The organism is Micromonospora sp. NPDC047548 (assembly GCF_040642975.1).
Lineage (GTDB): Bacteria > Actinomycetota > Actinomycetes > Mycobacteriales > Micromonosporaceae > Micromonospora.
Window position 1 is genome coordinate 1 of sequence record NZ_JBEYTI010000019.1, and the last position, 54,186, is coordinate 54,186.

56 protein-coding genes and 4 pseudogenes (1 of these 60 only partly in view) are annotated in these 54,186 nt (G+C 73.3%); 22 read left to right on the plus strand and 38 right to left on the minus strand.

Annotation, left to right across the window (positions count from 1 at the left end):
• Positions 1-975: 975 nt before the first annotated feature.
• Positions 976-1,428, minus strand: coding sequence for a hypothetical protein (locus ABZ807_RS19755; protein WP_357159674.1), 453 nt, complete (start codon positions 1,426-1,428; stop codon positions 976-978).
• A 231-nt stretch (positions 1,429-1,659) separates the two neighbouring features.
• Here ABZ807_RS19755 and ABZ807_RS19760 point away from each other — a divergent pair, with 231 nt between their 5' ends.
• Positions 1,660-2,289: a TetR family transcriptional regulator gene (locus ABZ807_RS19760; RefSeq protein ID WP_357159677.1), complete on the plus strand. Its 630-nt coding sequence runs from the start codon at positions 1,660-1,662 to the stop codon at positions 2,287-2,289.
• 37 nt (positions 2,290-2,326) lie between these two features.
• Here ABZ807_RS19760 and treZ read toward each other — a convergent pair whose 3' ends face one another.
• Positions 2,327-4,060, minus strand: coding sequence for a malto-oligosyltrehalose trehalohydrolase (gene treZ, locus ABZ807_RS19765; protein ID WP_357159680.1), 1,734 nt, complete (start codon positions 4,058-4,060; stop codon positions 2,327-2,329).
• A gap of 475 nt (positions 4,061-4,535) precedes the next feature.
• Here treZ and ABZ807_RS19770 point away from each other — a divergent pair, with 475 nt between their 5' ends.
• From ABZ807_RS19770 to ABZ807_RS19785, 4 genes are all read left to right on the plus strand, one after another.
• Positions 4,536-5,192 carry a response regulator transcription factor gene (locus ABZ807_RS19770; RefSeq protein WP_357159683.1) on the plus strand — a complete coding sequence of 219 codons (657 nt, stop codon included), beginning with the start codon at positions 4,536-4,538 and terminating at the stop codon, positions 5,190-5,192.
• A gap of 124 nt (positions 5,193-5,316) precedes the next feature.
• Positions 5,317-7,437, plus strand: coding sequence for a M14 family zinc carboxypeptidase (locus ABZ807_RS19775; protein ID WP_357159686.1), 2,121 nt, complete (start codon positions 5,317-5,319; stop codon positions 7,435-7,437).
• Between the two features lie 87 nt (positions 7,438-7,524).
• The gene (locus ABZ807_RS19780; protein ID WP_357159689.1) at positions 7,525-8,232 is read left to right on the plus strand and encodes a fasciclin domain-containing protein; all 708 of its coding nucleotides are present in this window, start codon (positions 7,525-7,527) and stop codon (positions 8,230-8,232) included.
• Between the two features lie 93 nt (positions 8,233-8,325).
• A complete protein-coding gene (locus tag ABZ807_RS19785; RefSeq protein ID WP_357159692.1) occupies positions 8,326-11,142 on the plus strand; it encodes a M14 family zinc carboxypeptidase in 2,817 nt (938 codons plus the stop codon).
• Between the two features lie 72 nt (positions 11,143-11,214).
• Here the strand turns inward: ABZ807_RS19785 and ABZ807_RS19790 are convergent, their stop codons facing one another.
• The 4 genes from ABZ807_RS19790 to ABZ807_RS19805 form a co-directional block, all read right to left on the minus strand.
• On the minus strand, positions 11,215-12,498 hold the full coding sequence (locus tag ABZ807_RS19790; RefSeq protein ID WP_357159695.1) for a citrate synthase: 1,284 nt from the start codon (positions 12,496-12,498) through the stop codon (positions 11,215-11,217).
• 189 nt (positions 12,499-12,687) lie between these two features.
• Complete coding sequence (locus tag ABZ807_RS19795) at positions 12,688-14,751, minus strand: sulfatase-like hydrolase/transferase (RefSeq protein ID WP_357159698.1); 2,064 nt, start codon at positions 14,749-14,751, stop codon at positions 12,688-12,690.
• Positions 14,744-16,159: a class I SAM-dependent methyltransferase gene (locus ABZ807_RS19800; RefSeq protein WP_357159701.1), complete on the minus strand. Its 1,416-nt coding sequence runs from the start codon at positions 16,157-16,159 to the stop codon at positions 14,744-14,746. The genes ABZ807_RS19795 and ABZ807_RS19800 overlap by 8 nt, the downstream gene beginning before the upstream one ends.
• A gap of 18 nt (positions 16,160-16,177) precedes the next feature.
• Positions 16,178-16,327 (minus strand): hypothetical protein, encoded by a 150-nt coding sequence (locus ABZ807_RS19805; protein WP_357159704.1) that lies wholly within the window; start codon positions 16,325-16,327, stop codon positions 16,178-16,180.
• Positions 16,328-16,526: 199 nt separating this feature from the next.
• Here ABZ807_RS19805 and ABZ807_RS19810 point away from each other — a divergent pair, with 199 nt between their 5' ends.
• Positions 16,527-16,922: a VOC family protein gene (locus ABZ807_RS19810; protein WP_357159707.1), complete on the plus strand. Its 396-nt coding sequence runs from the start codon at positions 16,527-16,529 to the stop codon at positions 16,920-16,922.
• Positions 16,923-16,939: 17 nt separating this feature from the next.
• Here ABZ807_RS19810 and ABZ807_RS19815 read toward each other — a convergent pair whose 3' ends face one another.
• The 6 genes and pseudogenes from ABZ807_RS19815 to ABZ807_RS19840 all read right to left on the minus strand — a co-directional run bounded on the left by ABZ807_RS19815 (position 16,940) and on the right by ABZ807_RS19840 (position 21,504).
• Positions 16,940-17,620, minus strand: coding sequence for a helix-turn-helix domain-containing protein (locus ABZ807_RS19815; protein ID WP_357159710.1), 681 nt, complete (start codon positions 17,618-17,620; stop codon positions 16,940-16,942).
• A gap of 72 nt (positions 17,621-17,692) precedes the next feature.
• A complete protein-coding gene (locus tag ABZ807_RS19820) occupies positions 17,693-19,195 on the minus strand; it encodes an ATP-binding protein (RefSeq protein WP_357159713.1) in 1,503 nt (500 codons plus the stop codon).
• Positions 19,173-19,919 carry a response regulator transcription factor gene (locus tag ABZ807_RS19825; RefSeq protein ID WP_357159716.1) on the minus strand — a complete coding sequence of 249 codons (747 nt, stop codon included), beginning with the start codon at positions 19,917-19,919 and terminating at the stop codon, positions 19,173-19,175. Before ABZ807_RS19825 ends, ABZ807_RS19820 begins: the two co-directional genes overlap by 23 nt.
• Before the next feature lie 11 nt (positions 19,920-19,930).
• Positions 19,931-20,722: an RNA-guided endonuclease TnpB family protein gene (locus ABZ807_RS19830; protein ID WP_357159719.1), complete on the minus strand. Its 792-nt coding sequence runs from the start codon at positions 20,720-20,722 to the stop codon at positions 19,931-19,933.
• Positions 20,719-20,970: pseudogene (locus tag ABZ807_RS19835) on the minus strand (IS607 family transposase); the annotation flags it as partial. The gene ABZ807_RS19830 and the pseudogene ABZ807_RS19835, both read right to left, overlap by 4 nt.
• 303 nt (positions 20,971-21,273) lie before the next feature.
• Positions 21,274-21,504 (minus strand): hypothetical protein, encoded by a 231-nt coding sequence (locus tag ABZ807_RS19840; RefSeq protein WP_357159721.1) that lies wholly within the window; start codon positions 21,502-21,504, stop codon positions 21,274-21,276.
• A 200-nt stretch (positions 21,505-21,704) separates the two neighbouring features.
• Here ABZ807_RS19840 and ABZ807_RS19845 point away from each other — a divergent pair.
• Together ABZ807_RS19845 and ABZ807_RS19850 are read left to right on the plus strand one after the other, a co-directional pair.
• A pseudogene (locus ABZ807_RS19845) lies at positions 21,705-22,511 on the plus strand (serine/threonine-protein kinase).
• A 59-nt stretch (positions 22,512-22,570) separates the two neighbouring features.
• Positions 22,571-22,993, plus strand: coding sequence for an OsmC family protein (locus ABZ807_RS19850; protein WP_357159724.1), 423 nt, complete (start codon positions 22,571-22,573; stop codon positions 22,991-22,993).
• A 1-nt stretch (position 22,994) separates the two neighbouring features.
• Here ABZ807_RS19850 and ABZ807_RS19855 read toward each other — a convergent pair whose 3' ends face one another.
• Positions 22,995-23,945, minus strand: a complete 951-nt coding sequence (locus ABZ807_RS19855; protein ID WP_357159727.1) for an endonuclease/exonuclease/phosphatase family protein — start codon at positions 23,943-23,945, stop codon at positions 22,995-22,997.
• 329 nt (positions 23,946-24,274) lie between these two features.
• Here ABZ807_RS19855 and ABZ807_RS19860 point away from each other — a divergent pair, with 329 nt between their 5' ends.
• On the plus strand, positions 24,275-25,132 hold the full coding sequence (locus ABZ807_RS19860) for a hypothetical protein (RefSeq protein WP_357159730.1): 858 nt from the start codon (positions 24,275-24,277) through the stop codon (positions 25,130-25,132).
• 12 nt (positions 25,133-25,144) lie between these two features.
• Here ABZ807_RS19860 and ABZ807_RS19865 read toward each other — a convergent pair whose 3' ends face one another.
• The 4 genes from ABZ807_RS19865 to ABZ807_RS19880 all read right to left on the minus strand — a co-directional run bounded on the left by ABZ807_RS19865 (position 25,145) and on the right by ABZ807_RS19880 (position 27,261).
• A complete protein-coding gene (locus tag ABZ807_RS19865) occupies positions 25,145-25,693 on the minus strand; it encodes an ATPase (RefSeq protein WP_357159733.1) in 549 nt (182 codons plus the stop codon).
• A gap of 141 nt (positions 25,694-25,834) precedes the next feature.
• The gene (locus ABZ807_RS19870) at positions 25,835-26,281 is read right to left on the minus strand and encodes a response regulator (RefSeq protein ID WP_357159736.1); all 447 of its coding nucleotides are present in this window, start codon (positions 26,279-26,281) and stop codon (positions 25,835-25,837) included.
• Between the two features lie 173 nt (positions 26,282-26,454).
• A complete protein-coding gene (locus ABZ807_RS19875; protein ID WP_357159739.1) occupies positions 26,455-26,622 on the minus strand; it encodes an STAS domain-containing protein in 168 nt (55 codons plus the stop codon).
• Between the two features lie 324 nt (positions 26,623-26,946).
• Positions 26,947-27,261, minus strand: coding sequence for a hypothetical protein (locus tag ABZ807_RS19880; protein ID WP_357159742.1), 315 nt, complete (start codon positions 27,259-27,261; stop codon positions 26,947-26,949).
• A 182-nt stretch (positions 27,262-27,443) separates the two neighbouring features.
• Between ABZ807_RS19880 and ABZ807_RS19885 the strand changes: the two genes are divergently transcribed.
• From ABZ807_RS19885 to ABZ807_RS19895, 3 genes are all read left to right on the plus strand, one after another.
• On the plus strand, positions 27,444-28,421 hold the full coding sequence (locus ABZ807_RS19885) for a DUF2267 domain-containing protein (RefSeq protein ID WP_357159745.1): 978 nt from the start codon (positions 27,444-27,446) through the stop codon (positions 28,419-28,421).
• Between the two features lie 222 nt (positions 28,422-28,643).
• The gene (locus tag ABZ807_RS19890) at positions 28,644-29,435 is read left to right on the plus strand and encodes a fused MFS/spermidine synthase (RefSeq protein ID WP_357159748.1); all 792 of its coding nucleotides are present in this window, start codon (positions 28,644-28,646) and stop codon (positions 29,433-29,435) included.
• Positions 29,436-29,479: 44 nt separating this feature from the next.
• Complete coding sequence (locus ABZ807_RS19895; protein ID WP_357159751.1) at positions 29,480-30,553, plus strand: AI-2E family transporter; 1,074 nt, start codon at positions 29,480-29,482, stop codon at positions 30,551-30,553.
• A 33-nt stretch (positions 30,554-30,586) separates the two neighbouring features.
• Here ABZ807_RS19895 and ABZ807_RS19900 read toward each other — a convergent pair whose 3' ends face one another.
• Entirely contained in the window at positions 30,587-31,888 is a 1,302-nt protein-coding gene (locus ABZ807_RS19900) for an NAD(P)/FAD-dependent oxidoreductase (protein ID WP_357159754.1), read from the minus strand.
• A gap of 171 nt (positions 31,889-32,059) precedes the next feature.
• On the opposite strand from ABZ807_RS19900, the gene ABZ807_RS19905 reads away from it, so the two are divergent.
• A complete protein-coding gene (locus ABZ807_RS19905) occupies positions 32,060-32,317 on the plus strand; it encodes a hypothetical protein (RefSeq protein ID WP_357159757.1) in 258 nt (85 codons plus the stop codon).
• Positions 32,318-32,322: 5 nt separating this feature from the next.
• On the opposite strand, the pseudogene ABZ807_RS19910 reads toward ABZ807_RS19905, so the two are convergent.
• Together ABZ807_RS19910 and ABZ807_RS19915 are read right to left on the minus strand one after the other, a co-directional pair.
• Positions 32,323-32,544 (minus strand): annotated as a pseudogene (locus tag ABZ807_RS19910) (transposase); the annotation flags it as partial.
• A 63-nt stretch (positions 32,545-32,607) separates the two neighbouring features.
• Positions 32,608-33,129: a GNAT family protein gene (locus ABZ807_RS19915; protein ID WP_357159760.1), complete on the minus strand. Its 522-nt coding sequence runs from the start codon at positions 33,127-33,129 to the stop codon at positions 32,608-32,610.
• Between the two features lie 373 nt (positions 33,130-33,502).
• Here ABZ807_RS19915 and ABZ807_RS19920 point away from each other — a divergent pair, with 373 nt between their 5' ends.
• Positions 33,503-34,732, plus strand: a complete 1,230-nt coding sequence (locus tag ABZ807_RS19920; RefSeq protein ID WP_357159763.1) for an MFS transporter — start codon at positions 33,503-33,505, stop codon at positions 34,730-34,732.
• Between the two features lie 96 nt (positions 34,733-34,828).
• Here the strand turns inward: ABZ807_RS19920 and ABZ807_RS19925 are convergent, their stop codons facing one another.
• The 5 genes from ABZ807_RS19925 to ABZ807_RS19945 all read right to left on the minus strand — a co-directional run bounded on the left by ABZ807_RS19925 (position 34,829) and on the right by ABZ807_RS19945 (position 38,145).
• The gene (locus ABZ807_RS19925; RefSeq protein WP_357159766.1) at positions 34,829-35,290 is read right to left on the minus strand and encodes a class I SAM-dependent methyltransferase; all 462 of its coding nucleotides are present in this window, start codon (positions 35,288-35,290) and stop codon (positions 34,829-34,831) included.
• Positions 35,291-35,370: 80 nt separating this feature from the next.
• A complete protein-coding gene (locus ABZ807_RS19930; protein ID WP_357159769.1) occupies positions 35,371-35,658 on the minus strand; it encodes a DUF6510 family protein in 288 nt (95 codons plus the stop codon).
• A 17-nt stretch (positions 35,659-35,675) separates the two neighbouring features.
• On the minus strand, positions 35,676-36,410 hold the full coding sequence (locus tag ABZ807_RS19935) for a ferredoxin reductase (RefSeq protein ID WP_357159772.1): 735 nt from the start codon (positions 36,408-36,410) through the stop codon (positions 35,676-35,678).
• Positions 36,407-36,997, minus strand: coding sequence for a molybdopterin-dependent oxidoreductase (locus ABZ807_RS19940; RefSeq protein WP_357159991.1), 591 nt, complete (start codon positions 36,995-36,997; stop codon positions 36,407-36,409). Before ABZ807_RS19940 ends, ABZ807_RS19935 begins: the two co-directional genes overlap by 4 nt.
• Positions 36,998-37,125: 128 nt before the next feature.
• Positions 37,126-38,145: a TerC/Alx family metal homeostasis membrane protein gene (locus ABZ807_RS19945; protein WP_357159775.1), complete on the minus strand. Its 1,020-nt coding sequence runs from the start codon at positions 38,143-38,145 to the stop codon at positions 37,126-37,128.
• Between the two features lie 254 nt (positions 38,146-38,399).
• On the opposite strand from ABZ807_RS19945, the gene ABZ807_RS19950 reads away from it, so the two are divergent.
• A complete protein-coding gene (locus tag ABZ807_RS19950) occupies positions 38,400-39,566 on the plus strand; it encodes a CaiB/BaiF CoA-transferase family protein (protein ID WP_357159779.1) in 1,167 nt (388 codons plus the stop codon).
• A gap of 92 nt (positions 39,567-39,658) precedes the next feature.
• Here the strand turns inward: ABZ807_RS19950 and ABZ807_RS19955 are convergent, their stop codons facing one another.
• Positions 39,659-40,072 carry a DUF2267 domain-containing protein gene (locus ABZ807_RS19955; protein WP_357159782.1) on the minus strand — a complete coding sequence of 138 codons (414 nt, stop codon included), beginning with the start codon at positions 40,070-40,072 and terminating at the stop codon, positions 39,659-39,661.
• 155 nt (positions 40,073-40,227) lie between these two features.
• On the opposite strand from ABZ807_RS19955, the gene ABZ807_RS19960 reads away from it, so the two are divergent.
• Both ABZ807_RS19960 and ABZ807_RS19965 read left to right on the plus strand, forming a co-directional pair.
• Positions 40,228-40,497 (plus strand): DUF2795 domain-containing protein, encoded by a 270-nt coding sequence (locus ABZ807_RS19960; RefSeq protein ID WP_357159785.1) that lies wholly within the window; start codon positions 40,228-40,230, stop codon positions 40,495-40,497.
• Between the two features lie 49 nt (positions 40,498-40,546).
• Positions 40,547-41,200 carry a DUF1345 domain-containing protein gene (locus ABZ807_RS19965; RefSeq protein ID WP_357159788.1) on the plus strand — a complete coding sequence of 218 codons (654 nt, stop codon included), beginning with the start codon at positions 40,547-40,549 and terminating at the stop codon, positions 41,198-41,200.
• 234 nt (positions 41,201-41,434) lie between these two features.
• Here the strand turns inward: ABZ807_RS19965 and ABZ807_RS19970 are convergent, their stop codons facing one another.
• The 4 genes from ABZ807_RS19970 to ABZ807_RS19985 all read right to left on the minus strand — a co-directional run bounded on the left by ABZ807_RS19970 (position 41,435) and on the right by ABZ807_RS19985 (position 45,163).
• Positions 41,435-42,094, minus strand: a complete 660-nt coding sequence (locus tag ABZ807_RS19970; protein ID WP_357159791.1) for a hypothetical protein — start codon at positions 42,092-42,094, stop codon at positions 41,435-41,437.
• Positions 42,095-42,135: 41 nt separating this feature from the next.
• Positions 42,136-43,107 carry a pirin family protein gene (locus ABZ807_RS19975; protein WP_357159794.1) on the minus strand — a complete coding sequence of 324 codons (972 nt, stop codon included), beginning with the start codon at positions 43,105-43,107 and terminating at the stop codon, positions 42,136-42,138.
• Between the two features lie 179 nt (positions 43,108-43,286).
• Positions 43,287-43,880: a hypothetical protein gene (locus tag ABZ807_RS19980; RefSeq protein ID WP_357159797.1), complete on the minus strand. Its 594-nt coding sequence runs from the start codon at positions 43,878-43,880 to the stop codon at positions 43,287-43,289.
• Positions 43,881-44,368: 488 nt separating this feature from the next.
• Positions 44,369-45,163, minus strand: a complete 795-nt coding sequence (locus ABZ807_RS19985; protein ID WP_357159800.1) for a DedA family protein — start codon at positions 45,161-45,163, stop codon at positions 44,369-44,371.
• A 310-nt stretch (positions 45,164-45,473) separates the two neighbouring features.
• Here ABZ807_RS19985 and ABZ807_RS19990 point away from each other — a divergent pair, with 310 nt between their 5' ends.
• Positions 45,474-45,632 carry a hypothetical protein gene (locus ABZ807_RS19990; RefSeq protein WP_357159803.1) on the plus strand — a complete coding sequence of 53 codons (159 nt, stop codon included), beginning with the start codon at positions 45,474-45,476 and terminating at the stop codon, positions 45,630-45,632.
• Positions 45,633-45,753: 121 nt separating this feature from the next.
• Here the strand turns inward: ABZ807_RS19990 and ABZ807_RS19995 are convergent, their stop codons facing one another.
• The 6 genes and pseudogenes from ABZ807_RS19995 to ABZ807_RS20020 all read right to left on the minus strand — a co-directional run bounded on the left by ABZ807_RS19995 (position 45,754) and on the right by ABZ807_RS20020 (position 50,747).
• Positions 45,754-47,202, minus strand: coding sequence for a protein kinase (locus ABZ807_RS19995; RefSeq protein WP_357159806.1), 1,449 nt, complete (start codon positions 47,200-47,202; stop codon positions 45,754-45,756).
• 120 nt (positions 47,203-47,322) lie between these two features.
• The gene (locus ABZ807_RS20000; RefSeq protein ID WP_357159809.1) at positions 47,323-47,526 is read right to left on the minus strand and encodes a hypothetical protein; all 204 of its coding nucleotides are present in this window, start codon (positions 47,524-47,526) and stop codon (positions 47,323-47,325) included.
• 3 nt (positions 47,527-47,529) lie between these two features.
• Positions 47,530-48,579: a LacI family DNA-binding transcriptional regulator gene (locus tag ABZ807_RS20005; protein WP_357159813.1), complete on the minus strand. Its 1,050-nt coding sequence runs from the start codon at positions 48,577-48,579 to the stop codon at positions 47,530-47,532.
• A gap of 139 nt (positions 48,580-48,718) precedes the next feature.
• Positions 48,719-49,324, minus strand: a pseudogene (locus ABZ807_RS20010) (SAM-dependent methyltransferase).
• 164 nt (positions 49,325-49,488) lie between these two features.
• The gene (locus tag ABZ807_RS20015) at positions 49,489-50,370 is read right to left on the minus strand and encodes a helix-turn-helix transcriptional regulator (protein WP_357159994.1); all 882 of its coding nucleotides are present in this window, start codon (positions 50,368-50,370) and stop codon (positions 49,489-49,491) included.
• 137 nt (positions 50,371-50,507) lie between these two features.
• On the minus strand, positions 50,508-50,747 hold the full coding sequence (locus ABZ807_RS20020) for a DUF397 domain-containing protein (protein WP_357159816.1): 240 nt from the start codon (positions 50,745-50,747) through the stop codon (positions 50,508-50,510).
• A gap of 269 nt (positions 50,748-51,016) precedes the next feature.
• Here ABZ807_RS20020 and ABZ807_RS20025 point away from each other — a divergent pair, with 269 nt between their 5' ends.
• On the plus strand, positions 51,017-51,667 hold the full coding sequence (locus ABZ807_RS20025; protein ID WP_357159819.1) for a GGDEF domain-containing protein: 651 nt from the start codon (positions 51,017-51,019) through the stop codon (positions 51,665-51,667).
• A 245-nt stretch (positions 51,668-51,912) separates the two neighbouring features.
• On the opposite strand, the gene ABZ807_RS20030 is transcribed toward ABZ807_RS20025, so the two are convergent.
• The gene (locus ABZ807_RS20030; RefSeq protein WP_357159822.1) at positions 51,913-52,407 is read right to left on the minus strand and encodes a type II toxin-antitoxin system PemK/MazF family toxin; all 495 of its coding nucleotides are present in this window, start codon (positions 52,405-52,407) and stop codon (positions 51,913-51,915) included.
• Between the two features lie 93 nt (positions 52,408-52,500).
• Between ABZ807_RS20030 and ABZ807_RS20035 the strand changes: the two genes are divergently transcribed.
• Positions 52,501-53,103 carry a DUF4291 domain-containing protein gene (locus ABZ807_RS20035; protein ID WP_357159825.1) on the plus strand — a complete coding sequence of 201 codons (603 nt, stop codon included), beginning with the start codon at positions 52,501-52,503 and terminating at the stop codon, positions 53,101-53,103.
• Positions 53,104-53,160: 57 nt separating this feature from the next.
• Here ABZ807_RS20035 and ABZ807_RS20040 read toward each other — a convergent pair whose 3' ends face one another.
• Complete coding sequence (locus ABZ807_RS20040) at positions 53,161-53,400, minus strand: hypothetical protein (RefSeq protein ID WP_357159829.1); 240 nt, start codon at positions 53,398-53,400, stop codon at positions 53,161-53,163.
• An 11-nt stretch (positions 53,401-53,411) separates the two neighbouring features.
• Between ABZ807_RS20040 and ABZ807_RS20045 the strand changes: the two genes are divergently transcribed.
• A complete protein-coding gene (locus ABZ807_RS20045; protein ID WP_357159832.1) occupies positions 53,412-53,777 on the plus strand; it encodes an NUDIX domain-containing protein in 366 nt (121 codons plus the stop codon).
• 40 nt (positions 53,778-53,817) lie between these two features.
• Positions 53,818-54,186: the beginning of a hypothetical protein gene (locus ABZ807_RS20050; protein WP_357159835.1), read on the plus strand. 873 nt of this gene lie beyond the right edge of the window; the window shows 369 of its 1,242 coding nt (coding positions 1-369); it begins with the start codon at positions 53,818-53,820; its stop codon lies off the right edge, out of view.

Below are 54,186 nucleotides of genomic sequence, written 5' to 3' on the forward strand. Positions count from 1 at the left end.
GCGCTGGGTCAGGCTGGGGTCCGACGGTGATCGGCGACACGACTGTTTCGATGCGACCACGTCCGAATGATCAGGTGAGCGCACATCGGCAGAAGAGTGAGTTGTCCGCGGTGAATCGGCTGCATGACCAGGATCAGCTTGGGGTCGGTGCCGCGACCAGCGATGGTGCGGGTAGGGCGGCGGGTGTCGAGGCAAGACCGATTCTTGCGGGAGGTCGATGGGATGGGATGCCGCGCCGCCCTGGTAGGGGAGGCACTACCGTCTTGCTGGCGCTCGTTCGGAAAGGGGCAGCGTTGGGGCGGTCTCGACGGTCGCCGACTTTTGGTTATGAGGTGCTTGGGTCGGTCCGGTCGAACCTGGACGTTGGCGGCCCCAACTGCGGTCATCGTGCCGGTCAGATCCGGCGCGGCCGTGGTGCGACCCTGTCGGCCTGGACGAAGCCGCCGGCCACCTGAGGTCCCTTGCGGACGGGGCGGGTTCGGCGACCCGACATGACGTGAGGTTCGCGGTCCAGGGCTGAGCATTGAGCGCTGACCGCGTGGAGGGTGGCCGGCAAGCGGGGATTTCTCGCGCCGGGCGCGACGGCGAGGTAGCGACGCAGAATCTCAGCACGACGCTCGGGTGGGACTTCCTCCAGATGACCGGAATTTCGCGATCTTGACGACAGAGAGCAGCCTTGCCGCCCGCGGCTTGGACGTTCCGTACCCAGTCCGCGTCCGGCACGAGCATCGACACGAGGAACTCGGCACCTCGGTGCTCCGTGACCGCGACCGAGGTGACGCTCCCGCTGCGGCGCCCTACCACCTTGAGAACGGCGGCATGGCGCGGTGACAGCAACCGGGACCTATACACCAGGACGTCGAGACGGTTCACGAGCCGCGTAAATGCGCCCGCCTCGATACATCGAGCGCTTGAGCGCCGCGACCTCGCGTATGACGGCGCGGCCGATGTTCCGAGGCCCCATACGCCTGGCGGTCATCCCGCCCTTCTCCACAACAGCACGACTGCTGCCAGACCGGGGACGGAAGGAAGGACCTGAAGCCAGCCCAGCAGCGGCGCAAGACCGACTTCACCGGAGGTGTCCTTGGTAGTCGCAGCCGCGATCGCGGCGCAGGCCGCAATCGCGAATATGCCGGTGGCCAACCAGGGGGCCCAGCCTTTGCCGGTGCGGACCGTCCAGACGGTGCCGAGCCAGCCGAGGACTCCCAGCACCCCTACCGCGGAGAGGATCACCGTGTACGCAGTGACGGCGGCGTTGATCTCCCCCGGCTCGTAAGCCGGGTAACCCTCCCGGACGTGGTCTGCCAAGACAGTCGTAGTGGCCTGGTCAACGAACGGGAAGAGGGCAGCGATCACCGTGAGCCCAAGGCCGACGTACATCATGGCGACGGCTGCCTGGTTGCCCGGTTTCCTTGCCAGCTTTGTCATGGCATGAGTCCTTCCATGTGAGACGGGTTGGCAACGGACGTGGAGGTATCAGGGCGCTGTCAGTCCCCGCGAGTGCCCGGAACAGCCGGGCCGAGATTGTTCGCCTGCCACACGTCGCCTTAGAGACAGTCACTATCAGTTGCAAAATGACTCTAGATCGCCTCTTAGAGATAGTCAATGCCATCTGAGAGTCACTAGCTGGAGCGCGTGACCTCCTGATACCCTCATTGTATGACCGGGCTTCGTGAGCGCTGGCGGCTCAAAGCCATGCGCGCCATCCAGGAACGCGCTCTCGATCTGTTCGACGAGCGAGGGTTCGGCGCCGTCACGATCGAGGAGATCGCAGCTGCGGCCGAGGTCTCGCCGTCATCGGTGTACCGCTACTTCGGCACCAAGGAAGGTCTCCTCGTCGCTGACGAGTTCGACAACATGAGCCGAGAGATGCTCGAAGACCTCCTGGATCCCGGGGATCCGGTCGGCAGCCTGCTTCGGGCTGTCCGCGCGTACGAATCCGCACCGGAACCAGCACTTCGCTCCGAGGACGTGGAACGAGACTCGCGGGCCGCGAGAAGCCCGTGGCGCAGGGTTCGTTACTTCTTCACCGAACCATCGGTGCGTATGGCTGCCTGCGCTGCGCTCGACCGGGCAGGCCAACGGATCGCTCCGCTGATCGCGGCGACGGGAGAGCTGAGCGAAACGCAGGCGCGCGTGACCGCCAACGCCCTCGTTTTCGGCTACTTCGCCGCACTCGAGCAGTGGTACCTCGACGGGGGCGACCGTCCTATCGCCGACTACGTCGAGGAAGGCATGCGACCGTTACGCAGGATCTGGTCGCCGTCCGACCGCGCACATCTCGCATGACAACTGCACGCACTGCGGTGTAAGTCGACCGCGACGCTCAGAGCGCCACGATCGCTGCCGTCTCCGCCGGCAGCTCGATGCCGTCCCGCATCACCGTGACCCCCTCCCCCGTCGCGAGCAGCACCCGCCGCACCACCCCGGGCAGGGTGATCCGCTGCGCCTTGCCGGCCAGGTTCGCCGCCACCAGGCACTCGCCCCGGCGCATCAGCAGGAAGTGGTCGCCGTGGCGTACCTCGACCCGGTCCAGCCGCGGGTCGGACAGGTCGGGCCGGCTCTTGCGCAGCGCGATCAGCCGGCGGTGGAACTCGTACATCTCCCGGTGCTCGGGCTTGTCCAGCTCGGCCCAGTCCAGCCGGGAGCGCAGGAAGGTCTGTGGGTCCTGCGGGTCGGGGACGCCCCCGGCGGGCCAGCCGTGCGCGGCGAACTCCCGCTTGCGCCCGGTGGCGACGGCGGTGGCCAGTTCGGGCTCGGGGTGGCTGGTGAAGTACTGCCAGGGGGCGCTGGCCGCCCACTCCTCCCCCATGAACAGCATCGGTGTGAACGGCGCGGTCATCAGCAGCACCGCGCCGACCCGCAGCAGCGCCGGGGAGAGGCTGGCGGAGATCCGGTCGCCGGTGGCCAGGTTGCCGATCTGGTCGTGGTTCTGCAGGTAGGCCACGAAGCGGTGCCCCGAGGTCCGCTGCCGGTCCACCGGCCGCCCGTGGCTGCGGTTGCGGAAGCTGGACCAGGTGCCGGCGTGGAAGAACGCGCCGGTCAGCACGTCGGTCAGGCACTCCAGCGAGCCGAAGTCGCCGTAGTAGCCCTGCCGCTCCCCGGTGAGCAGGGTGTGCAGGGCATGGTGGGCGTCGTCGTTCCACTGGGCGTGCAGGCCGAAGCCGCCGGCCTCCCGTGGGGTGATCAGCTTCGGGTCGTTGAGGTCGGACTCGGCGATCAGCGACAGCGGCCGGCCCAGGTGGGTGGAGAGCGCCTCCACCTCGGTGGCCACCTGCTCCAGGAGGTGGGTGGCCCGGGAGTCGGGCATGGCGTGCACGGCGTCCAGCCGCAGCCCGTCGACGTGGTAGTCGCGCAGCCACATCAGCACGCTGTCGACGATGTAGCGACGCACCCCGTCGGAGTGTGGGCCGTCGAGGTTGACGGTGCGGCCCCAGGTGTTGCTCTGCTCGGTGAGGTACGGCGCGAACATCGGCGCGTAGGCCCCGGAGGGCCCGAAATGGTGGTAGACGACGTCGAGGATCACCCCCAGACCTTTGGCGTGGGCGGCGTCGACCAGCCGTTTCAACCCGTCCGGGCCGCCGTAGGGCTGGTGCGGGGCGTACCAGCAGACCCCGTCGTAGCCCCAGTTGTGCTCGCCGTTGAAGGCGTTCACCGGCAACAGTTCGATCATGTCGATGCCGAGGTCGACCAGGTGGTCCAGCCGACCGATCGCCGCGTCGAAGGTGCCCTCGGGGGTGAACGTGCCGACGTGCAGCTCGTAGAGGACGCTGCCGGGCAGTTGCCGGCCCGTCCAGCCCTGGTCGGTCCAGTCGAAGGCGCGGTGGTCGTAGCGCCGGCTCGGCCCGTGCACCCCCTCGGGCTGCCAGGCCGAGCGGGGGTCGGGCAGGGCGCGCTCGTCGTCGTCGAGCAGGAACGCGTAGTCGGTGCCCGGCCCGGCATCGGAAACCTCGATGCGCCACCAGCCGTCCGGGCCGGAGCGCATCTCGTGGTCGGCGACGCCGGGCAGGCGCAACCGCACCCGGGCGGCCTCGGGCGCCCACACCGCGAACTCGGTCATGCGGCAGCCTCCACTGCGTCGGTGGGAGCCAGCAGGGCGATGGGACAGGTGCTCAACAGATCGTCAAGGAGCAGCTCAGACCCACTGTAGACCCGACCGGTGAACACGTCCGTAACACTGTTGCCGGAAATCGAAAGAGTGGTCACCCGCCAGCCACCCGAACGGGCCAGGCCCAGCGGCAGCCGGGTGGCCACCGCGACCGCGCCGGCCCCGGTCGAAGGCGACCGCGTGCGCGCTGGCACCGGCCGGTAGGTGGTGAACAGCTCCGCCGCCGGCCTGCGCTGAGCCGCGTACCGGTGGGCGGGCGACCTCGTGCGGGGTCGCCCGCCCGACGGCGGCCTCGGTCCGGCGGGGTCACCGGGATGGGCCGAGACACCAATCGTGCGGTCACGATCTTGCGTCCGGGCTGGTCGCGGCCGGTGTCCATCGGACAGACTCGCGTGGACCTATCGGGACGAGGTCCGAGGAGACGCGGGTGCGGGTGCTTCTGGTGGAGGACGATCTGCGAGTCGCGTCCGCGTTGGCGGCGGCGCTGCGCCGCCGGGGCCACACGATCATCTCGGCCACCACCGCGTCGGAGGCGGCCGCGGCGGAGCCGGTCGATCTCGTCCTGCTCGATCTCAACCTGCCCGACCGGGACGGCCTGGAGTTGTGCCGGCAGATCCGCCGCCACAACGAGGACGTCGCCATCATCGCGGTGACCGCCCGGTCCGAGGAGCGGGACCGGGTAGCGGGGCTACGGGCGGGTGCCGACGACTACGTCGTGAAGCCGTTCTCGATGGCGGAACTGCAGGCCCGGATCGAGGCGGTGATGCGCAGGACGGCCCGCGCCACCCCAGCTGGGGCGACGCTGGAGGTCGGCGACCTGCGGGTCGACCTCAACGCCCGGCGGGTCTGGCTCTCCGACCGGGAGGTGAGCCTGACCCGCAAGGAGTTCGCGCTGCTGATGGCATTGGCCCGGCAGGCGGGAACGGTCGTGTCCCGGGACCGGCTGCTGATGGACATCTGGCAGACCACCTGGAACGCCGGGCACACTCTCGACGTCCACGTCGCGGCCCTGCGGGGCAAGCTCGACGACGCCGGCCTGGTGGAGACCGTACGCGGGGTGGGCTACCGGCTACGGCCGGGGTAGCCCGGCGCGGGCTTCCCGACCCGATCCTCAGATCATCCTCAAGAAATCCCGCACCGTCGACCGTGGACGGCGTGGCTGGCATCTGCTGTCCGCACTGTGCCATCCCACCTGTTCTGGAGTTTCCATGAGAAACAAACGGACGACGGCGACCCTTTCCGTCCTCCTCGCCGCCAGCCTCGCGGCGGTCATCACGCCCGCGCCCGCACAGGCCGAGCCGGCGGCTGTCGCCACGCAGACCGAGCCGAACCAGGTAAACGGCCTCACGGTCGCGCAGAGTGACGGCTACGCCACCCTCGCGTGGACGCCGGTCGACGGCGCCACCGACTACCAGATCGAGCGCACGCCGGTCGCCGCCGACGACTCGGCAACCGGCCCATCCGTGATCACCGGCGTCTGGCGCCCGAACCGCCAGATCAACAACTCCTCGCCGACCTTCGCCGACGCGGGGTTCAACCCGGGCGACCGGTTCCAGTGGCGGGTGCGTGCCCGCTTCGGGACCACCGCGCAGCCGTACTCGGCACCGGTGTCCGGCGCCACTTCGGCACCGTGGGGCGACCCGAACGTGCCGGGCGAGAACCTGCGGACCCAGTGGGAGACCACGCTGGGCGCCCAGTACACGAGCGACGTCAACGAGTACGCCTACACCTCGGCGATCGACGAGCTGAGCGACCGCGTCCGGGTGACGGAGATCGGCCGGACCGTGCTCGACCGCCCGATCAACATGTTCGTCATCGGCTACCCCACCCCGCCGGCCACCCCGGAGGCGGTGGCGGCGACCTCACCGTTGATGGTCAACTGCAACGTGCACGGCAACGAGCCCGGCGACCGGGAAGGTTGCCTGATCATGGCGCGGCAGCTGGCCTTCAGCAACGACGCCCGGACGCTCGACCTGCTGTCGCACACCACCGTGCTCATCGTCCCCACCATCAACGGCGACGGCCGGGCGGCGAACACCCGGGGCAACTCCACCGGACAGGACCTGAACCGCGACTACTCGCTGATCCGCCAGCCGGAGACGTTCGCGCTGGTCAACATGCTGCGGGAATACCGACCGGTGGCCGGCTACGACGGGCACGAGTTCGGCAACTCCAGCGCCGGCGACCTGCCGATGCTGCCGCCACGGCACCAGAACGTGGCCCAGTCGATCTTCGACGAGTCGCAGCACATGATCGAGGGCCACATGTACACCCAGGGCGCCAGGGACGGCTGGTGGCCGTGCCCGTACGGGTGTAACGGCGGCGGGAGCGTGGGCCTGAGCGAGGAGACGATCCTGCGCAACACGCTGGGGCTCAAGAACGTCATCAACTCGCTGCTGGAGCTGCGCAGCTCCGGTGGCACCACCAGGCCGGACGAGGGCAACACGGCGAACAACCGGCGGCGCAAGGCGTACTCCGCGCTGTGGACCTTCAACCAGTTCCTCGACTACCACCGGGCGAACCTCAAGGAGATCACCTCGGCACGGGCCGACGCGATCACCTTCCAGGTCTCGAACACCGGCCGGATCGTCTTCCGCGGGTCCCGCCCGATCGAGGCACACCCGGCGCCACACCCGGGTGAGGCCCCGCCGCCGCTCGACGCGCCGCAGCCCGACCGGATCCTCAACGACGTGCCGTGCGCGTACAAGCTCACCGAGGAGCAGTACAACGGAGCCCGCACCGACGGCCCGGCCGGCCAGCGCACGACGGTGGCCCAGCGCCTCGCCGGGCACGGCTGGAAGGTGGTCAAGGTCGCCGACGGGTACGTGGTCCCGCTGGCCCAGCCGGAGCGGGGGCTGATCCCGCTGCTGCTCGACGGGCAGGGGGTCGAGAAGCTGGTGGACGGCGAGCGGGTGTACGCGACCGTCACCGGCAAGCACAGCGGTCAGCTGACGGTCTCCGGGGTGACCTGCCTGCGGGACGCCACGGTGACCGGCCCGGTCCGGGTCCGAGCGGGCGGGACGCTGATCGCGACCGGCTCGTCGATCACCGGCCCGGTGGACGCCAGCGGTGCGGCCGGGGTCTTCCTGACCGACAGCGCGGTGGAGGGCCCGGTCCGGATCGCGCAGACCAGCGGTCCGGTCGTGGTCGTCGACGCCACGGTCACCGGCCCGGTCGCGGTGTCGGACAACCGCGGCGAGGCGCCCCTGCTGGCGGCCAACACGGTGACGGGCCCGCTGCAGTGCAGCGGCAACACGGTGGCACCGGTCGACCTCGGGCTGGGCAACTCGGCCCAGGGTCCGAAGAGCGGCCAGTGCGCGAGCCTGTGACCCGTTGATCGTCGTACCGGCAGGGCCGGCCTGCCGGGCCTGCCGGTACGACCCGACCGCACGATCCACCCGGACCTGGAGAACGCCGTGGACCAGCCCATCCTCCCGCCACCTCGATCCCTGCACCGGTTCCGGCGGCCGGCCAGCCGTCGTCAACCCCGGCGACGGCTGGCGGCGCTCGCCGCGGTCGCCGTGTCCCTGGTGCTCACCGGCGCGGGCTGCTCCGGCGCCGAGCCGCCCGCCCCGGCCGGCGGAGCCGCCGCACCGGCGGCACCCGTCGTGCGCGGGCCCCTGTGTGACCTGCTGCCCTCGGGCAGCGATCCGGGCAACCCGGCGTCCCTGGCCGGTCAGCCGGCCGAGGCGGCCCTGCAGTGGCTTCCCGTGCTCACCACCTTCGAGGCGGCGGTACGGGCGTCCGGGCTGGCCGCCGACCTGCACGGCGGGTCGGGGCTGACCATCCTGGCTCCGACCGACGACGCCTTCGCGGCCAAGTTCTCCGAGGAGAACCTGGACCAACTGTTCCTCACCGACAAGGACAAACTCCGCGGACTGCTCCGCGAGCACCTGGTCGCCGGGTCGCTGTCGCTGTCCGACATGGTGGCCGCCGGCAAAGTCACCACGCTCGCCGGCACCAAGGTGGCGGTCACCGGGGGCGGGGGGACGGCCCGCGTGGCCGACCAGGCCGACACCGTGTGTGCCGACTACCGGGTCGCCAACGCGCGGATCCACATCATCAACCGGGTGCTCGGCACCCTGCCCACCACCGCCGCCGAGGGCGGCCACCGCGCCCACTGATGGCACGAACTGAGTCTTGACCCAGGAAGCCGCAGATCATACGGTTTCGATCCACCTCACTTGATCTTCCGCCAAGCGAAGAGAGGCATCCCGATGCGCCTGTCGAAGCGTCCGCCCGGGCCGGTCCCCACGAGAAGAACGGCCAGCGCCGCCGCGTTGCTCCTGCTGGCCGGCATCACGCCGTTGCTCGGTGGCGCCCCGGCCGGGGCCACCGCCCCCACGCCCACCTGCAGCAGTGACGCCGCCGCCCGGCTGTCCTCCGTGCCCAGCCCGGAGTCCGCGCTGGGCTTTCCGCTCGGCACGGGCCAGGAGCGGGTCGTCACCAACGACGAGGTCCGTAACTACCTGAAGGCTGTCGACGCCGCCTCCGACCGCGTCGTCACCGGCGTCATGGCGACGAGCGTGCTGGGCCAGCCACTGCCGTACGCCATCGTCTCGAACGAGCGGCACGTCCAGCAGGGGGCCCTGCAGCAGATCGCCAGGGACATCCGCGATCTGCGGGATCCGCGCGGGATCACGGCGAAGAAGGTCGCCGAGACCGCGACCGACCGCCCGGCCATCGTCTGGGTGACCGCGAACGTGCACGGCGGGGAGAAGAGCGGCACGGACGCCGCCCTCAAGACCCTGTACGAGCTGGCCTCCGGGCTGTCCTGCGCGGTCGCGGAGCGGAACGACAACCTGGTCACCGTCATCGTGCCGACGCAGAACCCGGACGGCCGCGACGCCAGCCGCCGGCAGAACGAGTACGGCTTCGACATGAACCGGGACTGGTTCGCGCGGACCCAGCAGGAGACCGACGGCAAGATCGAACTCCTGCGGCAGTACCCGCCGCAGGTCTTCATCGACGCGCACGAGATGGGCGGCCGGCAGTACTTCTTCCCGCCCAACGCCGACCCGATCCACCACGAGATCTCCAGCGAGAACGTCGACTGGATCAACCGGATCGGCGAGGCCAACAAGGCCGGCTTCGGCTTCAACGGCGCCTGCGGCGGGGCCGTCACCACCGAGTGCTACTTCAACTACTCGACGTACGACATGTTCTTCATGGGGTACGGCGACACGGTCCCGGCCGCCGGTTTCGGCGCCGCCGGCATGACCTTCGAGAAGGGCAGCGCGTCGGCGGTGGCCGACCGGGTCCAGCAGCAGTTCCACACCCAGTGGTCCACCCTCGGCTGGGCCGCGGCGAACAAGCACGAGGTGCTGAGCGGCTACTTCAAGATCTGGACGGACGCGCTCGCCGAGGGCAAGGCCGGCACGCTGGAGCCGAACGAGGTGGTCCAGCCGACCAACACCGTCCAGTTCCCGGTGCCGGACGTCAAGATCCGCTCGTACTTCCTGCTCCCCGACCGCCAGCTCGCCGACGTGCGCCAGCTGGTCGAGCGGCTGCGCCGGATGGACGTCGAGGTGTACGAGGTGACCAAGCCGACGAAGGTGCCCACGGCCCGGATCTTCGGCGGGCGTACCGCGACCGACGTGACGGTGCCGGTGGGCGCCTACTGGATCCCGATGGACCAGCCGCAGAAGCACTGGATCCAGGCGATCATGGGCGAGGACCCGTACGTCCCGTTCCCCTACTTCTACGACGTGTCGTCCTGGAGCAACCCGCTGCTGATGGGTGTGGACACCATCTACACCGGCGACGAGGTCCGGCCCCAGGCTCAGCTGGTCCGGCGGATCTCCGGCGGCAAGACCTCGGCGGCCGGGGCGAACGGCTCGTACGCGTACCCGCTGGACTCGGCGGCGGCGGCCGAACTCACCTTCCGGCTGCTCGGCCAGGGCGTGCCGCTCGTCCGTGACCTCGACACCAGCGTGGTCGGCCTCCCCGCCAAGAACCTGACCTCGGAAATCGACGAGCTTGCCAGGTCCCTCGGGGTGACCCTGAGCCCGCAGGCCGCGGCGGCCAGCGGAACGGCGGTGGACCTGCCCGATGTCGGGCTGTTCCAGGGCACCGGCATCTCCACCACCTCCGGCTCGCACGGTGAGGCCCGGTACGTGCTCGGCAAGCGGTGGGGCCTCGACCTGAAGCCGGTGACCACCGCCGACATCAACGACAACACCCCGGCGTTCACCGGGCGGACCGTGCTGCTCGTGCCGGACGGCAGCAGCGCGACCGGCGGGCTCACCGCCGCCGGGCAGGCCAACCTGCGGAACTGGATCGCCCAGGGCCGCACCTACATCGGGCTGCGCAACGAGGGCACCCGGATGGCCCGGGCCGCCGGCCTCACCTCCACCACCGAGAAGACGAAGCCAGCGGACTACCGGATGATCGGCTCGCACCTGCGGGTCGCCGTCGACAGCACCAGCCCGGTCGCACTGGGCCGCCCGGCGGAGGACTTCGAGTTCAACAACAGCGACTCGATCCTGAACCCGAGCACCACCGGCACCAACGTCCTCAGCTACCCGTCCGATGACACCTTCTGGGCGAACGGCTACACGATGCGCAGCGACGCGCTGCAGGGCACGGTCGCGCTGGTGGACGAGCCCACCGGCGCCGGCCGGGCGGTGCTGTTCGCGTTCAACCCGCTCTTCCGGGCGTACAACGAGAACGGGCTGCACCTGGTGGCCAACGCCCTGCTCTACCCGTCGGGTGCGGGCGCGAACCGCGCCGCCCTGAGCCGCACGACCGGCGTCGACCCCGCCCGCGCGGCAGCGGCGGCCGAGCCGGTGGCGGAGGACCTGGGCGGCGAGTGGCGGCCGATCACCGTCGAGGTGGCGGCCGGTGACCGCGACCGCACCGAAGCGGTCGTCGCCCGGTACACCGACACCGCCCGGATCTCCGTGGCGGAAGGGTCTGCCTACCTGGTGATCCCGAATCCGGACGGCCTGCAGGCCGACGAGCACCCGTTCCTGGGTGACCTGGTACGCGCCCTCCGGGACGCGCAGATCCCGCTCCGCTCCCTGGTGGGCTGACGCACCGGCCCGTGCACCAACACGAAGGCCGCCGACCCCGCGGGGTCGGCGGCCTTCGTCGTCAGACCGGGCTCAGCGCTCCGCGACGGGGGTGTAGTCCCGCTCGGCGTAGCCGGTGTAGATCTGCCGCGGGCGGCCGATCTTGGTCTCCGGGTCGTTGATCATCTCGCGCCACTGGGCGATCCAGCCGGGCAGCCGACCCAGGGCGAACAGCACCGTGAACATCTTGGTCGGGAAGCCCATGGCCTTGTAGATCAGACCGGTGTAGAAGTCCACGTTCGGGTAGAGCCGGCGGGAGACGAAGAAGTCGTCAGCGAGCGCGATCTCCTCCAGCTGCATCGCGATGTCCAGCAGCGGGTCCGGCTTGGCCATCCGGCCCAGCACGTCCTGGGCGGCCTTCTTCACGATGGCGGCACGCGGGTCGTAGTTCTTGTAGACCCGGTGGCCGAAGCCCATCAGCTTCACGCCGTCCTGCTTGTCCTTCACCTTCCGCACGAAGGAGCGGACGTCCCCGCCGTCGGCCTTGATCTGCTCCAGCATCTCCAGCACAGCCTGGTTGGCGCCGCCGTGCAGCGGGCCGAACAGGGCGTTCACCCCGGTCGAGACCGAGGCGAAGAGGTTGGCGTTGCTGGAGCCGACCAGCCGGACCGTGGAGGTGGAGCAGTTCTGCTCGTGGTCGGCGTGCAGCACGAAGAGCATGTCCAGCACCCGGGCCACCACCGGGTCGCCCTCGTACGGCTCCGCCGGCACGCCGAAGGTCATCCGCAGGAAGTTGTCCACGTAGCCCAGGGAGTTGTCCGGGTACAGCAGCGGCTGGCCGATCGACTTCTTGTAGGCGTACGAGGCGATGGTGGGGACCTTCGCCATCAGCCGGACCGTGGACATCTCCACGTGCTCAGAGTCGAACGGGTCCAGGCTGTCCTGGTAGAAGGTCGAGATGGCGCTGACGGCCGAGGAGAGCACGGCCATCGGGTGCGCGTCGCGCGGGAAGCCGTCGAAGAACCGACGCATCTCCTCGTGCAGCAGCGAGTGCCGCCGGATCCGCTCGCTGAACTCGGTGAGCTGCTGCTGGGTGGGCAGCTCGCCGTAGATCAGCAGATAGGAGACCTCCAGGAAGGAGGACTTCTCGGCCAGCTGCTCGATCGGGTAGCCGCGGTACCGCAGAATGCCGGCGTCACCGTCGATGTAGGTGATCGCGGACGAACAGGACGCGGTGTTGACGAAGCCGGGATCGTAGGTGGTCATCCCGGTTTCCTTCAGCAGCTTGCTCACGCCGATGCCCGAGGGGCCTTCGACCGCGGCCTGCACCGGCATCGAAAGCTGCCCACCGGGGTGATCGAGCTTGACTTCCGTCATGTGGTTCCTCGCTTCGCCGGCGAATCTACGTTGAATTGCCTTCGCTTTTACCGTAATCAGGGTCCCCGGGGTACCGCCCGCCGTGGTTCGGTGGTGAGGTATGCGTCACCCGATTCCCGGCCCGACGGCTGGGAAACCCTGGTGGGCGGGGGCGACCCCGACGATGACGGACGTCGGGGGACGAAGGTTCTACGACAGCGTCAGCCGGCGCAGGGCGCCGTCGGAGCCGACCCGGTAGAGGTCGAGCCGGTTGGCCCCGGCGCGGAACAGGTGGTCGTCGGCGAGGAGGGCGGCGACGCGGCGGCCCCCCTTGTCCCGCGGCACCACCGGCACGACCGCGCCGACGCGGCCGTTGACCGCCACCGCCAGCAGCGTGCCGTCGGGCACGTCCCGGGGCACGGTCCCCCAGACCAGCGCCGGCAGCTCGCCGCCGGCCGGGTCGACGCGGTCGAAAGCCGCCCGGTTCGCCACCGTGCCCGTCCCGCCGGTCGGCCGGTCGCCGACGACGGTGCCGACCACCGGATGCGGCGCCGGATCCGGCGGGCGGGTCGGCACCCCGCCGCGCAGGGTCAGCGGCTGGCCCGGCCGGTCGTAGAAGTGCTTCTCCGCGCCCTCACGCGGGGCCTGCCGGGCGGAACGCCCGTCGACCGTCCAGGGAATCCGCACGTGCACGGCGTCAGCGATGGTGGGCAGCAGGTCGACGTGCTCCCAGTTGCGGTCGTCGACCCGGCCGGCCCGCTGCCCGGGAGTCCGGACGAACATCGGCACCCAGGCCACCTCGCCGGCCGCGTGGTCGATCGCGTCCAGCCCCCGGCCCTGCCAGTCCCGGGTGAAGCTCACCCCGTGGTCGGCGGTGAGCAGGATCAGCGCCTTGTCCCACAGACCGGTGGCGCGCAGGGTGCGCAGCGTCTCGCCGACCAGCCGGTCGGTGTAGCGCAGCTGGGCCAGGTGCCGGGCCCGGGCCAGCTCGACCCAGCCGGCGCCGTCGTTGGGCAGGTCGTCGGGGGCGGCGTAGCGCGCCCCGGAGGGCAGGTACACCCAGGGCGCGTGCGGCATCAGCAGGTGCAGGAAGTGCAGGGTGGGCCGGGCCGACGGGCGCAGGCCGGCCAGGAAGCTGGTGAACCGGGCCGGTTGGCTGTCGTTCAGCCTGTCGAAGCGGAACCCCGGGTCGGCCGGGACCGGCTCGGCGGCGTCGAGGCCGGCCTCGGTGCGGGTCCGCTCCCGGTACGACTCCTCCGGGTCGACCCGGCTGTCCACCGGCGCGGTGACCTGCTTCAGCAGCGTGCCGCTCTCCCGGACCAGCACGCCCAACCCCTGCTCCGGGCTGCTCGGCTGGTCGCAGCGGCTCGGCGGGCAGAGCCGGGTGATGCTCTCCTCGGCCCGGATGTCGTACAGCCCACCGAGGGCGGTGAAGAGGTTGTCCGGGTACTGCGAGTAGTGCGGGGCGAGGGGCTCGGCGGGGTAGCGGCCGGTGAGCATCGCCGGCAGCGCGTACGGCGTCCAGCCGCTCACCCCGGTGGCGTTGCGGTACCAGGTCGACCCGGCGGCCAGCTCCGCGAAGTGTGGGTAGGCGGCCGCGTCGATCTTCCCGTCCGGGCCGAGCAGCGAGACCAGCGGCAGCTCGTCGAGGACGATCATGACCACCGGCGGGTGCTCCCCCGGCCCGGGGACGCCCGCCGCGCCGCCGTACGCCCGCGGCAGCACCACCGCCGAGGAGGGTGAGGCGAGGAGGAAGAGCGCGACGAAGACCGGCGGCCCGATCGCGGCGACCCGCAGCACCCGGCCCGGCCCCCGCCACCGCGCGTGCGCCGCCGCCCCGGCGACGCCGAGCACCACGGCGGTGACCAGCAGCGGTACGCCCCGCAGCGGCGTGCCGTACCGGCCCACCTGCACGGCGAGGGCGGCCAGCAGCAGCACGACGAGCCCGGTGTGCGCCGCCCGCCGGACCCGCCCGCCGGCCAGCCCGGTGGCCAGCCCGAGCAGCGTGACGGCGAGCGTGGGCAGCACCGCGATCAGCGCCACCAGCAGCAGCACGTCGCGCGGGGCGGCGCGGTGGAACAGGAAGAAGTCGGGGCTGCGCCCGAGCACGTCGAGCAGGGGCTGGGTGACCACCAGTCCGAGCAGGGCGGCCACCTCCAGCAGCCGGCCCCGCTCGGCGCGCCACCGCGCGCCGGCGGCCGGGGACGGCGTGGACGCCGGCGGCGGACCGGGGTCGCGCCGGCCGGTCGCCGGCGCGAGGACCGGGTCAGCCACCCACCACCGCCTGATAGAGCGTGCGGGTGCCGCAGGGCAGCTCCCGGTGCCGCTCGATTCGGCAGCGCGCCGCCAGCTGCCGCGCGAACTCCTCGCGCCGGTAGTCGGGGAAGAGCCCGTCCGGCTTGTTGGCCAGCAGCCGGCGCGCCATGGGGTCCTCGGGATCGACGAACTCCACCACCAGCCGGCCGCCGGGCCGGGCGTACGCGACCAGCTGGTCGAGCAGCTCTGGCAGCGGCACGTTACGGCCGATGACCAGGTGGTGCGCCACGGCCAGGGCGAGCACCACGTCGGCCCGGGCCCGGTGGGCGAAGCTGGCCCGCTCGACGCCCCGCCAGCCGCCCCCGGGCGAGGGATCGGCCAGGTCCATCACCAGCGGTAGGATCCGGCGTTCGCCCTCGGCGCTCAGGGTCCGGTAGAGGGTGTCGACCACGTCCGGGTCCTGCTCGACGGCGACCACCTGTGCGGCGTGGCGGGCGGCGATCCGGGCGTACCGGCCGTCGTTGGCGCCGAGGTCGAGCACCAGCCGGGGGTGGCCGCCGGCGCGCACCGCCGCCTCGACGAACCGCTCCTTCTCCTCCCGGTCCCGCATCGTGTAGCCACAGGTGCGCTGGTAGTCGACCCAGTGGCTGCCCGCCGCGCGCCGGTCCAGCCGGCGGACCAGCCGGTCGATGCCGCGTACGGTGGCCAGGGCCAGATCCCGGGAGTAGCCGGCGGCCCGGAGCTCGGCCCGAACCTCGGTGGTGCTGGCGCGGGCGTTGCGGCCCTGCATGGCCCCGTGCAGGTGCACGTGGGTCGGCACGCCGGGCAGCAGCCGGCGGGCGCCGCGGAACAGCCGGCGCATCTGGTCCGGCTCGATGCCGTCGACCCGGGCCCGCAGCCAGGGCTGGAAGTCCAGGCCGAGGTGGGCCTGGAGCAGCAGCGGATAGAGCAGGGTCTGGCAGAACTGCCGGTAGCCGGCCCACGGCTCGCCCCCGGCGAGCGGCGCGAAGGAGCCCACGTCGATGAAGACCGGGCTGGCGCCGCGCCACTGGAGGTTGTAGGCCGACCCGTCCTTGGTGGTGAAGCCGGCGGACAGCGCCCGGCGCAGGATCTCCAGGTGCAGCAGCGCCGCGTCGCGCAGCATCGCGAACGACCACTCGTACGGGTGGGAGACGAACGGGATGGGCTCGTGCCGCAGCACCGCCGTCCAGCCGGGCAGCCGGGCCGGGTCGACCGGCTCGGTGCCGCAGACCTTGCCCTCGGCGAGCAGTTCGGCGAAGAAGGCGCTGCCGGACAGCGCCTGCCAGTCGCGGGCCCCCTCGGGGCCGAGCCCCCGCAGCACCTCCTCGCCGGCGTGGAAGACCCGGTTGGCCGGGTCGCGGAAGGAGCCGGGCTCGACCCGGATCCGGGTGTCGGGGACCGTCATCGGTGGCGCCGGCCCGGCTCAGCCGCGGTCGGTGGACTGGCGGCGGAACCGGCCGACCAGCCGGCGCCAGTAGAGCTTCGCGGCGACGGCCGCCCCCGCGATCCCGCCGACCACCGCCTGCACAATCAGGCTGCCGGACCCCGCGTCCAGGTAGGCCAGGTGCATCACCGACCGCTCCCTTCCCTCGCCGTCGTGTGGGCCGGCGCTCCGGGTACGCCGGTATAGGGCTTTTCCACCCTTAAGGCCGGACTTGCTCCTTCGTCACGGTACGCCGCCGGAGGCGGTCGTGCGGGCCACACCGGATCACTGCGGCCCCTGTCCGTTCCGTTCAAGACCGCGGCCGGCGGCCCGGCCTAGCGTCTCGGCCATGACACTTCGCATGGATCTCGTCGGGATGGTGGTCGCCGACATGGCCCGCACGCTCGACTTCTACCGGCGGCTGGGGCTGGCCGTCCCGGCCGCCGCCGACGCCGAGCAGCACGTGGAGGTCACCCTGCCCGGGGGCGTCCGGCTGGCCTGGGACGCGGTGGAGATGGTCCGCACCTTCCACCCGGGGTGGACGCCGCCGACCGGCGGCCCTCGGGTCAACCTCGCCTTCCGCTGCGCCGACCCGGCCGAGGTGGACCGGTACTGGGCCGAGCTGACCGGGGCCGGCTTCCACGGGGAGCTGCCGCCCTGGAACGCCTTCTGGGGCCAGCGGTACGCGGTGCTGCACGACCCGGACGGCACCGGCGTCGACCTGTACGCCCCGCTGGGCGGCTGACCGCCCCCGCCGACAGGTCAGCGCCTCAGCAGGGCCGCCGGGGGCACACCGGCCAGCTCGCGCACGTCACGGGTGAGGTGCGCCTGGTCGGCGTACCCGCTGCGGGCGGCCACCTCGGCCAGTCCGAGACCGGTCCGGGCGAGCGCGAGGGCCCGGCGCATCCGCAGGATGCGGGCGAGGGTCTTCGGGCCGTACCCGAAGAGGTCCTGGCTGCGCCGGTGCAGGGCGCGCGGGCCGAGGCCGACCTCGGCGGCGGTCGCGGCGACGGTGGCACCGGCGGCGAGCAGGGCGGCGACCCGCGCGCCGAGCGGGTCGGGACCACCAGCGGCGGCCAGCCGGGCGGCGACGACCGCCTCCAGCGCGGCGCCGGTCGGCCGGTCCCCCAGCCGCTCGGCGACCTCGGCCGCCAAGCGCCCCCAGAGCGCGTCGAGCGGCACCCGGCGGTCCCGCAGCTCGTCGGCGGGGACACCGAAGACCGCCGGGCCGGTACCCGGCGGCAGCCGCAGCCCCAGCCACCGCTCTCCCGGCGCCGAGGCGCTCCGGTACGCGGTGCGGTCCGGACCGGCCACCACCAGCCCGGACCGGCTGGACCAGAGCAGGTCGAGGCAGCCGTCCGGCAGCACCCGGCCGGCCCCGCCCGCGCTCACGCTGGCCCACAGCACCGCCCCGCGCAGGGCGGCCCGACGTTCCCGGTACATCCCACCCAGCCTGCCACGCCGGGCCTGCCGGCAAGGCCTGGCCACACCGCCTAGATCGCCCTTGTGACCGCACTATCTGTCGGCTGTGGAACCCGGCAGCCGGACGCGGAAGACGGTGCGGCCCGGCCGGCTCTCCACCTCGACGCCGCCGTGGTGCGCCTCCACCACCGCCGCCACGATCGCCAGGCCGAGACCGGTGCTGCCGTGCTCGCGGGACCGGGAGCTGTCACCCCGGGCGAACCGTTCGAAGACCTCGCCCTGCAACTCGGGCGGGATCCCCGGCCCGTCGTCGGCGACGCTGAGCTCCACGCCGCCGGACACCCGGGCCAGCCGGGTGGTCACCGTGGTGCCGGACGGGGTGTGCACCCGGGCGTTGGCCAGCAGGTTCGCCACCACCTGGTGCAGCCGGACGGCGTCGCCGGGCACGTCGAGCACCTCGTCAGGCAGGTCGAGCTGCCAGCGGTGCTCCGGGCCGGCCACGTGCGCGTCGCTGACCGCGTCGACGATCAGCGCGGTCAGGTCGACCGGCTCGGCCACCAGCGGCCGGCCGGAGTCCAGCCGGGCGAGCAGCAGCAGGTCGTCGACGAGGCTGGTCATCCGGGTGCTGGCCGACTCCACCCGGCGCAGCGCGTGCGCCACGTCCGGCGGCACCCGGTCCCGGCCGCGCCGGGCCACCTCGGCGTAGCCGCGGATCGCGGCCAGCGGCGTACGCAGCTCGTGGCTGGCGTCGGCGACGAACTGGCGTACCCGGGTCTCGCTGGCCTGCCGCGCGGCGAGCGCGGCGGCGACGTGCCCCAGCATCCGGTTCAGCGCCGCCCCCACCTGCCCGACCTCGGTGCGCGGGTCGGTGTCGCCCTCGGGCACCCGCACCGACAGGGCCACCTCGCCGCGGTCCAGCGGGAGCTCGGTGACCCGGGCGGCGGTGGCGGCGACCCGGTGGAGCGGGCGCAGCGTGGCCCGCACGATCAGCGCGCCCAGGGCACCGGCGACCAGCAGGCCGGCGGCGGCGACGCCCGCCTGGGCGGCGACCATCCACCAGACCGTCTCGTGCACCCCGGCCAGCGGGATCGCGAAGACCAGCACGTCGCCGTCGGGCACCTGCCGGGCCGCCGCCCGGTAGTCGCCCCGATCGCCCAGGTCGACGGTGCGCGGCCGCCCGTCGGTGGGTAACCGGGTCAGCGCCGACAGGTCGGCGGTCGGCAGGGCTTCGGCCGGACCGGAGCTGCTGCGGATCCGCGCGGACGCCACACCGCCGTCGACGACCTTCGCCGCGATCGAGTCGGGCGGGAAGCCGGCCGGCGGCTCGGGAACCCGCTGACCGTCGACCCGCTGCCGCTCGGCGAACTGCCGGTACCAGGGCGGGGGTTCCTGCTGCCGGCGGTCGTCGAGGGTGAGCTGGTTATCGACCTGGACCACCAGGAAGTGCCGCAGGGCCACCGTGGTCAGGCCGCCGATGGCAATGCTGACCAGGGCGAGCAGCGCCACCACCGCGGCGACCAGGCGGGTCCGCAGGGACCGCCCGGCCAGCCAGGTACGCAGCCGGCCGCCCCGGTCACTCCGCGGGCTTGAGGACATACCCCGCGCCGCGCAGCGTGTGGATCATCGGCGCCCGTCCCACGTCGATCTTCTTCCGCAGGTACGAGATGTAGAGCTCCACGACGTTGGCCTGCCCACCGAAGTCGTAGTTCCAGACCCGGTCGAGGATCTGCGCCTTGCTCAGCACCCGGCGCGGGTTGCGCATCAGGTAGCGCAGCAGCTCGAACTCGGTGGCGGTGAGGGTGATCAGGTCGCCGCCGCGGCGCACCTCGTGGCTGTCCTCGTCCAGGCTGAGGTCACCGACGGTGAGCACGGCGTCCTCGCGGGCGGCCACGGCGAAGCCGGAACGGCGCAGCAGGGCGCGCAGCCTGGCGATCACCTCCTCCAGGCTGAACGGCTTGGTGACGTAGTCGTCGCCGCCGACGGTCAGCCCGGCGATGCGCTCCTCGACCGCGTCCCGGGCGGTCAGGAAGAGCACCGGCACGGTCGGGGCCTGCTCGCGCAGCCGGCGCAGCACCTGGAAGCCGTCGAGGTCGGGCAGCATCACGTCGAGGACCACGGCGTCCGGCTGGAACTGCCGGGCGGCGCTCAGCGCGTCCATCCCGTTGCCGGCGCTGCACACCTGCCAGCCCTCGTAGCGCAGGGCCATCGACAGCAGGTCAGTCAAGGTGGGCTCGTCGTCGACCACCAGGACCCGGACCGGCTCGCCGTCCGGGCGACGGAGTTCGATCCGGTGCTGCGCTGCCTGCCCCTGGATCACCATGCCGTTACCTTTCAGTGCGCTCTGGCAAGCACACGGTTGGCAGTCCCGCCTTGCGGCGGGACGGTCCCGGTCTGACTGGCGGATGCCGTGCCGGGTTCACGCTTCACAGCCACCTGCCCGCGTACGCGGGTCTTCTGGTCGGCTCCACGTCCTGCCACCGGGCCACTCCCGGCGGTGTCGAACTGCGCCGCCAGGGCGGCCAGGTTCGCGGCGGCGTTGCGGTCGCGGTCCATGACCAGACCGCACGCCTCGCAGTGGTATTCACGCTCGGACAGGGACAGCTTGGCTTTCGCCGCGCCACAACCCGAGCAGGTCTTGGAGGACGGATACCAGCGGTCGGCCACCAGCAGCCGGCCACCATTCCACGAGGTCTTGTACGCCAGGTGGCGGCGGATCTCCGCGAATCCGGCGTCAGCGATGTGCTTCGCGAGACGCCGGTTGGCGAGCATCCCGGTGACGTTGAGGTCTTCGACCACGATTGTGGCGTGATTCAGGGCGCGGGCGAGGGCGTCCAGGCCGGTGTTGAACGCCTCCTTCGAGCATTCCCGCCACCACGGCGCGACGTCGACCTTCGCGGCATTCCACGCCTTACGCAGCGCGGGAAGCGACCACGACATCGCGGGGGTGAGCTGGTCGTCCGGCACGCCGTAGGTGCGCTCGGCGGCCCGCTGATCCATGACCGCCTTGACCCGGGCAAGCGCCCAGTTGTGTGCCACCCGGGCCGCCCCGGCGTGCGCGAGCACGTCACGCTCCTGCCCCGGGCTGAGGTCCAGGGCGAACCGGTACGCCTGGATCGTCTTCACGCCGGGCCCTCTGTGGCGGCCTCCACGGCGCGGCGGGCGCGATTCGCGCCGTCGCGGCGACCGTACAGGCGAGCGCACAACGACGCCAGGATCTCAGTGACGTCGCCCACCAGGTCGTCGTCCACCTCAGCCGAGTCGACCACCAGCAGCCGGCGGCCCTGCGCGGCGAGAACGGCTTCGACGTACTCGGCATCGAAACGCGCGAACCGGTCACGGTGCTCGACCACGATGGTCGACACGGCAGGATCGCGCAGGCGCCGACGTGCGGTCGCATACGAGACGCCTGTCGCCCCTGCCCACTCCTTCAAATTCACGCCGTCACTCCAGCAAGCTTACGAGCACTCCTGACTACCGACACGCCAGCAGTTGTCAACCCCCATCGTAGGCGCCACGCCTGGCGCCGACCTGTGCGCATCCTGTGCGCCAGCTGTCCGACGTGGGCTCGACGGTACCCGGACCGGCGTGGCGGCGCCCCGGCCGGCGGCTGGCCGATGGCGGCCGAGAACGCGCGGACCCCGGTCCGGTCCGACTGCACGGCAGGCCGGTGACGGCTACTCGCTCGCCCCGACCGGATAGGTGCGCACGAAGCGCATCGTCCAGACGCCGCTGCCGTCGCGCCGGTCCCGCGCGTAGAGGTGGTCCGGCCCACCGCCCGGCGCCGGGTCGGCGTCCGGGTGCCGCATGACCCAGCGCTCCGGCGGGTCGCCGCCTGGGTCGGCGGGCACCTCCCGAACCAGGTCGTGGGCCGGCCCGCCGACGAAGCGTACGGTCACCTCGCCCATCCGCGTCCCCCTCCGTGAAACGCCGCCCGCACCAATCCGCCGGACGCCCCTGGCTGGCAAGCTACCGCACGGCGGTCGGCCCCGAGCCCGCTCCGGGCCGACCCGCCCACGGGTTTGCCCTGCTGAGAGCGCGGGTACCGGCTCGGCAACGGCGGACCCACACGGGGCCACCCGGTACGAAAATAGACAGGAGCGGGTCGATGAGGACGCTGGCCGGGCGGTACCAGCTCGCACAGCGCATCGGCCTGGGCGGGATGTCCGAGGTGTGGCGCGCGCACGACCTGGTGCTGGACCGGCCGGTCGCGGTGAAGCTGATGTCTCCCGGTCAGCAGAGCGAGGAGAGCTCGGTCGAGCGGATCCGCGCCGAGGCGCGCAACGCCGCCCGGCTGGTGCATCCCAACGTGGCCAGCGTGCACGACTTCGGCACCTCGACGATGCTGCCCGGCCGGAAGGCGCCGTACATCGTGATGGAGCTGGCCGAGGGCGAGACGCTCGCCGCGCACCTGCGCGCCGGGCCGCTGGACTGGCGGATCGCGGTCCGGGTCTGCGCGGAGGTGGCGGCCGCGCTGGCCGCCGCGCACGCGCACGGCATCGTGCACCGCGACGTGAAGCCGGCCACCCCGGCGGCCGACATGTAGGCCCTCGGCGTGCTGCTCTACTACTGCCTCACCGGCCGCCTGCCGTACGCCGCCGGGACGACCGCGACCCAGCTGGTGGGCGCCTGCCGGCGGGTCGCGGCGGAGCCGCTGCCGCCGATCGAGAGGCTGCCGCCGGAGGTGGCCGAGCTGTGCCGGCACTGCCTCGACGACGAACCGGCCCGCCGGCCGACCAGCCTGATGGCCGCGCTGCTGCTGGCCGAGGTGGTCGACGCCCGGGTGTACCTGCCGATGCTGGCCTCGATGCCCCGACCCCGCAGCGCCCCGGTCCCGGCGTGGACCGAGCGCGCCGCGACGGAGGCGACCGAGGCGGTCGCCCTGGCCGACTGGTCCCGCACCGGCCCCGCCTGACCGGTGTTTCACCCGATCGAGGCCGGGAACCCGGGCCGGTGACTGACGGGAGGAACGCGATGCCGGATCCGAGTTCCTGGCTGAACGAGGCCACCGCGACCGCTTCGGGCGGTCACGTACGCACCGACGACGGCGGCTGGTCCACGGCGCTGGCGTCCCCGCTCGCGCCGCACTGCACGGGCCTGACGCCCGAGCAGTTGCTGGCCGCCGCGTTCGCGTCCTGCCTGCACCACGCGGCGGTCGAGGCGGCCGGCGAGATCACCGACGAGGCGCACACCGTGCAGGTGACCGCCGAGGCGAAGCTGGGCCGCGACGACGACGGCCGGTACCGGGCGGACGTGCACGCCTCCATCTCGTCCGTGGGCCTGAGCCGCGAGCAGCTGGCCGACCTGGTGGCGTACGCGGACCGGATCTGGCCCTTCTCCAGCGGCGACACCAGCCGGCACCGGTTGACCGTCACGCCCGCCGACGGGCGCCGCTGAGTCACCAGCGGAAGCCGGCGGTCACCGCCCGGTGGTCGGAGTCCGGCGTGCGCAGCACGTGGGCTGCGGTGGGGGTGAGACCGCGGTAGAGCACGTGGTCGGGTCGGGTGACCGGCACCGACGCGGGCCAGGTGAACCCGAAGCCCTGGCCCGCATCGGCCTGGGCGTCGCCGAGCAGGCGGGTCAGCGGGGCGAAGACCCGGTCGGTGGTGGCGGTGTTCAGGTCCCCGAGCACCAGCAGCCGGTCGGCGGGGTCCGACCGGACCACCCGGGCCAGGGTCCGGACGGTCTCGTCCCGGGTGACGGTGTTCCCGGCGCGGGCCGATCCGAGGTGCACCACGTAGACCACCAGGTCCCCGCGCGGGGTGGCGACGACCGCCCGCAGGCCGCGGGTCCAGCCGAGCCCGGTGTCCACTCCGGCGAAGTCCCGGATCGGGTAGCGGCTCCACAGCGCGACGGTGGAGACCGACGCCCGGTGCGGATAGCGCTGCCGCAGATCGGAGGCGAGCCCGTCGGCGTCGTCGACCTCCTGTAGCGCGATGAGGTCGACGCCGGCCTCGGCGAGCGGGGCCACCGTGGCGGCGGGGTCCGGATTGCCCGCGCGCAGGTTCTGGCTGGCCACCCGGATGCCCGCTGGACCGGTGCCGGCGGCCGGGGGCAGCCAGGTGCTTCCGTACATCAGCGCCCAGACGGCCGCGGGAAGCCCTACGGCCACCAGCGCCCGCCGGGAGCGGCGCAGCAGCGCGGCCAGGGCCAGCACCGGCACCCCCAGGCCCAGCAGCGGCGTCACGCTGTCGAGCAGGCTGCCCAGGCCGTGCACGTTCGGCACCGCGCGGTGACCGGCCAGCACCGCCGCGAGCAGCCCCGCGAGCAGCAGCACGACGAGTCCACGCCGGTCACCGGGGCGGTGCGCGGCACCGCGGACGGGCTCGTCGATCATGCTGTCGGTCACCGTCCGCATCGTACCGAGCTGGTGCCGGGGCGACGGCGACAATACGGGCACCGGCCGCGACCGGAGCTTCCGCCACGCGGTGGGCCGGCGGCTCGGCGGTACGGCCGGCGACTGTCACCCGAAGGGATGAGCGCCGGCCACGCCGCCTGCGCGATCGAGGTGCGCCTGGTTCCTCCGGTAGCTCCCGACATCAGCGATAAGTAGGACTGGAGAGGTTGGTTCCGTTCCCGGCACAGCGGCGGTAATGCCTGGTCGGATCATGGCAAATTGTGGCGCATGCCACCAATGACCCCGGTGGCAAGCGCCGGCCGACTCTCTAGCCTCGGCGGGTGCTTCCCGACGACTCCCCTCAGCAGCAGCTGCCCGAGACCCGACCGGGTGCCCGTTCCACCGATGCCCCATCGGGCGAACGGAGGATCGGCCGGCATCGCGCCCCGGAGCCGGCCCGCCGGGGGACCCGGGCGCTGCTGGCCTCGGCCCCCGCCCGGGTGGCCCTCGCCTGCGGCGTGACCTGCTGTCTCGGCCTGGTGGCGTTCGCCGGCGCGCACGACACCGGCCGGCGCGGGGAGCCGGTCAGCGAGGTGCTGGCCGACCGGGCCGCAGCCGCCGACCGCGCCTCCCGCTCGCTGGACCGGGGCGCCTCGCCCGTCGCCGTCCCCGTCACACCGATCCCCCCGGCCAGCCCCAGCCCGTCGGCGACCGGGCAGCCGAAGCCGAAGCCGAAGCCGAAGAAGCCGGCCAGGCCCAGCCGTCCCCGGCCGGTCGCCGGTCTCACCCAGGCGCAGATGGACAACGCGAAGGTGATCGTCGACGTCGGCGTCGACCTGAAGGTGCCCCGGCGCGGCCTGATCGTCGCCATCGCCACCGCGCTGCAGGAGAGCGACCTGTACAACCTGGCCAGCGACGTGCTGCCCGAGTCGTACGACCACCCACATCAGGGCAGCGGCTCCGACCACGACTCGGTCGGGCTGTTCCAGCAGCGCCCCAGCAGCGGCTGGGGCACGGTGGCCCAGCTGATGCGCCCCGCGTACGCGGCCGGGGCGTTCTACGCGGCGCTCGCCGAGGTGCCCGGCTGGCAGGAGTTGAGCGTGACCGCCGCGGCCCAGGCGGTGCAGATCTCGGCGTTCCCCGACGCGTACGCCCCGCACGAGCAGCGGGCCACCACGGTGGTGGTGGCACTGACCTGAGGCCTCCCGCGCTCAGGCCACCCGGGTGCCCGGTTCCGGCCGCTGCACCGACGCCTCGGTCACGCCGGCGGCGGCCCGGGTCGCCGGGACACCGCCCGTGGACGCGGCGGCGGTGGGCGTGTCGGCCGGCACCGCCTCGACGGCCACACCGGCCAGGATCTGGTCCACCCGGGCCTCCCGGCACCGCCGCTCGTGCAGCGCCGCCTCGAACTCGCGGCGGGCCTGCACCGCCTCCGCGTACACCCGCTCACGGACCCGCCGGGCCTCCTCGCGCGCCGCGTCGAGCTCGCTGCGGGCCTGCGCCAGGATCTCGGCGGCCTCCCGCTCGACCGCCGAAGCGGCCCCCTGGGCCGCCGCCGCGTCGACGTCGGTGGGTGAACCCTCGCGGTCGACCAGGCCGCGCAGCAGGGTCGCCTCCTGCCGGATCTGGTCCCACTCCCGACCCGCGCCGGCGGCGACCTCCGCCCGCGCCGCGAGCCGGGTCAACCGGACCCCGAGCTCGTCGAGGCAGGAATCGACCTGCCGCTGGTCGTAGCCGGTCTCAACGACGAAGAACCTCATACTGTCGCCCCCCAGGCAGCTGGTACGTCTTTCCCCAGTTCGATCCTCGCGGCTACCGCTCGGCAGCGAGGATGTTCGGGAAAAATGTTCAGCAACTGAGTGGCGACCGGGAGCGCCGTCCCGGGCGTGGGCAGCGGGCGGTCAGGAGCGCTTGGGTCGCACGACCACCCGACCGAAGAACTCGTCGATGCGGCGGGCCACGTCGTTGAAGTCGTCCAGGTCGATCGGTTTGGTCACGTACGCGTTGGCCTGCAGCGGGTAGCTGCCGAGAATGTCGGTGTCCGCGTTGGAGGTGGTCAGCACGACGATGGGGATGGTCCGCAGGTCGTCGTCCTGCTTGACCGCGCCGAGCACCTGCCGGCCGTCCATCCGGGGCATGTTCAGGTCGAGCAGGATCACGTCCGGGCGCCGGGCCTCGGTGTGCCGCCCCTCGCGGCGGAGGAACTCCATCGCCTCCTGGCCGTCGCTGACCACGTCGATGACCTTGTCGATCTCGGAGTCCTCCAGCGCCTCCTCGATCATCAGCACGTCACCGGGGTCGTCGTCGACAACGAGGATGCGGACGAGGTTCGCGGCGCCTTGACCCATGGGGGTGTACCTGTCTCATGTCGGGCGGTGGGACCGCACGGTCACCCGCTGGCGGAATCTGGCCGATCAGAGAGCGTCCTGCGACGCCTGGTCCGCCGTGTCCGGTTGGTATCTGAGCACGTCCGCCAGCCCGGTGACCTGGAGCACCCGGTCCACCCGGCGGGTGGCCCCGGTCAGCCGCAGCCACCCCCGTCGGCGGCGACCCGATTGTCTCCCCGGACCAACGCCGCGATGCCGGTGGAGTCGCAGAAGGTCAGCTCGGTGAGGTCGAGCAGCAGGTGCCGGGCGCCACCGGCGACCAATTGGTCGATCATCTCGTTGAGCTGACAGGCGGTGCTCATGTCCAGCTCACCGACGAGCCGCAGGTGCAGCCACCACCATCGTGCGGGGTGTGCGTGACGATGAACGTCAACGTCGTCCCTCTCGCTCGCACCGCAGGCCAACCCTTGCAGTGGAGCACGTATACGCAGGGGCCTACGGACGGCGGCACCGCCGCGATCGGCCGGGTGGACCCGGCGCCGGCCGGGGCGTCCCGGCCGGGCAGGGGCAGTACGCGCGCGCCGTCGCCGACCAGGTGCGCGAGGCCGGCTGGGGGAGCCGCCCCGGATAGGGGTGGCCCCCGACCCTGGGACCAGGGGCCGGGGGCCGGGGGCCGGCAGGAAGGTCTAGGTGGCGACGGCCGGTTGCAGCCGCGGCCCGCCCTCGCGCAGGCCGGCCGACGACGGTGGTTCGACGTCCTCGGGACGACCGGAATCGGGTGTCTGGAACAGGTACCGGACGAAGTCCCCCCCAACCTCGTTGACGTCCGATCCGGGCCACTGGCCGGCGCAGTCCACGCCCACCACCTCACGGCCGGAACCGTCGGTCTCCTCGAGAAGCGCCCACAGGCTCACCGGGTAGCACCGGGTCGCCTCCGGGCCCACCTGCCATCGCGCGTACCAGCCGGGTCGGGCGGGGACGATCTCGACGATCCTCTTCATGACGACCTTCCCTTCCGCGTTCCTCGGAAGACTTCCGGTCCCCCCGATCGTGCGGCCCGGACGGGTGAGCGGGGCTCACCCCCGGCGAGTGAACCCCCCGACCGGGTTCGGCCCGTTACCTTCCGCCCGGCGGCGGGAACGCGGCGGCAGACGAGGTGAACCCGAAGGAGCGAGGTGCGAGCATGCGCAAGCAGATGGAGGGCGACAACCAGCGCCGCCGGGCCCTGGCCCGCCAGGCCCGCGAGCAGGGTCGACAGCCGAGCGAGGCCGGCACCAGCCTGAGCGCGTCGAAGCAGCTCACCAGCCTGGACCGGGGTCGACGGTCCGGTCCCCCGCCGGCCGGCCGGCACAAGCCGGACACCTCCCGGGGCGGGCCGGCGCCACCGCCGACGGCGGTGGCGACGGCGAACCGCCCCCTGCCGGAACCCGGGCAGGGCACTCCGGAGGTGACCTTGATGGGCTACCGCGAGCTGGTCGGCGAGGTCAGCCGGCGCGCGGGGGTGGACTTCCGCACCGCCAAGGTGGGCGCGGAGGCGACCGTGCTCGCGCTGGCCTGGGCGCTGGACGAGGCGGAGCGCGAACGGCTGCTGGCGGCGGTTCCGGTGAAGTTGCACGACGTGGTGCCGGTCGACGGCATCGAGCGGCACCGGGACCTGCCCGGCTTCCTGGCCGAGGTGGGCCGGATCAGCGGGCGTAGCCCGGAACAGGCGCGGTACCAGGCGCAGGCGACGCTGGCCGCGCTGGCCGACCACGACGGCGACCTGATCGACTCGCTGGACGTTCCGGACGGGTTGCGCGATCTGCTCGGGCCGCCGGCACCCGGTGGTGGCCTGGTCGGCGCGCACAGCGCCGCCGCTCCGCTCACCGAGGCGGAGCTGCGCGACGCCCTGGACGACCTGCCGTACTGGTCCAGCGACCGCCGGTCGCTGGTGCGGACCATCGAGCTGCCCACCGGCAACCTGGACCGGGTGCTCGACCGGCTCGACCAGCTTCGCGTGGAGACCGGTCGCGGGCCGCAGATCGGCCGACCCGACTCGGACAACGCGGTGCTGACCGTCCGCAGCCGCACGGTCGACGCGGTGACGGCCGCCGACGTGGACCTGGCGCACCGGGTCGACGACGCCATCGACGAGGCCGGCGCCGGCATGGCCGCCGGCTGAGCCGCGCCGGCCGGGCCGGTGGGCTCTCCGCCCGCCGGCCCGGCCGGCTCGGCCGAGGCAGCTGATGATGTGTCCGACTCACCCACGCGCGGCTGAGTCGGACGCGTCATCAGCTCCACAGCGTCCTGCGGACCCGATCGCCCGTGGCGGCGCGGCCCGCGTAGCGCCGTCGCCTGTGGCGCCGGCGCCGACCGCGGGCCCGCCGTCGGTTAGCGTGCCGGCATGGACAGCGAGGCGGACGACCGGCTGGAACTGGTCGTCGACCCCGCGCGCCGGACCGGACGGACGCTGCTCGCCGGGGGCGTCGCCCAGTCGTACGTCGACGTCGCCGACCCCCGCCACCTGCACTTCGAGTACGTCCGGCGGATGGCGGCCCTGGTCGACCTGGCCGCGCCGGCCGGGCTGCCCCGCGACGTGCTGCACCTGGGCGGCGGCGCGTTGACCCTGCCCCGGTACGTGGCGGCCACCCGCCCCGGATCGGCGCAGCGGGTCGTCGAACGCGACGCCGCGGTGGTGCGGCTGGTCACCGAGGAGCTGCCGCCTCCCCCACCGGTGGTAATCGAGGTCGCCGACGCGCGGGATGCCGTCACCTCGTCCGCGGCGGGCGCCTACGACCTGGTGCTGGCCGACATCTACCGGGCGGCGCGGATGCCCGGGCACGTGGCTGGCGTGGAGTTCGTGGCCGAGGTCGCCCGGACACTGCACCCCGACGGCATCTACCTGGTCAACGTCACGGACCTGCCCCCGCTGGTCTTCACCCGGGTGCAGGTGGCCACGCTGCGTGCGGTCTTCGCCGACGTCTGCCTGGTGGCCGACCGGCGGATGCTGCGCGGACGCCGGTACGGCAACGTGGTGCTGGCCGCCGCGCACCGCCCCGGCCGGCTTCCGGTTCGCCGGCTCGCCGCCCGGGTGGCCGCCGACCCGGTGCCCGGCGGCGTGCTGCACGGGTCGGACCTCGACGCGTTCGTCGGTGGGGCCCGCCCGGCCACGGACGCCACCCTCGGGGTGGGCTGACGGAGGGGCGGTTTCCCGGCCGCCGGCCCGGGTAGCCGCGCCGGATGAGCACCGCCGACGACCGGTCCACCGCCCGCAGGTCCCTGATCGTCATCGGTCTGGTGCTGGCCACCGCGCTCGGCCTGGCGCTGCTGTGGGCCACCCGCCGGGTGCTCATCTGGATCCTGGTCGCCGCGTTCTTCGCGGTCGCGCTGGCCCCACTGGTCGACCTTCTGCAACGCCGGTTGGTGCGACGCCGGGCGCTGGCCACGCTGCTGGTCTTCCTCGCCGCCTTCGTCCTGCTGGGCGGGGTGGCCGCGCTGATCCTGGTGCCGCTCGTGGAGGAGTTGGCCCGCTTCGTCGAGCAGGCCCCCGAGCTGCTGCGGGAAACCCGGGCGGGCCGCGGCCCCTTCGGCGAGCTGCTGGAACGCGTCGGGCTGCTCGGGTACGCCCGGCGGCACTCCGACCAGATCCAGCACTACGGTGGACAGCTGAGCCAGCCGGCGATCGGGCTGGTCCGAAGTGTGGTCGAGACCGTGGCGGGGCTGGTCACGGTCATCGTGCTGGCATATCTGATGGTTCTGGAGGCGCCGCTCATCACCCACGGCGTGCTCGGCCTGGTCGGGGACGGCGCGGCTCAGCGGCTACGCCGGATCGGGCGGGAGAGCTCCCGGGCCATCACCGGCTACCTCAGCGGGAACCTGCTGATCAGCGTGATCGCCAGCGGCCTGACGTACCTCGTGCTGGTCCTCTTCGGGGTGCCGTTCGCGGCGGTGATCGCGCTGCTGGTCGGGGTCGCGGACCTGATCCCACTGGTGGGGGCGACCCTCGGCGCGATCGTCGCGGCGGGCGCTGCCTTCCTACACTCCCCCACGGCGGGCGTGGTGGTGCTGGTCTTCTTCGTCGTCTACCAGCAGGTGGAGAACCACCTGCTGCAACCGGTCATCATGTCCCGGGCGGTCCGGTTGAACCCGCTGACCGTCCTGGTCAGCGCCCTGCTCGCCGCCGAGCTGGCCGGGCTGGTCGGCGCGCTGCTGGCCATCCCGGCCGCCGCGATCGGGCAGATCCTGCTGCGGGAGTTCGCCCCCACGGGGGTCCGCTCGCTGCCGGACCCCACCGAGCCACAGGCCGGCCGCTGAGGCTAGCCCGGCGCGGGGCGCGCGCCGGTCGGCTCAGCGCCGAACCGCCGGCACCTCCGGCGACGAGCTTTCCAGCGGTACGGCGTGCGCCGGCACCAGCCCGAGCTGGGTCGCCGAGCGGGGCAGCGCGGCGTCGAGCACCCAGTCCGCCCCGACCCGGGCCCGGTTGCCGGGCATCGCCAGCAGGTGGTATCCGCGGGTGACGGCCTTGGCCGGCAGCCCGGACAGCGAGACCTTCAGCGGGTTCGCCGCGGCGTCCTTACCGCCCAGGTCGACCACCCAGCCCAGGTCGTAATGCTTGTACGGCTTGCGCCCGCCGTGCCCGTACGAGGCGGCGATGTTCTGGGCGGCCAGCTTGCCCTGACGCTGCGCGTGCTGTGCGGTCATCGCGCAGATCTGTCCCGGGCGGGTCGGGTCCGGCACGGCCGCGGCATCGCCGCAGGCGTACACCTCGGGGAAACCAGGGACGGTGAGGTATTCGTCGACCACGAGCCGGCCCTTCTCGGTGCGCAGCCCGAGCTCGGCGACGAACGGGTCGGGGCGTACCCCGACGCACCAGACCAGCGTGCAGGTCGGGACGTACTCGCCGTCGGTGAGCTTCACCCCGTCGGCGGTGGCCTCGGCGACCGAGGTGCCCATCCGCACATCCACCCCCCGCCGGCGCAGCACCCGGTCGGCGGTGTCGGACATCCGCTTGTCGAGCTCGGGCAGCACCCGGGGCGCCACGTCGAGCAGCATCCAGCGGGGCCGGATGTTCAGCCGGGGCCGCTGGGCGTGCATCTTGTCGGTGAACAGCTGCCCGTGGGCGGCCACCTCGGTGCCGGTGTAGCCGGCGCCCACCACCACGAACGTGGCCCGGGCCCGCTGCTCGGCCGGGTCCTCGGCCTGCTCGGCCAGCTCGATCTGGCGGATCACGTGATCGTGCAGGTAGACCGCCTCGGGCACGCCGCGGAAGCCGTGCGCGTACTCGGTCACCCCGGGGATCGGCAACAGCTTGTTGACACTGCCCACGGCGAGCACCAGCCGGTCGTAGGCGAGCTTGCCCTGGTCACCCTCGGGTTGGGTGAAGCCCACCCAGCGGTTCTGCAGGTCGACCCGGTCGGCCTCGCCGACGACCACCCGCACGCCGTCGAGGGTGCCGGTCAACGGCACCGAGATCCGGGTAGGCTCCACGATCCCGGCCGCCACCTCGGGCAGCAGCGGCAGGTAGAGGAAGTAGTCGGTGGAGTTCAGCAGCACGATCTCGGCGCGGTTGCGGGCCAGCCGGCTCAATGTCTTCGCCGCGTGGTAACCGGCGAACCCGGCCCCCACGATCACCACACGAGGTTTCGTCATGCCCGCTCCCGTTCCCGTCGACCCGCCCGACAAACGTGCGGTCCGGCCCGCGAACCCGCCGTTGGGCTCTCTCGGGGTGCCGCCCCTGGAGAGGGCACGGCGGTCACAGTGTGGTCGTTCGCTCCGGACGCCTTCCGGCAGTTCCCTCTCTGGCCCTTGCAGCACGCCGCCATGAGCTTCGTAGCGCCGTATGCGGCGGTCCTCGGCGTAAGCCACAAGCAAGCAGTCGAGCGCATCAACTTCCATCTGGAGACCGGCGAGCTGGCAAGGCTGGTCGTCGACAATCAGGCGGTCGCGGCACTGGCCTTCACTCTTCATGGTGACTGGCAGGTGATTGCCTCCACGGACCCCAGCGCTCCCGTGGCCCTGGCGTCCAGCGGGCGCGACCGGCCGACTTTGCTGCGCGCGGCGGAGCTTGACGTCACGTAGCCCAGCTGCGACTGGCTCTTGGCGCGGCCGTATACGTGGCAGAACAGCCGGTCCGGGCTGGTCTGGGCGTCGGAGCGCAGCCACGGGCTGACGTCAACAGCAACGACGATCCGCCCGTCGGCGGCCCGCGGCACCGGCAGGCCCGCCACGCCGCGCCGCAGCCGAGCGACGTCGACCCGTCCGCTGCTCAACCCGTCGTACATCCCGCCGTGGCCACGGCGGTGCTCCGGTCGCGCGGGGGCCGGCGTTCGGCGCGCCGGCCCCCGGCGGTGGCAACCTCCCGACAGCGGTCAAGCCGGGGCGGTGACCGCCCAGCGCTCATGGTCGCGCCAGGCGCCGTCGATGAAGAGGTAGTCCGGCGAGAACCCCTCCTGCCGGAAGCCCAGCCTGCGGGCGACGCGCCTGGACGGCTCGTTGCCCGGCTGGATGTTCGCCTCGACCCGGTGCAGGCCGAGGGTGTCGAAGGCGTGCGCCAGCACCAGCCCGATCCCGGCCGAGGCGTGCCCGGTCCCGCGGTACGGCAGGAACGCGGCGTAGCCCATGAACCCGCCGCGCAGCGCACCCATGATGATCCCGCTGATGTTGACGTAGCCGGCGATCCCGCCGCTGGGCCGGTCGCAGATGAGGAAGCTCTGCTGGTCGCGGCGGCGCCCCTTGGCGAGGTACGCGGCGAACTTCTCGGCGGTGTCGGGGGCAGTCAGCCAGGGGTGGTGCAGGTCGCGGCTGCGGCGGGCGGCGGCGACGAACTCGGCCTCGTCGGCGGGACGCGGGCGGCGGATGCCGACCGGGCCGGCGCTGCGCAGGTATCTCACGGCGGACCACTCTGGTGCCGACGGCGGGTCTTGTCCAACCGGAAAGCGGGGTCGCTAGGGGACGGACCGACCCGTAAGGTGGGCCCGACCCCACCGCCGATCGGAGGCTGATCATGGGCACCGCTGCTCTCGGCACGATGCTGGCCTCCGCTTCGTCGCGGGCGATCCGGCGCGCCTGAACCCCGGTTCCTCCCGGGGTCCCGGACCCCCGTCGCCCGTCGCGAAGCGATGAAGTGACCCGCCGTCCGCGCGGGTCCTCCGTCATGGCGTGACCACGCCACCACATCGCTTCCGAGGGAGTCCTCGTGTTTCCGCAGTTCCCGTGCGGGCGCCTCCGCGTGCCCGCACCTCGTCACCTCCCCGGGCGGTCCCGATGACCGCTGTCACGGCTCGGCAGAGCCGCCTCGGCCCGGACTTCGCCCGGCTCTGGACCGCCAACGCCGTCTCCAACCTGGGCGACGGGGTGACCATGGTCGCCGGCCCGCTGCTGGTCGCCTCGATCACCGACGATCCGGCCGCAGTGGCCGCGGCGGCGCTCGCGCCGCAGCTGCCGTGGCTGCTCCTCGCCCTGGTCAGCGGGGCGCTGGTGGACCGCCTGGACCGGCGCCGGCTGGTCGTCACGGTCAACCTGGCCCGGGGGGCGGTGCTCGGCGCGCTCGCCGTCGCGGTGCTCACCGGGGTGGCCGGAGTGCCGCTGATCTGCCTGGCCTTCTTCCTGACCGGGGTCGGGGAGACGCTGGCCGACACCGCCTCCGCAGCGCTGCTGCCCTCGGTGGTCCCGGCGGAGCAGTTGGAACGGGCCAACAGCCGGCTCTTCGCCACCTTCGTGCTGGGCAACCAGTTCGCCGCGAAGCCGCTGGGGGCGTACCTGTTCGTGCTGGGGACGGCGCTGCCGTTCGCGGTCGACGCCGCCACCTTCGGCCTGGCCGCGCTGCTGGTCGCCCTGCTGCGCTGGCGGCCGGTGCCACCGGCCGAGCCGACCCCGGACGGCGGGGCACGGCGCTCGCTGCGCGCCGACGTCGCCGCCGGGCTGCACGCACTCTGGTCGGTACCGGTGCTGCGGGCCCTCGCGATCTGCATCGCGGTGATGAACGTGGCGTTCTGCGCCGCGTTCGCCGCGTTCGTGCTCTACGCCCGCCAGCGGCTGGGGCTCGGCGACGTCGGCTACGGCGTCCTGCTGACCGCGTCCGCCCTCGGCGGGCTGGCCGGCACGGCCCTGGCCACCCGGCTGCGGGCCCGGTTCGGCACCCCTGCCCTGCTACGGGCCGGCCTGCTCGTCGAGGTGGGCCTACAGCTCGTGCTCGCCACGACCCGGCAACCGTGGGTGGCCGGGGCGGCGCTGGCGGTCTGGGGCGTACACACCATGGTCTGGGGCGTGCTGGTGGTGTCGCTGCGGCAGCGGCTGGTCCCGGACCGGCTGCGCGGCCGGGTGGCCGGCGTCTACGCGCTGGCCGACCTGGGCGGGGCCGCCGTCGGCACCGCACTCGGCGGTCTGCTCGCCCAGACCACCGGCGCCATCACCGCGCCGTTCTGGGCGGCCGCCGGCGCGCTGACCGTGCTCACCGTCGCCGTCTGGCGACGGCTGGCCGTCGCCAGCGGCTGAGCGCGCCGGTTTCCGGTCGCCGCCCGCGGGGACCCGAACCCCCGGATCTTGGACGGTTGCCGTTCCTGTCGAGCGGTAACCGTCCAAGATCGGCGCTCAGTGCTCGCGGGTGAAGTGCCAGACGATGACGGCGGGGGTGGCGGTGTAGGCGGCGTCGGACGCCTCGGGCACCACCGGCGGGCCTGGGGTCCGCCGGCGTGCTCGCTGGCCGGCCAGCGCGGCTCGACGCACTGCGCCAATGCAAAACCGGCCGGGAGCGCGGCGGTCAGGTAGTCGCTGGCCAGCCGCCGGTACGCGGGGAGCAGGCCGCTCCGGTCCGACCGCGTGGGCGACCCCGCCGAGGTAGAGCAAGAGCACGTGGATGTCGGAGACGACCAGGTGGGCGCCCGGACGCAGGACCCGGGCGAACTCGCCCATCACCCCGATCAGGTCCGGCACGTGGGCCAGGGCGAGCCCGCACACCACCAGGTCGACGTCGCCGTCCGGTACGGGCAGCCGCCGCAGGTCGCCCTCGACGAGCTCCGCGCCGGGCACGTTGACCCGAACGCGGGCCCGCATCTCCGGCAAACTGGGGGCGGCGCCCGGCGGCCCCGCATACCCAGAAAGGGACGACGCCAGTCGAGGCGAGGTGAGCAGCGTCAGAGCCGACCCGGCTGCTCGAGCGGCATCGGCACCTGGAGGAAGGTGGCGCCGCGCAGGTCCAGCCAGGCCCGGTCGGGCGCCCGGACCAGCCGCAGCGTCACCTCGGAGCAGACCGGGCAGCGGGCGACCAGCCCGGGCGCGTGGGAGAAGACGTGCAGCCCGGCCATCGGGCCGACCGTCCCGCAGGACTGGCACCGCGAGGTCGCGGCGCTCAGGTCGACGGCGAACAGCTCGCGCAGCGGGCCGTCGAGCATGTTGCCGTCCAGGTAGGACATGTCGGTCATCGGGTCTCCTCGGGCGTTCAACCGGTGGGGCCGAACCGTTCGGTGCGCACCCGCCTGGTCTGGTGCCCCAACCCCACCAGCAGGTCCGCCACGGTCTCCACGAAGCCGGTGGGGCCGCAGACGTAGCAGAGTGGTTCGAGGTCGGGCGGCCAGCCGTGGTTGTTCACGTCGACCAGGCCGATCCGGTGCGGCGGGCCCCGCCACCCGTCGGGCGCCTGCCGGGTGTACACGTACGCCACGTCCAGCCCCTGGTCGTCGCGGGCACGGCGGCGCAGCTCGGCGGCGTAGAAGACGTCGGCCGGGGTGCGGATGGAATAGATCAGCCGGAACGGCGTCCGGCTGCCGGCGCCGCGCCGGGCCCGGATCATCGCCATCAGCGGCACCACCCCGGAGCCCCCGGCGACCAGCAGCATTGGCGCGGTCTCCGCCGGCCGCCAGACGAAGTACCCGCCGAGCGGGCCGCGCACCTCCACCGGGTCGCCCTCGGCGTAGGTGTCGAGCAGGTACGGCGACACCTCGCCGTCGGGCACCCGCTGCACGGTCAGTGCGATCCGGTCGCCGTCGGCCGGCGAGGCCAGCGAGTACGACCGGGCAGCCTGGTAGCCGTCCTCGGCGGTCAGCCGGACGTCGACGTGCTGCCCGGCCAGGTGCGCGGGCCAGCCCGGCACCTCCAGGACCAGGGTCTGCGCGGACGGCGTCTCGACCCGGCGCTCCACCAGCCGGGCCACCCGCCACGTGCCCGGCGCGCTCAATCGCCGGCGTAGCGCTGTTCGCGCCACGGGTCCCCGTAGTCGTGGTACCCGGCGGTCTCCCAGAAGCCGGGCTGGTCGTCGACGAGCAGGCGGACGCCGCGCACCCACTTCGCCGACTTCCAGAAGTAGTGGTGCGGCACCAGCAGTCGGGCCGGACCGCCGTGCTCGGCCGGGAGCGGCCCGCCCTCGTACGTGTGCACCACCCAGGCCTGCCCGCCGCGCAGGTCGTCCAGGGGCAGGTTGGTGGTGTAGCCGCCGTAGGAGTGGGCCAGCGCGTACCGGGCGGTGGTGTCCACGCCGTCGAGCAGGGTGTCCAGGGAGACGCCCTGCCAGCTGGTGCCGAGTTTGGACCAGTGGGTGACGCAGTGGATGTCGACCGTCGGCGTCTCCTGCGGCAGGCCGGCCATCTCGTCCCAGGTCCAGCGGTACTCGGCGCCGGTCTCGGTGCTGAGCACGAACTCCCAGGTGTCCAGCGGCACCTTCGGCGTCGGGCCCGCCGACAGCACCGGGAAGTCCTCTGTCAGGTACTGCCCCGGCGGCAGGGCCGGCCCGCTCGAGCGGCGCCGGCCCTGGAAGCCCGGTGACACGATTCCCACCCGTCAGTCGTACCACCGCCGGCCCCACGGGCGGGGGCGTTCCCGCGTACCCCGGCAGTGAACGGGCGGGCACGGAGCCGGCGGCGACCGCAGGGTGACCGCCGCCTGCGCGACCGGCGTCAGTTCCGCTCGGAGACGACCTGACGATCGCCGGGGGCCCGGTCGCGGGTGACCCGCAGGCTGGTGATGGTGACGACGACCAGCACGCCGATGATCACGCCGAGGGAGGCCAGCGTCGGGATCTGCGGTACGCCGGGCCAGCTGCCGTGCGCCCAGTGCAGGCCGAGCTTCAGGCCGACGAAGGCGAGGATGATCGCCAGGCCGTAGCTGAGGTGCACCAGCCGGCTCAGCGCGGCGTGCAGCACGAAGTAGAGCGCGCGCAGGCCGAGCAGGGCGAAGGCGTTGGTGGCGAAGACCAGGTACGGATCCTCGGTGATGCCGTAGACGGCGGGCACCGAGTCGACCGCGAAGACGATGTCGGTGGCCAGCACCGCGACCACCACCAGCGCGAACGGGGTGAGCGCCCGGCGGCCCTGCTGCCGGATCGTCATCCGGGTGCCGTGGTAGTCGTCGACCACCGGCATCACCCTGCGCAGCAGCCGGACCGACCGCATCGTGTTGATGTCGACCTCCTGCTCGTGCCCGGAGAGGGCGTCGCGCAGCAGCTTGATCGCGGTGACGATCAGGATGACGCCGAAGAGCAGGAAGGCGAAGTCCAGGGTCTGCAGGGCGGCTGCGCCGAGGGCGATGAAGACCGCGCGCAGCACCAGCGCGCCGGCGATGCCGTACAGCAGCACCCGCTGGGCGAGCACGGCGGGCACGGCGAAGGCCGCCAGCAGCAGCATGAAGACGAACAGGTTGTCGACCGAGAGGGACTTCTCGACCAGGTAACCGGTCAGGTACTCCACGCCCTGCTGGGAGCCGAAACGCGACCAGATCCAGGCGCCGAAGGCCAGCGGCAGCGCGACGTAGAACGCCGACCAGCCGAGGGCCTCCCTCATCGACACCTCGTGCGGGCGCCGGGTGACCAGGAAGTCCAGCACCAGCAGGGCGAGCACGCCGGCGATGGTCACCACCCAGAGCGTGGGCGTGCCGACCGATGACAACTCACCGGCGGACAGGTACGACAAATCGGTCATGGAGTCTCCTCGAACACCGTGTCATGTTCGAGGTCTCCTTCACCCGCGATCTCGCGGGCAACCACCCGAGGCGTGCCCTGGGCACGCCGTACTGACCGGCATGGTTCGTGGGAAGTACTCCCCTCGTGCGTCAAGGCTAGGTCAGGCTCACCCCGCACGCCAAGTCCAGCCGGGGCTGGTTGCCCTGACCAACCGCTGGATGCTGGCCAGTCGCGGGCGCGACGCAATGACCCGGGTGGGCCTATCGTGGCGCGATGACCGACGACGCCCCCGCCACCCCGGTCGGCCCCCTCACCGGTGTACGCGTGGTCGAGCTGGCCGGCATCGGGCCCGGCCCGTTCACCGCGATGATGCTCGCCGACCTCGGCGCCGACGTGGTCCGGGTGGACCGCACCACCCCGGCCGACTTCGGCAGCCCCCCGGAGGACCTGCTGCACCGCAACCGCCGCTCCATGGCGGTGGACCTGAAGTCCGACGCCGGGCGCGAGGTGGCGCTGGCCCTGGTGCGCGGCGCGGACGCCCTGATCGAGGGGTACCGGCCCGGGGTGACCGAACGCCTGGGCCTGGGCCCGCGGGAGTGCCTGGCGGTCAACCCGCGCCTGGTGTACGGGCGGATGACCGGCTGGGGCCAGGACGGCCCGTACGCGCACACCGCCGGCCACGACATCGACTACCTGGCGCTGACCGGCGCGCTGCACGGCATCGGCCGGGCCGGTGAGCGCCCGGTGCCGCCGATGAACCTGCTCGGCGACTTCGGCGGCGGCGGGATGATGCTGGCCCTCGGCGTCGTCGCCGCCCTCTACGCCGTCCGCGCCGGCGGCCCCGGCCAGGTGGTCGACGCGGCCATCGTAGACGGCGTGTCGGTGCTCAGCGCCCAGGTCCACGCGCTGCGCCGGCTCGGCATGTGGCAGGACCGGCGCGGGGTCAACCTGCTCGACGGGGGCGCGCCGTTCTACGACACGTACGAGTGCGCCGACGGACGGCACCTCGCCGTCGGCGCCCTGGAGCCGCGCTTCTACGACGAACTGGTCCGGCTCACCGGTTTCCCGCTCCCCGGCGACGAGGCCCTCGACCGCCTCGACCCCGCCAACTGGCCGGCGCTGCGCGAGGCCTGGGCGCGGCTGTTCCGCACCCGCACCCGGGACGAGTGGGCCGAGCTGCTGACCACCTCGGACGCCTGCGCGGCGCCGGTGCTGGACTGGGGCGAGGCGCCGGAGCACCCGCACCTGCGGGCGCGGGGCACGTTCGTGGAGCACGCCGGAGTCACCCAGCCCGCCCCGGCACCCCGGTTCTCCGCCACCCCCACCTCGGTACGCCGACCCCCGCCCCGGCCCGGCGAGCACACCGACGAGCTGCTGGCCGAGGCCGGCTTCGACGCCGACCGGATCGCCGCCCTGCGTGCCGCTGGCGCGGTGGCCTGAACCAGCCGGCGCGGTGCCCTGAACCAGCCGGCGCGGCGGCCTGAACCAGCCGGCCGGTATCCCGCGCGGCGCCGGGCGGTGCGGGCGGCCACTCAGGCGCGGCGCAGCACGCTCGCGCCCGGGGTGAGCGCCGGCTCCACCATCTCCCGGTAGTCGCGCGGCAGCTGCGTGACCACGTCGTCGAACTCGCCGCCACTGACCGCCTCCCGCAGGGTGATGAAGACCGCCCGGACGCCGGCCCGGGCCGCCGCCTCGTCGACGCCGGCCCGCTGCCCGACCCGGGCGAGGAACTCGGCGGCGCCGAACCGCTGGGCCGCCTCCACGCTCGGGCTGGGCTTGAGGACCAGCTGCAACGGGGCGGGCAGCTGGATGGCGAGGTCGAGCACCTCGCCACCGGTCATCCGCTCGGTCAGGGTCTCCAGCGTCGCGTGGGTCAGCTCCACGGCCCGGTCGGAGCTGATCCGGGCCCGCCGCGCGACCTGGTCCACGAAGGTGTCGTAGTTCATCGGGGCGCTCCCTTCGGCGTCGGAGGCGTCGGGTACCCGGCGCCGGGCGGCGGAAACGGCGGCAATTTGCCGCCCCGGTCGGGGCGTGAGCCCGAACCGGACGGGTAACCGCCGCCCGTCGTGACCGGATCGAGGCGCGCGAGGGAGCTCACGCCATGGCGAGTTACACCGACGTCCTGCAGTACCTGTCCAGCCTGGACTACCCGGCGGAGAAGGCCGACGTCGTGCGCGAGGCCGAACGGGAGGGCGCCCCGCCGGAGGTGCTCCAGGCGTTGCGCGCGCTACCGCCGGTGGACTACGCCAACGGCAGCGAGGTGGCCCGCTCGGCCGGTATCGACGCCGCACCGGAGCTCAGCCCGGCCCAGCGGGCCGCGCAGGCCCGGAACAGGCACCCGCGGGTCTCGCAGCACCTGCGCGGCATCTGAGCCGCCGGGGCGCGGTGCGGGCAGCCACCGGGCGACCGAGGTGCGTGCGGTGACCGGCCGGAGGCCGGACGGGCACACCCCGGTCGCCGTCCAGCTCACCGTGATGGGCGTGGTCGGGCTCTGCGTCGGCGGGCTGTTCGCCGTGCTGGTCCGCCCCCGGGTGGCTCCGCTGGTCGGCTGGGATGCGGCAGCGGCGAGCTGGCTGGTGCTGGTGTGGCGGAAGCTCCTGCCGCTGGACGCCGGGCGCACCGAGGCGCTGGCGGTCCACGAGGACCCCAACCGGGCCATCCGGGACGTCCTGCTGCTGGTCGCCTGCGTGGCCAGCCTGCTGGCGGTCGTGCTGGTGCTGGCCAGCGCACGTTCCGCCGGGCCCGGGTTGCACCAGGCCGCGTTCGGCGGGTTGGGCGTGCTCAGCGTGGTGCTGTCCTGGTTCGTCGTGCACACCGTCTTCACCGCCCGATACGCGCGGATCTACTACACCGGCCCGGACGGCGGGGTGAACTTCAACCAGGTCGGCAAGCCCTGCTACGTCGACTTCGCGTACGTGGCGTTCACCGTCGGGGCCACGTTCCAGGTCTCCGACACCAACCTGACCAGTCAGGCGATGCGCCGGGCGGTGCTGGGGCACGCCCTGCTGTCGTACCTCTTCGGAGCGATCATCATCGCCGCGACGGTGAACCTGCTGGCCGGCCTGGCCGGGTGAGGTGTCGGGGCGTACCGGCGGCGACGGAGACAGGCGGGCGCCCCGGGCCACGAACCGCGACCTGGGGCGCCACGCGTACCTGTCCCTGGCGGTTCCACGCCCGAACCGGGTCGCGTACCGCCAGGCGGTGGATGTTCGCCCGAACCGGGCGGGCATCGCTGCCACGATCATCATACGACACAACATCACCCGTACGGCTGATTTTGCCGAGACTGTGGGCGAGGGCACCTGGCCTCAGCGGGTCACCTCGGCGTACCGCTGCTCCAGGTCGACCCGGGCGAGCGCGCCGACCAGCCACGCCAGCCGCTCCGACTCGCCGCTGCCGGCCAGCTCGGCCAGGTCGTCGGCGGACCGCCCGAGCCCCAGCCGGCGGGCCGCGGTCAACGCCCGCTTGTCGGCCACCGGCGCCACCTCCCGCCACAGCGCCTGCGTCTCGCGCAGGAACAGGTCGGCGACCTGATCGTCCACTGCGGGCAGCGCGGTGAGCAGCGCCCGCTCCCGACCCGGGTCGTGCCCGGCCGTCGCTCGCAACCGCCGCAGGTCGCCCCGGTAGCGCTCCACCACGGAACGGGCGAGGTCGCCGAGGAGGTCGGCCAACTCGTCGACGTCGCCGCGCTGGCCGGAGTCGCGCAACACGCGTACCCGGTCGGCCTTCAGGGAGCGGGCCAACCGGGCGGCGCTGTCCCAGCCGTTGGCGGGCAGGGCGTGGGCGCTGTCCAGGGCGCGCCGGAAGTCACCCCGGCGGGCCAGCAGCACCGCCAGGCAGAGCAGCTGGAACAGGCTCGACGGGTTGTTGGTCACCCGGAAGCCGTACTGCTCGGCGAAGCCGCGGCCGTCGCCGGCGAGCCGACGCACCAGCCGCTTCCTGTCCTCGATCGTCACACTGCGGGTCATGCCCCGCGACTACCCGCCCCGACCGTGGGCACGCCTCCCGCTCAGCCGCGTACGCCGCCGTGCCGGTCGCGGGCCTTGAGCCGGGTGGTCGGCATCTCCGGGGCAGGCAGCGGCGGGGCGTCGTCGTCCGCGACCACGCCGAACCGCCGGCCGGCCATCCAGTCCTCCCTGGCGGCGGCCACCTCCTCGTGCGAGCGGCCGACGAAGTTCCACCACATCACCAGGGGCTCGTCGAACGGCTCGCCGCCGAGCAGCATCAACCGGCTGCCTGCCCCGGCCCGCAGGTCCAGCCGGTCCCGCCCGGCGCCGAGGTAGAGCAGCGCGCCGGGGGCGACGTCCACGCCGTCGACCTGGGCGGCACCGGACATCGCCAGCAGGCCGTACTCGAAGTCGGGCCGCAGCGGCACCGTCCCCGCCGTGGCATCGCGGGCCTCGACCTGCACGCCGAGCAGCGGGGTGTGCACCACGGCCGGCGAGCGCTCGCCGCGCAGCTCCCCGACGAGCAGGGTGAGGTCCAGCTCGCCGTCGCGCCAACGGGGCAGCTCGGCGTGATGGGCGAAGTCGGCCCCGCCGGCCCGCGCCGGGTCCGGCAGCGCCACCCACAGCTGCACGCCGTGCATCACCGGCGGATGCGTGGCGGGCGACCGCTCGGAGTGGGCGATGCCGTGACCGGAGGTCATCACGTTGAGCTGGCCGGGGCGGATCGGCTGGACGTTGCCAAGGGTGTCCCGGTGCACGATCTCGCCGTCCAGCAGCCAGGTGACCGTCTGCAGGCCGGTGTGCGGGTGCGGCGGAACCTCCATGCCGGGCCGCTCGGCGACGTCGTCCGGGCCGAAGTGGTCGACGAAGCACCACGCGCCGACCATCCGGCGCTGGCGCTGCGGGAGCAGCCGCCGCACGGTGGTGTAGCGCCCGAGGGGCACGTCGTGGCCGGGCAGCAGCACGCTGCCCGGATCGACCGGGGCCACGCCGGGTGGTCGGGTCTGTGCCGGCAACGATTCGGTACGGTCCACCGCCCGACCCTATGCCGGCGGCGGTCGCGGGTGTCCCTGGTCGGCGCCGACTGTGACCCAGTTGGCGCCACCGATCAGGTCGACGTGGATCCGGTCGACCGAGCCCGGATCGCGTCGTCGGATACGCCGCTGGCCGGCACCCCTCGTTCGGGGTGCCGGCCAGCGTGTGGTGCGGTGGGTCAGCTGTTCCAGTGCTGGGCGACGAGGTCGGCGGCCTGCTGCTCCCACTGGGCGTAGGCGTCCGGGTAGGCCGACACCTGCACGGTCTGCGCGGCCTCGGTCAGCGGCATGTCCTTCCAGCCGTCGACCTGCTTCAGACCCTTCTCGAACGCCATCGTCGAGTACTCGGGGTCGGTGATCTGCTCGACCGTGCCCCACCCGCTGGAGGGGCGCTGCTGGAACAGGCCCAGCGAGTCGTGGTCGTTGCGGTCACCCAGGTGACCCAGGTTCTCCAGCTTCGACTCCTGCAGGCTGGTGGCGATCGAGATGACGGCGGCCCGTTCGTCCAGGCCCGACTTCTTCGTCGCGGCGATGATCGCCTTGGCGTTGTCGGTCTGCTCGCCGTTCGGGTCGATCCGGGACTGCGCGCCCTGCACACCGTGCGGGATCAGCTTGGCGTTGTCCACGGCCGGCTTGTCCGCCTGCACCACCGCAACCGACTTCATGTCGGCAGCCGGGGCGGCGTGGGCGCCGGTGGCCGGGCCGGCGAACACGCCACCGGCGAAAGCCAGACCAGCAATACCAAGAACGCTCTTACGCATGATCGTGTTCATGGGAGGTAGCTCCTTCGAGGGGGATTGGCACCACGACTCGACGGGGTCGAGCACGCGGGCAAGCACCACGACAAGGCGCTCAACAAAACAAGGGGAAAGACTCTGTCCGGCAGAACATCGCAAACCGCAGGGGCTCGCGGCGCCAGGACCATGTGTAACGACCGGAGGCCCACCACCATTCCCGGGGGCACCCCGGGGCCGGCCACACCATCAGGCCAGCGGGGGTTGCTGCTGCGATCGTCCAGGTGATGTAACCACCCCCGGCCGGCCACCATTCCGCCGCCCGGGTGCCGCCGGTCACGGGACAGGCCGCCACTCAGCGGCCCAGACCTGGACACCCGGGGCGCGCCGGCCAACCCCGGAACCCGACATTGCGCGCCCAGCATCCCCCGCAGGTCGGCATGGACGAACCGGACAGCAACCCCAGCAGGGACCTTGCGGGCGCATCCGGGTCGCCACGCGGGGCGTGGGGACGGGCCGGGACGGGGTCAGTCGTCGCGCCGCCACGAGGAGGCGCGGTACACCGTGCCCTGGTACCCACCCGCCTCGCCGACGCGCATCGGCTCGGCCGCCCGCGCCGTGTCGAACGGGTCGGGGGACCCGGCGGTGGAGGCGCGGGCCTGGCGGGCGCGGCGTACGCGGGTGAACACGAACCAGGCCGCGGCGGCCACGCAGGCGGCGATGACGAGCTTCTGGAACGACCCGACGTACGACTCGACCACGTGCCAGTTCTCGCCGAGCAGGTAGCCGGCCATCACGAAGGTGGTGTTCCAGACCAGGCTGCCCAGCGTCGTGTACAGCAGGAAGGTGCCGATCGGCATCCGTTCCACCCCGGCCGGGACGGAGATGAGGCTGCGGAAGATGGGGATCATCCGGCCGAAAAACACCGCCTTGACGCCGTGCTTGAGAAACCACGCCTCGGTCTTGTCGACGTCGCTCAGCTTGACCAGCGGCAGCCGCGCCGCGATGGCGCGCATCCGGTCCCGGCCGAGGGCGGCACCGATGAGGTACAGCACCCAGGCGCCGACCACCGAGCCGAGGGTGGTCCACAGGATCGCCCCGACCAGGCTCATCTTCCCCTGGGCCGCGGCGAAGCCGGCCAGCGGCAGGATGACCTCGCTCGGGATCGGCGGAAAGAGGTTCTCCAGCGCCACGGCCAGCCCGGCACCCGGCCCGCCGAGCCGCTCCACCAGCCCGGTGACGTAGCCGACCGGCCCCTCCGCCGACGGTTCGGAAACGGACACGACCGTGCGGAGGCTGAGCGCCAGAGAGCCAGGGATCATGGAACAAAGTTAGGAGGCGATGGGCGCATCGACCACGCTGCCGCCCGTCCGGTGCTTTCCACGGAAGTCGACGCGGCGCACGTCGCGCCGGTCCGCGCCGCCGACGCCCGGGTGGTGCTCTCCCCCCGCGCTATCGCTGACTGGGTACGAGCTGGACGACGCCACGCTCGGCCTACCGACCCTCGGCTGGCGCGGGCGGTCAGGGTGGGCGCCGCCGCGCCGGGCACGCTGGGCGGCCGGGGCGCCGATCGGTCAGGACGCCGGTCCGGCGTACCTCGGGATGCCGGCCGTGGACGGGTGCGGTGCGCGGGTGGCGTACCGGAAGAGGTTCCTGGGCGGCACGGAGCCCGCGCGGTTGGTCGCGGGCCGGGGGGGGATGGTCGAGGTGGTGCGCGTCGGCGCCGCGCCCGGCGAGGTCGGGCGCGGCACCCGCACCGCGCGGACCGCGGCCCGGGTGTGGGCGGCTTAGCGCTCAACCCGGTGGTGCCGCTGCCGGCGCTCGGGCCGCAGCCCCGCGTCGGGGCGTACGCGGTGGTGGCGCGGGCGGGTCGGGTCGAGGTGGGCGACCCGGTCGAGGTGTCTGAGCCGGGTCAGTCGTTGCCCCGCGAGCGCGGCCAGCCGGCGATCAGGTTCCGCAGTTCCGACGCGGTGCGGTCGCCGATCCGGTCCTTCTCGACCGCCTCGGCGACCTTGCTGGCCAGCTCCCGCAACCGCTTGACCCGGTCCTTGGGCTTGCCCTCCTCCAGCTGCGTGAGCTTGTCGCGCAGCTCATCGGCGGTCTCCGGGTCGATGTCGCCGGATGCCTCCGCCCGGTCGAGCAGCCCCGCGAACTCGTCGGCGAACTGGTCCGCCGTGCGTGGCGCGGGCCGTTCGTCGCGGGACGGCGGGGCGGTGGTCGGCTCGACCGACGGGGTCGGCTCGGCCGTGGTCTCCTCCTCCACCGGCGCGGCGGTGAGCGGGGCGGCCCGATTCCGCTCGTCGGGCCCGTCGCCGAGGGCGAGCACGCCGACCAGGCCGACCAGCAGCGCGACGCCGGCCGCGACGAGCACGCCCAGCGCCCGGTTCGGGCGGCGCCGTGCGGCAGTGACCGGGGGCGCGGCACGGCCGGCGGGGGGCCGGGGGACCACCCGGGCCCGGTCGACGAGGGTGGGCGGGTGCGCGGGCGCCGGCACCGTCGGCAGCAGCGCGGTGGGCGGGTCGGCCGGGCGGTCGGCACCGAGCCGGGCGGCCAGCTGCGCGGCGATGGGCCGGCGGGCCGGGTCGGCGGCCAGGCAGGCCATGGTGAGCTCGGCTACGTCGGCGGGCAGCCCCGGGATCCGCAGCGGCGGCACCGGCGTGTGCCGGGCGTGCACCTCGATCGCGTCCTCCCAGGTCTGCACCGGCAGCGGGGCCCGGCCGGTGAGGGTGCGGTAGAGCAGCGCGCCGAGGGCGTACACGTCGCTGGCCGGGTCCGGCGGGCCGGGCGTCAGCCGCTCCGGCGCGAAGTAGGCGGGGGTGCCCATCATCAGCTCACCGGTCTGGCCGGCGAGCGGGTGTCGGGGGCCGGCCAGGGCGGCGATGCCGAAGTCGAGGACCTTGGCGCCGGTCTCGGTGAGCATGACGTTGGCCGGCTTGACGTCGCGGTGCACCACGCCGATCCGGTGCGCGGCGGCGAGGGCCGCCGCCACCTGGCCGGCGGTGCGGACCGCGTCCGGCCAGGCGAGCGGGCCGGCGGTGAGTCGGTCGGCCAGGCTGTGCCCCTCGACCAGCTCCATCACCAGGTACGGCAGGACCACGCCGCCGGGCAGGGTCGCTTCGCCGTAGTCGTACACCTGGGTGATGTGCGGGTGGGTGAGCCGGGCCGCGGCCCGCGCCTCGCGCTGGATGGTGGCGCGCAGCTGCGGGTCGGCGGCGAGCTGCGCCACGAGCGCCTTGACCGCGACGGGGCGGTGCAGCACCTCGTCGTCGGCGCGCCACACCTCGGACATCCCGCCGAGGCCGACGCGCTCGCGCAGGACGTACCGATCGTGCAGGCGCAGGGCGGGCGTGAGCGACGACATGATGCTCCAGTCTGCCTGGCCAGCCGGGTCAGCCACCAACCGTGGCGCCCGGTTGCGCTCTGTCTGGCCGGAAAAACACCCTACCGGACGTCACCCGGGTGGCGTCGGCCACCCGGGCGGTCAGGGACGGCAGGTCGGGGCGGGCGCGGGCGCCGGCTCCATGAGGTCGGCGAGCCGGCGCAGCACGCCCGCGGCGGCGAGCCGGGTGGGCGCGAGGCGGTTGCGGCGGACCCGATCGGGCCGCACCGGCGCGTCCGGTCGGGCCGAGTTCACGTGGCGGGTGACCGCGTCGATGGCGAGAGTGAAGCCGGTGGGCTGTTCCATGGGTCAACTCCTCGGTACGGGACGGGTGGAGGTGCGGACGACCAGCTCGGTGGGGAGCAGGACCTGCCCGGCGGCCTCGTCGACCGGCGGGTCGAGCAGCAGCTCGGCGGCGATCCGGCCTTTCTCCTCGGCCGGTTGCCGAACGGTGGTGAGGCCGGCCGTGGCCGCTTCGGCGATGTCGTCGAAGCCGGTGACCGAGACCGTGGCGGCCCGCTCCCCGAGGGCGTCCAGGACGCCGAGCGCGAGCACGTCGGAGGCGGCCAGCACGGCCGTCGGCGGATCGTCGCCGGCGAAGAGGCCGGCCACCGCCTCGGCCCCGGCGGCACGGCTGTTGTCGGTGGCGTTGAGCAGCGTGATGTCGGGCCAGCCGACCCCGACCGCGGCCAGTGCGTCGGCGAAGCCGGCCAGACGGCCCCGGGTGGTGGGGTGCGGTGCGGCGTCGGCGCCGGCGAGCCGCAGCGGCCCCGGCGGCACGTCGGGCAGGATGCTGTCGCCGAGCAGCGCCACCCGGCGGTGCCCCAGGCCGACGAGGTGGTCGGCGACGGACCGGGCGGCGGCCTGCTCGTCGATGCCGACGTACCGGTCGACGCCGGGGTCGGCTCGGGGCGCGGTGGTGACGAAGGGCAGCCCGCGACCGCGAATCACGTCCAGGGCCCAGTGCTCGTCGGCGGCGCAGTAGACGCAGAACCCGTCGACCGCCGCGTTCTCCACGGCCGCCCTGGCCTGCGTCGCCCCGGTCGGCAGCGGCACGAGCAGCAGGCTGGTGCCGTGCCGCTCGGCCGCCGCGGCGACACCAGCCAGGAACCGGACGGCGAATGGGTCGGTGAACGCGTACGACAGCCGGGAGGTGAAGAGCACGCCGATCGCGCCGACGAAGCCCCGCCGCAGCGAGCGGGCCGTCGGGTTCGGCCCCGGGTAGCCGAGCTGCCGCGCGGTGTCGAGGATCCGGCTGCGCAGTGCGGCCGAGAGCTGGTCTGGGCGGCAGTACGCGTTGGAGACGGTGCTGCGCGACACGCCCACCGCCGCGGCCACGTCCTGCAGTGTCGGTCGCATCCCGCCACCTCTTCTGGATCGATTCAGTCTGGATCGATTCAGAGACTAGTCGGACCGACCGGGGACGGTCAAGGGAAAACGGACACGACACGACGAACGGCGCCGGCCCCAGCCGACGCCGCTCACCCGACAGCGGGGGTCAGGGCTTGCGGGCGACCCCGCCGTACACGCTGACCTCGACCATCGAGGGACGCGGCTGCGGCTCGGCGTCGGCCCGCCACTGGGCGACCGAGCAGACGCCGGGCTCGACCAGCTCCAGCCCCTCGAAGAAGCCGATGAACTCGTCGCGTGCACATGTTGATCATCCTGTGCGGACCACCGCCCCGAGCCGCCGCCCTGGCCTCCTCGGCGATCTCCGCGGGGAGGTGGTCGTGGGTGACGTGCGACGCGGCGAGTAGCTGCCGGGCGGCAGCGCGTCGAGCAGGCGGCGCACCACGGCGTACGGGTCGTCGGCGTCCGGAACGAAGTGCAGGCCCGCCACCAGCATCAGCCCCACCGGCCGGGACAGGTCGATGGTGCGCAGCAGGTCCAGGTGGTGGAGGATCTTCTCCGGGTCGCGCACGTCGGCGTCGATGTAGGCGGTGGCGTCCTCGGGCGAGCTGCTCAGCAGCGCCCGGGCGTGGGCCAGCACGATCGGGTCGTTGTCGACGTAGACCACCCGGGACTCCGGCGCGACCGCCTGGGCGACCTCGTGGGTGTTGTCGGCGGTCGGGATGCCGGTGCCGATGTCGAGGAACTGCCGGATCCCGGCCTCGCGAGCGAGGTAGCCGACGCCCGCTGGAGGAAGCGCCGCGGTTCACAGCTGCCTCCATGACTCTGCGACATCGACCGCCATGGCATCCGTCCACTGTCTCCGGCCGCAGACCATGGTGAAGGCATCCAGGACGACTCCGCCGCCCCGGGCGACCGTCACCCCGGGTATAGCTCGTCGCGGAGCTGGGCCAGGATCTCCGGCGTACGCTCCGGCGGCGCCGCCTCGACGCAGAGTCGCTCCATGGCCACCGCGTAGTAGTCGAGGTCGTCGCGCTTGTCGAGGTAGATCGCGCTGGTGAGCTGCTCGATGTAGACGATGTCGGGCAGGTCGTCGTCGCCGAAGCGCAGGATGGTGAACGCCCCGCCGGCGGCGGCGTGCCCGCCGGCGGCGAACGGAATGATCTGGAGCCGCACGTGCGGCGACCGGGTGGTCTCGATCAGGGCGTCCAGCTGGCCGCGCATCACCTCCGGCCCGCCGACCGGTCGGCGCAGGGCGGCCTCGTCGACCACCGCCCACAGCTGCGGCGGCGCGTCCCGGCGCAGCAGCTCCTGCCGCCGCAACCGCAGCTCCACCCGCCGGTCCACCTCTCCGACCGGGGCGTGCCGGTGGCCGAGCAGGACGACGGCACGGGCGTACGCGGGTGTCTGCAACAGGCCGGGGACGAACTGCACCTCGTAGGTGCGGATCAGCGAGGCGGCGACCTCCAGGCCGAGGTACGACTGGAACCAGCTGGGCAGCACGTCGCCGTACCGGTGCCACCAGCCGGGGCTGTTGGCGTCGCGGGCGAGCTGGAGCAGCGCCTCCCGGTCGTCGGCGGCGCTGACCCCGTAGAGGGTGAGCAGGTCGGCGATGTCGCGTTCCTTGAACCCGACCCGGCCCAGCTCCATTCGGCTGATCTTGGACTCGGAGGCTCGGATCTCCCAGCCGGCGCCCTCCCGGGTGACGCCGCTGGCCTCGCGCAGGCGGCGCAGCTGGGCGCCGAGCAGCATGCGCAGCACGGTGGGGCCGGTAGCCGGCCCCCCCTCCGCGGTCGCCATCGTCACGTCGCCCTCCGCCTACTCGGTCGCGTCGGCCGGACGCCCCCACCCCGACCGACGCGTAAGCATGCCATGGACCGTGGGTGAGATGGACTCCTCCGCACGGACGAGATCGTCCCGGCGACGGGGACCGTCGTTCAGTTGATCAGGTTGTCGAAGTCGCCGTCGCGGGCGCCGAGGACGAACGCGGTGATCTCGTCCACCGTGTAGATCAGCGCCGGCCCGTCGGGGTGGCGGGAGTTGCGTACCGCGATGCCCGACCCGCCGGGGAGTTCGGCCAGCTCGACGCAGTTGCCGCTGGGGTTGCTCCGCCGACTCTTCTGCCACCGCAGCGCAGGGAGCTGGGTGACGGGTACGCCGTTCTCGGGCTGCTGCATGAGGCGTCTTTCTGTGCGGTGATGAGCCGACCGGTGTCGTGAGTGGAGGGTGCCGCGGCGGGAGGGTGGCGACGCCGGATCGGGCCGTGCTGCACGTGCATCTGCTATTGCATCTGCAATGGACAGCGAGCATGATAACGCACGTGCGCGGTACCCATCCGTTCACTTTCGGTTACCCCCAACCCGGGCCGCCACCTGGGAAAACGGCGGCCGGGCAGAGCACACCGGCCGCCGCCCGGGCCGTCCGCCAACGCCGCGAGGGAGGTCTCGTGCCGGATCCGTTGAGCATCGCGTCCGGCATCTCCGCCGCGGGTGCGCTCGTCTCGGTGTGGCAGCTACGCCGCCGGGCGTTGCGGGCGGAGGCGGAGATCGAGCACCTGCAGGCCGAGCTGACCGCGGAGCGGCACGCCGCCAGCCACGACCCGCTGACCGGCCTGCCCAACCGGCGCGCCTTCCACCAGATCGCCGCCGCCCTGCTCACCGATGCCGGTGGGCGACCGCTGATCGCCGTGGTGCTCGACCTCAACGACTTCAAGCAGGTCAACGACCACTACGGGCACGCCGCCGGGGACCAGGTGCTGATCAGTGTGGCGCAGCGGCTCACCGCCTTCGCCGGGGACAACCTGGTCGCCCGGCTCGGCGGGGACGAGTTCGCCGGCCTGCTGAGCAGCCCCTCGGTCGACCGCCGCTGGATCGACCACGCCACCCGCCGGCTCTGCGAGGCGATGGCCGCACCGATCCCACTGGGCGGGCGCAGCGTACGGGTCACCGCCTCAGTCGGCCTGGCCCCGGTCACCGGCCCGACCCAGCTGGCCGAGGCGCTCTGCGCCGCCGACGCGGCGATGTACCGGGCGAAGGGCGTGACCGCCCGCCGGTCCCCCCGGCAGCTCCGGGACGCCCCCCGCCTCGCCGAGTGCTGAGCGCCGGGCGGGACACCGCCGGGGCACTCAGACCAGGGCGGCCAGGTACGCCTCCAGCGCCTGATACGACTACCGCGCCCCGTCCGCCATGCCCGCGCCCACCATCCCGTCGCGGGCGGCCGGGCTGTCGAAGCGGGTGGTGCCGGTATCAACCATCTGGCTGATGAACCGATGAGTTGGATGCACTCGTCGACGCGGCCCTGTCAAGGACGAACGGACACACTCGCGGGGTGGGCCGCGGCGGATCAGCGCCAGCCGTAGCCGGCGCGCAGGGCCCGGCCGATCCGGTCGAAGCGGCCCCGGTCCAGCACCGCGCCTTCGCGCCGGATGCTGTCCTCGCGCATGGTGAGCACCCGGTCGAGGCGTACCCAGCTCGGCCGCTGGTCGCGATCCCACTCCCCCGGGCCGAGCGCCAGCCAGTGCCGCTGACCGTCGCGCTCGCTCTGACTGGAGAGCATCAACCCGAACAGCGTGCGGCTGTGCCGGCCGACCACCAACACCGGGCGGTCCTTGCCCTGCCGGGGGTCGTCCTCGTACGGCACCCAGGTCCAGACGATCTCCCCCGGGTCGGCCTGGCCGTCCAGTTCCGGGGCATACGCCAGCTCCCGGCGCTGCAACGCGCCGACCTGGCGCCGTCGGGCCACCTGGGCCGGGATCCGGGCCTCGGTACCGGCCGGCGCGGCCCCACCCCCGGTCACCCGACCGAGCCGGGCGACGACATTCCTCAGCAGACCTGCCACGGACGGCAGCCTAACCGCACCACCGCCAGGGCGCCTCCCGGCGGCACGGAAACCGGCTGGACCGGGCGCGGTCCGGGCGGTGACGATCCCCCCGTGGACATTCCCCAGCGGCAGATCCGGGCCGGCTTCACCGACACGACGCTGACCGTCTACCAGGCGTACCCGCCGGAGATCGCGGCGGCCGCGCTGGCCGCCGGCCGGTTCGTGCCGCCGTTCCGGCGTGGGCGAATGACCTGGATCAAGCCCTCGTTCCGGTGGATGCTGTACCGCTGCGGCTGGGCGACCAAGCCCGGCCAGGAACGGGTGCTGGCGGTCGAGGTGACCCGGGCCGGCTTCGAGTGGGCCCTCGGCCGGGCCTGCCCCAGCGGTCACGAGCCAGGCCGGCACGCCGACCGGGCCGACTGGGCCCGCGAGCTGAGGACCAGCGACGTCCGGGTCCAGTGGGATCCGGAGCGGTCGCTGCGGCTGGCCCCGCTGCCGTACCGGTCGCTCCAGCTCGGGCTCGCCCGCGCCGCGGCGGACCGGTACGTCGACGAGTGGCTGGTGGGGCTGACCGACGTCACCGCGACGGCACGGAAGATCCAGGCGCTGCTCGACGCCGGCGACGACCGGGCCGCAGCGGCGCTGCTGCCCGAGGAACGTCCCTATCCCCTGCCGGCCGAGCTGGCCGCCACGGTCGGCGCGACGCCGAGCTGAGCCGCCAGACCCCTCGGGGTCCACCAAGCTGGCGGGTCGGTGCCACCGGACGGGCGGTCAGCGCGGGCGGCGGGCCAGCACCAGGGTGGTCCGCAGGTCCAGCGTCACCGTGCCGCCGAAGCCGTCCACCGCCGCGCCGACCGCCGCCAGCACCCGCTCCCGCAGCTCCCGCGGCCGGCGCAGTTGCGGGGCCGGCACCTCGCCGTGGCAGGCGAGGATGGCCTCGGCGACCGAGGGCGGGTAGCCCGGCGGCGCCTCGTCGTAGCTGTCCGCCACCTCACCGAAGACCTTGGCCACCGGGCGGCGGGATGGATCCGGACGAGACGTACGCCGAGACGGCGGTGCGGGAACTGCGGGAGGAGACCGGCTTCGTGGTCGGCGCCGCGCGGCTCGGCCCGCCGTCCTGGCGGCGGCGGGCCAGCTTCATCCACCGGCAGCGGCGCCACCTCCAGGACGAGGTGGTGATGACGGTACGGCTCGACACCGCCGCGCCGGACGTCGACGGCGCCGAACGGCTGGACTACGAGGTGGAGGACTACTTCGGGTTCCGCTGGTGGACGGTCGAGGAGGTGGTCGGCAGCCCGGAACGTTTCTACCCGGGGCGGCTGCCGGCGCTGCTCACCCGGTTCCTGGCCCGTGAGGAGATCGACGAGCCGTTCGAGCTGTGGTCCTGACCGGGGTGCCAACCGGGCCGGGGATGGGCACAGTGGAGCCATGACGACGACCCTCCACGCCCCGCTGGCCCGCTACGCCGCCCGGTTGCACGCCGACGCCGGCGACCGGCACCACGTCGCCTCCCCGCTCGGCGCCTGGCTGCTGCTGGCGCTGGCCGCGCCGGCCGCCACCGGCCCGGACCGGGACGAGCTCGACCACCTCCTGGGCGTACCCGCGCCCACCGCGTCGGCGCTGGCCGCCGCGCTGGTTGACCGGCCGCACCCGCTGGTGCCGTCCGCCACCGCCGTCTGGCACCGCACGGGGCGCGACACCGCGAAGCTGGCCGACTGGCGGACCGGGTTGCCCGGCACGACCGCGACCGGGCCGCTGCCGGACCAGGCGGGGCTGGACGCCTGGGCCCGCGAGCAC

Bases quoted from the DNA above. Each gene is read 5' to 3' on its own strand.
- ABZ807_RS19755 (WP_357159674.1), bottom strand. From the start codon at position 1,428: ATGACAAAGCTGGCAAGGAAACCGGGCAACCAGGCAGCCGTCGCCATG.
- ABZ807_RS19760 (WP_357159677.1), top strand. From the start codon at position 1,660: ATGACCGGGCTTCGTGAGCGCTGGCGGCTCAAAGCCATGCGCGCCATC.
- treZ (WP_357159680.1), bottom strand. From the start codon at position 4,060: ATGACCGAGTTCGCGGTGTGGGCGCCCGAGGCCGCCCGGGTGCGGTTG.
- ABZ807_RS19775 (WP_357159686.1), top strand. From the start codon at position 5,317: ATGAGAAACAAACGGACGACGGCGACCCTTTCCGTCCTCCTCGCCGCC.
- ABZ807_RS19785 (WP_357159692.1), top strand. From the start codon at position 8,326: ATGCGCCTGTCGAAGCGTCCGCCCGGGCCGGTCCCCACGAGAAGAACG.
- ABZ807_RS19790 (WP_357159695.1), bottom strand. From the start codon at position 12,498: ATGACGGAAGTCAAGCTCGATCACCCCGGTGGGCAGCTTTCGATGCCG.
- ABZ807_RS19800 (WP_357159701.1), bottom strand. From the start codon at position 16,159: ATGACGGTCCCCGACACCCGGATCCGGGTCGAGCCCGGCTCCTTCCGC.
- ABZ807_RS19810 (WP_357159707.1), top strand. From the start codon at position 16,527: ATGACACTTCGCATGGATCTCGTCGGGATGGTGGTCGCCGACATGGCC.
- ABZ807_RS19815 (WP_357159710.1), bottom strand. From the start codon at position 17,620: ATGTACCGGGAACGTCGGGCCGCCCTGCGCGGGGCGGTGCTGTGGGCC.
- ABZ807_RS19820 (WP_357159713.1), bottom strand. From the start codon at position 19,195: ATGTCCTCAAGCCCGCGGAGTGACCGGGGCGGCCGGCTGCGTACCTGG.
- ABZ807_RS19825 (WP_357159716.1), bottom strand. From the start codon at position 19,919: ATGGTGATCCAGGGGCAGGCAGCGCAGCACCGGATCGAACTCCGTCGC.
- ABZ807_RS19840 (WP_357159721.1), bottom strand. From the start codon at position 21,504: ATGGGCGAGGTGACCGTACGCTTCGTCGGCGGGCCGGCCCACGACCTG.
- ABZ807_RS19850 (WP_357159724.1), top strand. From the start codon at position 22,571: ATGCCGGATCCGAGTTCCTGGCTGAACGAGGCCACCGCGACCGCTTCG.
- ABZ807_RS19865 (WP_357159733.1), bottom strand. From the start codon at position 25,693: ATGAGGTTCTTCGTCGTTGAGACCGGCTACGACCAGCGGCAGGTCGAT.
- ABZ807_RS19870 (WP_357159736.1), bottom strand. From the start codon at position 26,281: ATGGGTCAAGGCGCCGCGAACCTCGTCCGCATCCTCGTTGTCGACGAC.
- ABZ807_RS19875 (WP_357159739.1), bottom strand. From the start codon at position 26,622: ATGAGCACCGCCTGTCAGCTCAACGAGATGATCGACCAATTGGTCGCC.
- ABZ807_RS19880 (WP_357159742.1), bottom strand. From the start codon at position 27,261: ATGAAGAGGATCGTCGAGATCGTCCCCGCCCGACCCGGCTGGTACGCG.
- ABZ807_RS19885 (WP_357159745.1), top strand. From the start codon at position 27,444: ATGCGCAAGCAGATGGAGGGCGACAACCAGCGCCGCCGGGCCCTGGCC.
- ABZ807_RS19890 (WP_357159748.1), top strand. From the start codon at position 28,644: ATGGACAGCGAGGCGGACGACCGGCTGGAACTGGTCGTCGACCCCGCG.
- ABZ807_RS19895 (WP_357159751.1), top strand. From the start codon at position 29,480: ATGAGCACCGCCGACGACCGGTCCACCGCCCGCAGGTCCCTGATCGTC.
- ABZ807_RS19900 (WP_357159754.1), bottom strand. From the start codon at position 31,888: ATGACGAAACCTCGTGTGGTGATCGTGGGGGCCGGGTTCGCCGGTTAC.
- ABZ807_RS19905 (WP_357159757.1), top strand. From the start codon at position 32,060: ATGAGCTTCGTAGCGCCGTATGCGGCGGTCCTCGGCGTAAGCCACAAG.
- ABZ807_RS19920 (WP_357159763.1), top strand. From the start codon at position 33,503: ATGACCGCTGTCACGGCTCGGCAGAGCCGCCTCGGCCCGGACTTCGCC.
- ABZ807_RS19925 (WP_357159766.1), bottom strand. From the start codon at position 35,290: ATGCGGGCCCGCGTTCGGGTCAACGTGCCCGGCGCGGAGCTCGTCGAG.
- ABZ807_RS19930 (WP_357159769.1), bottom strand. From the start codon at position 35,658: ATGACCGACATGTCCTACCTGGACGGCAACATGCTCGACGGCCCGCTG.
- ABZ807_RS19945 (WP_357159775.1), bottom strand. From the start codon at position 38,145: ATGACCGATTTGTCGTACCTGTCCGCCGGTGAGTTGTCATCGGTCGGC.
- ABZ807_RS19950 (WP_357159779.1), top strand. From the start codon at position 38,400: ATGACCGACGACGCCCCCGCCACCCCGGTCGGCCCCCTCACCGGTGTA.
- ABZ807_RS19955 (WP_357159782.1), bottom strand. From the start codon at position 40,072: ATGAACTACGACACCTTCGTGGACCAGGTCGCGCGGCGGGCCCGGATC.
- ABZ807_RS19960 (WP_357159785.1), top strand. From the start codon at position 40,228: ATGGCGAGTTACACCGACGTCCTGCAGTACCTGTCCAGCCTGGACTAC.
- ABZ807_RS19970 (WP_357159791.1), bottom strand. From the start codon at position 42,094: ATGACCCGCAGTGTGACGATCGAGGACAGGAAGCGGCTGGTGCGTCGG.
- ABZ807_RS19980 (WP_357159797.1), bottom strand. From the start codon at position 43,880: ATGAACACGATCATGCGTAAGAGCGTTCTTGGTATTGCTGGTCTGGCT.
- ABZ807_RS19985 (WP_357159800.1), bottom strand. From the start codon at position 45,163: ATGATCCCTGGCTCTCTGGCGCTCAGCCTCCGCACGGTCGTGTCCGTT.
- ABZ807_RS19995 (WP_357159806.1), bottom strand. From the start codon at position 47,202: ATGTCGTCGCTCACGCCCGCCCTGCGCCTGCACGATCGGTACGTCCTG.
- ABZ807_RS20000 (WP_357159809.1), bottom strand. From the start codon at position 47,526: ATGGAACAGCCCACCGGCTTCACTCTCGCCATCGACGCGGTCACCCGC.
- ABZ807_RS20005 (WP_357159813.1), bottom strand. From the start codon at position 48,579: ATGCGACCGACACTGCAGGACGTGGCCGCGGCGGTGGGCGTGTCGCGC.
- ABZ807_RS20015 (WP_357159994.1), bottom strand. From the start codon at position 50,370: ATGGCGACCGCGGAGGGGGGGCCGGCTACCGGCCCCACCGTGCTGCGC.
- ABZ807_RS20020 (WP_357159816.1), bottom strand. From the start codon at position 50,747: ATGCAGCAGCCCGAGAACGGCGTACCCGTCACCCAGCTCCCTGCGCTG.
- ABZ807_RS20045 (WP_357159832.1), top strand. From the start codon at position 53,412: ATGGATCCGGACGAGACGTACGCCGAGACGGCGGTGCGGGAACTGCGG.